This is a genomic window from Microcoleus sp. FACHB-831 (assembly GCF_014695585.1).
GTDB lineage: Bacteria > Cyanobacteriota > Cyanobacteriia > Cyanobacteriales > FACHB-T130 > FACHB-831.
In genome coordinates, this window is record NZ_JACJON010000075.1 from 1 (window position 1) to 57,671 (window position 57,671).

A 57,671-nucleotide genomic window follows, 5' to 3' on the forward strand; every position below is an offset into this window, starting at 1 on the left:
TTATGAACGCTTACCACAAACTTCAGAAACTTTTATTTATATTGCGATGATACGTCTTATGGTTCGACGACTTGCATGAGTTTTGACTCAGTTTGACTTTTAAAACATCCTCTAAAGTAGCGGTACAAAATGCGATCGCTTCTCCCGAGACTGGGCAAACAATAGCACTGTCTACACGCATACAAGCGTTAATTATATTAAAAGCCCCAACACTGCCTCGGAGGTCTATAGATCTTTAGCTTTGTTGGGGTTTGAGTTTTGATACCAAGTGGCGTTCCTAAGCCTCAGTTTTCATGTTCGCAGGTGTTGGCTTAATTCCAACGCAGGTAAGCGTTTCGTTTTTCCGCAGGCTAGCTTGGGTAAACTGAGTATAGTGAAGTCAGAGCAGACATTTTCAGGATATGGGTACTACTACACCTCTACCCCTTCAGAATACTTCGCTAAGGAGAGCGCGATCGCTCAGAAGGAAATCTTTGAATGTAATTTACTATAAATGCTTGAATTTTAAGTGGTGATTTTTATGGTGCTGACTTCTAACGACTTTAGCGGCTTACTCAACGAGCGCTTCTTCAAAAATTTCTTTCCCATTCCAGCAACCAACTCTTTAAGATTGGGAGAGAGTACTCCCGACTTTCAACTGCTGGATATTACTCACAACAATAGAGTAAAATTGTCCAACTATAGAGGACAAAAACCAGTTATACTCGCCTTTACGCGCATCTTCACAGAAAAGCAATACTGCCCCTTGTGCTTTCCTCACATCAAAGCCATGAATGAAAACTACGAGGAGTTTACCTCTAGGGGTGTGGAGGTGTTAATGATTACGAGTACAGATGAACAGCAGAGTCAAAAAGTTGTCCGAGACTTGGGCTTAAAGATGCCCTTACTCAGCGATTCCAGCTGCTTGGTATTTCGGGCTTATGAAGTTGGTCAAGCACTGGGAGCGCCTTTACCAGGGCAGTTTATTTTAGACAAAGAAGGAAAACTCCGCTATAAACACTTGTTTTCCTTCCTAGAGCCTAACGCCGATTTGAAGACGCTGCTAAACGCTGTCGAAAAGCTGTAAAGTCAGGTAGTGTATGTACGAGGCATCATCAGATGGATGAAACAATTAGAATTCGTTCAGTTGAAAAAAGCGAGTGGACTTCAATTCTTCAAGGGTTTCAGCCTGAGACAATACACCAAGTATTAGAAGTATATCGGTCTGATGGGCAAAAGGCAGGAACCATCTGCGAATCCTTGGAAGGCCAATCTTTTATAAACGGGCAACCAAGAATTGTGTATGCTTCCTTACAGGCAGCAGCAACAGCACTTATAAAGGAACTTAGAATTTAGGTTTTAGATTTATCACAAATCTAAATTCCAAAATTTATAGGCGTATTTGTTGCAAATCGCTACGCGGATTAAACATGCGATTAGCCTTAATTTTCTCGTAATATTCGCGTTCAGTTGGAGTAATATCTTTGGGTGTGGCGATCGCTAGCTTCACCAGTTGATCGCTGCGTCCGCCTTTGGGATTTGGCCAGCCTTTGCCTCTCAGCCGCAGCGATTGACCGGAACGGACGCCCGCCGGAACGTTGACGCTAACTGTCCCATCAGGAGTTGGCACTTCAATAGACGCCCCCAGAACTGCTTCATCTGGAGTAATTGGCACTTCGCAGACGAGATTATCTCCCTCGAATTGGAAAAAGGAGTGAGGCTGAAGTTCTACATTTAAGTACAAATCTCCCCGTTGCTGATTGTAGGGGTTTACCAAGCCTTTCCCTTTGAGGCGAAGCCGACTGCCTTGTTTAGCACCAGCAGGAATACGAACATCAATATCTTCTTGACCTAGTTTCCAACGCTTTTGTACGCCGTGAAATGCTTCAGATAAAGTGAGGCTGATGGTGGCTTCTCTATCTGCGTTTGCCGTACTTGCCTGCTGATCGAATCCAACGTTAAACCCCCCAGGGCTACCAGTAGACGTGCGGTAGCTGGTGCGTTGTGCGGTGCGCCGCGTGCCAGTACCAGCAGTGCCAAAAGTACCCAACAAGTCATTTATGAATTCGTCGAAATTGGCGTACTGGCTGAAGTCGTAGCTGCCGCCACCGCCGAAATCAACGTTAACTCCGGTTCCTCCCGCCGCTCCTGAAGGCCAGCCTTGTTCAGCTTGCTTCCAGTATTGACCAAACTGGTCGTATTTTTTACGTTTTTCTGGATCTGATAGAACTTCGTAGGCTTCGCTGACTTCTTTGAAACGAGCCTCAGCTTCTTTGTTGCCTGGGTTCATATCGGGGTGGTATTTTCGTGCCAGACGCCTGTAGCTTTTTTTTAATTCATCGGCGCTGGCGGTTTTAGTGATTCCCAGGATGGCGTAGTAGTCTTTAAAGTCTGTTGCTGGCATCAGCCTGTCTCCTCATCCTTTAAGATTTAGTTTAATTTTTTTCTATGCTAACCCTGACGCGCCTATAACGCGGGTTTTGGCGAAGTGTTGCAATAACTCAGACTTAGAATATCAAAAGCTTAACTGAGGTCGAGTTCGGTTTTTCCTTATAGGCGCGATCGCAATTTCCCTACTTGTCCCCCTCTGGCGGATCAGGCGATCTATTCCATCACTAAAAGCTGGTGGTGCATCCTGCAAGTGTCGGTGCATGTGCAAGATTGCTTCTTCAGGAACCACTCGCGATCGCTTGAGGTTCCGTTTTAGACATTCTTCAAGCGGCGTATCCACCCACAATCCGGTAATGCGGGTAAAGCCAGTAGCCAAGGCTAGAGAGATCGCTTCTTGCCGATGTTTGCAAACAGCATTTGTGGCGTCGTAAATTGCTGTACCTCCTTCTGAAGAGGCTATTTGCTCAACAGCTTGCCGAAATTGACGCTGTATTTCATTCCACACTAACTGCCAATCTCCCTGAATAATTTCATCTCCAAACAGAGAAGCGCGAATAGCGTCTGTAGAGATAATGCGGCGAGTCGGGCATTGTAAAATTAGTTGTTGCGCTAGAGACGATTTGCCACTAGCAGGAAGTCCTATTAGGAGAATTAGTCTAGTCATCGAGATTCTAGATTTTAGATTTTAAATCCAAAATCATTGGAGGCGGAGAAACTCCGCCTGGGCAAAATCCAAAATACTAAATTACCGTGCCATCTGGAATCACGGCATTTTTCACAACAACGACGATGCCGCTACGGATGTAAAAACCCTCGCTTTCGCGCTCGGCTTCTTGCACCCTGTCTTTGTTGATAATTTGCACGTCGCGGCCAATGTAAGCATTTTTATCGATTATGGCGCGACGAATTCTGGTGTTGGCACCAATACCTAGAGGGGTGTTGCGGCTTTCCCAGCTTGCTTGTCGCTCGGCAAATGGTTGGTAGAAGTCGGCTCCCATAAGCAGGGAGTCTTCAATAGTGCAGCCTGCTTCAACGCGCGATCGCACTCCTAAAACCGAGTGATCGATCCGACATTCTTTCAAGATGCAGCCTTCGCCGATAATCGATTCCGTTACCTGGCAATCTAACAGCTTACTGGGAGGCAAGTAACGAGCGCGTGTGTAAATTGGCGCATCCTCATCGTAAAAGCTAAATGGCGGCTGCGGTTGCCGCGTAAGCGCCAAGTTTGCCTCGTAGAACGCCTCGATGGTTCCAATGTCTTCCCAGTAACCATCAAACAAGTAAGCCTGAACGTTATAGTCTTTAGCAGAAGCTGGAATAATCTCCTTACCAAAATCTGTCTTTTCGGGGGATTCTTTCAACAGCTTGATCAGGACATCTTTTTTGAATACATAAATCCCCATCGACGCGATGTAAGGATTTTGTACAGCCTGTTCAGGTGTCAAGCCTAATATGGCTGTATCAACCTGCATCTGCTTGAGCGCATCCCCTTTGGGTTTTTCGCTGAAGTCAACCACTCGACCTGCATCATCAATTTTCATCAAGCCGAAATCCGACGCACGGCGCTCATCCATCGGCACAACCGATAGGGTGATGTCAGCATTTGTGTCCCGGTGACGTTGCACAAACTGCCGATAGTCCATGCGGTAGAGGTGGTCTCCCGACAAAATCAGGTACTCATCCGCGTTCCACTCCTCTAACAGCCAGATATACTGGCGAACGGCGTCTGCTGTGCCTTGAAACCAGTTAGGGTTTTCTGGCGTTTGCTGAGCTGCTAGCACCTCGACAAACCCCTCTGTAAATCCAGAAAAGTTGTAGGCACGAGCAATGTGGCGATTCAGGGATGCGGAGTTAAATTGCGTCAAAACGTAGATCTTGAAAATTTCGGAGTTGATGCAATTACTGACTGGGATATCGATCAGGCGATACTTTCCTGCCAAGGGCACAGCTGGCTTAGCTCGCAGCTTTGTCAGCGGATAAAGGCGGGTGCCAGCGCCACCTCCGAGAATAATGCTTAAAACTTTTTTCACGAAAACCTCAAAGACTGCCAGTACACTCCCAAGTTTAGTGTCTGACCAGTCGCGGCACTTGGCAAGATTATTATCAATTGTGAATTATAACTAAAAACCTATAAAATAAGCCTATATAAGGCTTATTACCATTTTTTTTCGCATAAATGGTCGTAATTCAGCATTTATTAGATTTTTTAATGGTTTTGTATGCCGCGTTCTCGTATTCGAGTTTTCTTAGTAGAGGATTCCCCAATTGCTCTGACCATACTCAAGCGAATCTTGGCTACCTCGCCGGAAATTGAGGTGGTAGGAGAGGCTCGCACTGGCACAGAGGCCTTGGCGCTTATTCCCGCTTGTTCTCCAGACGTAATTTGCACAGACTTGTATATGCCGCAGATGAATGGAGTGGAATTCACGCGGGAAGTCATGTCCAAATTTCCTCGACCGATTTTGGTGATCAGTGCCGCCGTAGAAGAAAAGGATAGCGATAATGTTTTTCAACTGCTGCAAGCTGGTGCAATAGATATTTTTCCCAAGCCTGGTGCGGGGTTGCCATCCGATTACGAGCAAGCAAAGCAGGATTTGATCGGCAAGATTAAGCTACTTTCTGGGGTTAGCGTCTTTACCCAGCATCGTAGAGGGAGAGACAGTGAGTCTTGTAGAGACGCCGATTTATCGCGTCTCGGAGAGGGGGAGACTGGGAGACTAAACTCAAAACGTGCTACGCACGGCGCAGCTAACAAAACTCAGCCTCCAGCGCCTAGCCCCCATGCCCCTAATTCCTTAAATGTAGCCCCCAGTTCCCAATCCCCAGCCCCGAAGGTGGTAGTAATTGGAGCGTCTACGGGTGGCCCGCAAGCCTTGCACGCGATTTTAACTAATTTGCCGCCTAGTTTGTCTGCGCCCGTGATTTGCATCCAGCATATCAGCGAAGGGTTTTTGCAAGGGTTGGTGGATTGGTTGGGTAAATCGTGTCAAATGCCAGTGAAAATTGCACAGCCTTTTGAGTTACCTCGACCAGGAAATATTTATTTTGCACCGGAGCAGCGGCATTTAGAGTTGGATGCGAGTGGCCGATTTGTCTATTTAAACTCTCCTGCGGTGGGAGGTCATCGCCCTTCGATAACAGTAACTTTTAAGTCGGTGGCAGGTTTCTACGGGCGGTCGGCTGTGGGAATTTTGCTTACAGGCATGGGTAGAGATGGCGCAGAGGGTATGAAAGCGATCGCTGGGGTTGGTGGCCTTACTATTGCTCAAGATGAAGCTAGTTGTGTGGTGTTTGGTATGCCGCGTGAAGCGATCGCTCTAGGTGCTGCCAAGTATATTTTGCCTATAAATGCGATCGCTCCTCGGTTACTAAGTCGTTTTGGAACCTCGATTTAAACCAAATTGGAAGAGTTTTTTATGGTCAAGAAAACTTGGTTGTTCTGTCTTGCCTTAATTTTGCTTTTTACCGTTTTGTCTCGTTGGGCAGTGGCTCAATCTTCCTTCGGACTAGAATCCCGCCTCTCTAGATTGGAAGGCGATAACTTGCTGCTGCGATCGCAGTTAAGTCGCCTTGAATCCCAAGTTTATCAATTCTCTAACCGCCCCGATTCTTCCCAACGAAATCAAGCGAATACCCCACCGCCGCCCCTTGTTCCTCCCAGGTTAGACAGACGAGCTTCAACACGCGACCCAATTGTAGACCGCCTAGCTACACTCGTTGTTGAACTCAGGCAGCGTATCAACAAATTAGAGGCGCGAATAGCTGCTGTGGAAAAATAAATAATTTTTGATGTTTATTGTTCATTTGTTCATCGCTCAGGGCAATGAACGATAAATCATGTAAATATAGGCCACATACTAGCGAGCAATTGAGTGCAGAATCCTGCTTGCGGAGTTAATTTGTCTTACTTATTAGTAGATAATTGCTAGTTTTATAGTATTATTAAATAATCGAAATATGTACAAAATAATTATTGCATCCTATTTCTTCCTCGTCGAAATTAATATATCAGAAAAAATGAGGTAAGTCCAGGGTATAAATGTTTAAATCTCGTTCCCAGGTAACACCCCAAGAACGAGAAACATATCTGTATCAAGCTGATTTTGCGCTGCTAGCTTCTGTATCCTTTTTGGCAACATTTGGGCGACCGCCGAGGCTGCGGAAATAAAGGCCGCCGATAGCAACCAAAAACCCAATGTAACTAATTGCTTGAACTATATAGAGTTTATCGGTATAGCCAAACAAAGCACTAAGAAGCAGCCCTGGAAACTTGTCATCAGGTAAAACTTTTGTGGTATTCCAAACCATCGGCCCCAAAGTACACGATGGGTCTTTGGCAAACCTTTCGTAGTAAAAACAGAGGCTTGCCGAGGCACGATTCATCTTGGATAAACTAGCCACTGCTGTATCAAAGTGGCCTAGCGACGAGACTACCAACCCAGCAACAATGAAAAGCAATAAAACGCCCATAACTTGGAAGAACAGGCGAATATTGATTTTGACACCTAATTTGAATAGCAATACGCCTATACCCGCTGCAACAGCTATGCCGCTAATTGCCCCAAGGGATGGAATTAAACCTTGTTCAAATTTGGCAACTATAAACAGGACAGTTTCAAAACCTTCTCGCAGAACTGCAATGAAAATTAGACTGAATACGCCCCAGCCAGCATTCCGCGCAAGAGCAGATGTCACCGCACCCTCAACTTGAGATTTCATAGAGCGTGCCTGCTTGGTCATCCAGATCAGCATCCAACTGAGCATAGCGATCGCTACTACACTGAAGGAACCTTCTAAAAGCGGCTCCATTATCGCTGCATAGGGAGAGTTTAAATTCGATAAGGTTTGAGCTAAATTACCCAGCAGTACGCCCACCATCGCACTTGCGGCAATCCCGGCTCCCACGCCAGCATATACCCAAATATTGAGGTTGCTCTGCTTGGCTTTTTTCAGGCAAGCCAGCACAATTCCTACAACCAAAGCAGCTTCAACGCCTTCTCTAAGGGTAATAACAAAGGTTGGTAAAGCAGAACTAAAATCCATATTTTGAAAATTGAAATTTGCAATTGGGGAAGCAGTGCGTTGCGGAGGTTCTCTCCGTTGAAGCACCTGCCGTCATTGGGTATGAGAGAGTTATAAATTCATAACTCATAACTCTCTAATGCCCCATTAGCTATTAACTGAAATCACGCAACATCTTTTTGATTTCGATGGTATGCAGTTCTTCTTGACCAATCATTGTGCGGGCGAATTCTTCCAAATAAACGCTGGCATCGTTGACAACATCTAGCAAGGATTTGTATAAGTCCAGCGCTTTTTTTTCGTGGTTTAGGCTTTCCTGCAAAATATCCTGTACCGTGTGTCTGTAGGTTTCCTCCATAGGAGCAATTCGCAGGCTGGGATGACCCTCTAAACCCGTGAGGATTTCTCCGACTTGTTGGGCATGCATTAGAGACTCATTGGCCTGCAACTTAAAAAACTCCACAATCGGAATCCGGTTTGGCCCAGTGACCATTAGGGAATAGTGAGTGTAGCGCACAACGCCTGCTAGTTCAAATTCCATGATGGAGTTTAGCAGGTCGGTGGTCTTCTTCTGGTCAAGTTCTCTCATCAGTTCTTAGCTTCAGGATTTTAAGTAGAGCGGGTTTAGGGATATTACAAATTATCCCATCGCTATTTTAGTGAAAACCACGCCTACAAAATTGTTAGTAATAAATTACTTGATTACCTTTTGAGCATTTTGCTCAATTGTCTTAATCAACTGCGATACTTGCTGTGGGGTTTTTACGGGTGCAGCCGGAGCAGTTACCGAGGGCCAAGCGGTTTTCAGTTGAGTCATGCTGTCAGAGATCGCTTTATGGGCTTCGGGATTCTCTTTTGCCATTTGGCCAGAAATATTTTTGTAGAGGCTATCGGCATAGTTGACAAATCCGCGCGAATCTTGATATTCAATTGCCGCAGACACTTTACCGTTGGCGATCGCTGCCCCATATTCAGAGTTTGCCGCATCCAGCAACCCGTTAATTACCTGTAACACAAATTTGGGTGAGGAGCGCTGTGCTTCTGGTAAACCCGCGATCGCCGTATCAACTGCTTGCATCGACGACGCAAAATTAGTCTTAACCTTGGCATCCTTCGGATTTGCTTTCACCAAATCTTGTAAACCGATCAAAGTTGTCTTAAATTCTTTGACATTGCGCTCCTGCAACTGCTCTTCTACATCTACATAAATCTCTTCAACTGGATGACCTATGTGAGGTTCTGCTTGCTTTGGCAGTTGCCCATCCAAAAGCTCTTGGGCAACTATTAGATGCCCTTTCATTAACCCTAGCTTGGTCATGTAGTCAACATCTTTAGCTTCTCCCGTAAGTACCACATCCTCAATTGTCACCATGTCTTTAATTTGGTCAAACTGCGGTTGACTGATGACCTTTTTCGACACTAATTCTTCAGGACTGGCATAGGGACGGCTGCCTTGAATCTTATTAGAAAGTGCTGGTATTCCTAATTTTGCTTCTAATTTATCCAACTCGGACAAAATAGCGCTGTTGATGTTGATTTTCTTGCCACCACCGTGATTGTGAGCAGTAGTTTCGGTGCTGGAAGTACTTGCCACCGGGGATGCACTAGCAGCTGGGGAAGTGTTAGCACTTGGGGAAGATGTGTTGCCGTTGTTGGAGGCATCGCCGCAGGCGCTTAGAGAAATCAGAGTGGCGATCGCCGCAGCAAGAGATAAGGAACGAAAACAGCGCATAATTGTAAATTCCGCAAATATTTTCTAAATGGCAATTGAAGGTTTTATTATCCCAGTAGTTGACAAATTATATCAACTACTTTGCTAAAATTTTCAACTAAGTAGGAGGTATTACCTCAAACGCGCCCATGCAACCAGCCTCAGCAATATAATCTTGATGGGGGTGAAACATATACTTGCCCGGATAGCGATAGGAAAATTCTAGGATGTGCCTCTCAGTCGTACCCATCGTAATCACATCCGTGTCTTCTCTAGGCGTAAGGGTGCGTCCAGTGGGATATACCCCAAACATATTGGCGTGCAAGTGAAACGTAGCCGCCGCATCCCATTCAATCATGTTGAGGACGTATAGCCGCACTTTCTGATGTTGGTAAATAGGGATGGGATGCATCATGTAGTAATCCGGTATCCCATTAAAAGCATAAAATTCGTTTCGCCTGTCCTCATTCACGTCATAACCAGCCATTACCAGCACCATTTCATCGGCTGGGGGACGTGCTTTTGGCGGATCGATGATGAACATCCCATAGAGTCCTTTACCGATATGTCGCGTTACTGGTTCAACGTGGCAATGGTAAAGGTGGACGCCAAAAGGTTCGGCATCAAATTCATAAATAGTGGCAGCACCATTGCGTATTGGACGAATACCATCCATATCGGCGTGATGGATGCCATGAAAATGCATCGAGTGGGAATGCCCGCCTTGGTTGAGGAAAACTACCCGGACGCGATCGCCCTCTGTTACTCTTAGCGTTGGTCCCGGTACGCGATTGTTGAAATTCCAAGTGTTGAAGGTGACTGCGCTATTGAGTTGTACTGTAGAGTTTGTCGCAGTAATCCGAAATTCTCTAACCGTGCGCCCGTTTTCGCGTTTAACAGTACCATAATCAAAATCCCGCAACACCTGCATGGGGTTTATGCCTGCGTTGCTTGTTGCTGGATGGCTGGGTAGTGGCGGTATTTTAACCTGTGCTGATGTTGCGTTCTGTTTGGCTAGCTGCTGCAAGGCTAGCGCTGTTCCCGTTATCCCCATTCCAGCCAGCCCTAGCTTGAGAATTTGGCGGCGATTCCACAGGTCAGTTGTCTTGAGCAGAAAACGGTCTGGCATGAACAGCTTTATTGAAAATTATTCCTAAATATTTTACCAAAAATTTAGACATGTTTAATGTTAATCATTCTCAAGAGGCCCGGGGATATTAGTTATAAATTTTTAGGGGTATAAAAACTAACAAGTTGAAGGCGAGATAACCGACAACTTTTGCGAAGTCGGGGATCTGAACAAGATCCTGAGCAGACACCGCAATAGATGCGTTTCGCGAGTGGCGATCGCAACAAATTAAGGACAAAAAATAACAACCGTTTTGGCTGTTTGCCGAGAATTGTTAGTTTTTAGTAATGGCGTGCTTCACCTACTCCTAGAAATAAAAAATTAGCGAGGCTGAATTTAAACTAATTCAGCCTCGCTAATTCTTAATTGATGAATTTTACGAGATCAGATAACGGTGCAAGAGAGTGAGCAGTTGCTCGGTATCAACAGGTTTAGTGATGTAATCCGAGGCGCCAGCTTCGATACACTTCTCGCGATCGCCCTTCATGGCCTTAGCCGTCAAGGCAATCATTGGCAGCGTCTTGAACTCCTCAATCTGGCGTATAGCCTGCATCGTCTCATACCCATCCATCTCCGGCATCATCACATCCATCAACACAACCGCGATATCAGGCGTGTTTTGCAGCATGCTAATTCCGTCCCGGCCATTGTCTGCATACACCACCTCCATCTGATAGCGCTCCAACATACTAGCCAGAGCAAAAACATTGCGAGCATCGTCATCGACGATCAACACTTTGCGTCCAACTAAAGCGGAGGCTGTTACATCTAGCGATACGCGGCTCGCTTCGCGTTGGGTTTGGGCATCAGGGGTTGTTGATTGGATACTGGGTGCAGAATTCTGAGTTGGAGGCGTCTGCAAAGGCTGCCGCACTTCCTGGCCAACATTTGCAACAGGTGCCGCAGAGGTAGCTACGGGCAAATTCTTGCGAACTCGGTTAAGAAACACGCAGGTTTCGTCCACCAGCCGATCGAGCGAGCGATCGTCCTTGGTAATCACCATATCTGCCATCCGCTTTAGTTGAGCATCTTCGCTGTAACTAAGCTCTCTCCCCGTATACACGATGATGGGTACAGACCAGAGCTTTAGCTCCTGCCGGATCTGCTCGATAAGCTGGAAACCAGAGATATCAGGCAGCTTCAAATCAAGTACCACGCAATCAAAGGTTTTGGTTTTTAGTTCCCTCAGCGCAGCTTCACCAGTATCGGCGACAGTCGTTTTCAGATCGCTATTTCCCAGACCTTCGACAATGGTTTGACGTTGCAGCACATCATCTTCAACCAGCAGTAAGTGTTTCAACTTCGGTGTGGAACGGGTATCTGTCGCAGAACTGCCATCTTTCCCGTTAAGCGCACTTTGGGTAGCTAGGTTGGCAAACGCCTGAGACAAAGTTTCGCTGCTAACAGGCTTTCTCATATAAGCGATCGCGCCTTGTTGCAAGCTACGCTGCTGGCACTCCTCGACCGATACAATGTGAATCGGAATGTGACGAGTTTTGGGGTTTTCTTTCAGCCGCTCTAAAATCGTCCAACCATCGATCACTGGCAAATTAATGTCGAGGGCGATCGCATCCGGCATATACTCCTGGGCCAGATTCAGCCCTTCATCGCCGCGCAAAGCCACAATAGCCTTAAAGCCCCTTTGCCGTGCCATATCCAAAAGGATGCGAGCAAAATTTGTATCATCCTCAACAATCAAAAACTTGCGATCGCCAGGCTGAATATCCCCTCGGTCATCAACAATTTGCGGCAGCGGCGCCATATCAACTTCTCTTGTCACCGCCACATTCTGGCTCGGTGGTGACTGACTAGCATTAACAACATGAGTATTGGAAATTGAAGATTGGGGAACAACCTGCGGACTAACACCCACCGAATTAGCAGCAGTTGTGCTTCCCGTTCCTACCACAGTCGCCTCTAAAGTTCTCAGCGTCGAAGCATAAGTTTTTGCTACCCCCTCAGCATTACTTTGCACCTTAACCGGAGTAGGCACATAAGTCTGGGGCAGATACAGCGTAAACTTGCTACCCACGCCTAGCTGACTCACCAAGCGAATCTCCCCATGCAGCAGACGAGCGATTTCCCGGCTAATAGACAAGCCCAACCCAGTACCGCCGTATTTGCGGCTAGTCGTCCCATCCGCCTGCTGGAACGCCTCAAAAATTACCCTCTGCTTATCTCCCGGAATACCAATTCCCGTGTCGCTTACCGAGAAGGCGACTACACACTCGGCACGATTTAGCGCCTCGTGATCCATACTCCAGCCCTCAGTTGCCAACCCGACGTGCAAAGTTACCTGACCCTTATCAGTAAACTTAAAGGCATTAGAAAGCAGATTTTTCAACACCTGTTGCAAACGCTTCGAGTCAGTGTGGATAGCGCGGGGCAAAAACTCGCTCGTCTGGATGATAAAACCAATACCCTTATCCTGCGCTACTTGGCGGAACGTTCGATCCATATAATCTCCCAAGTCCGCAAACACTACTTGGTCGATATCAACTACCATCGTTCCTGACTCGATCTTTGCCAAATCGAGGATGTCATTAATCAGCGACAGCAAATCGGTTCCTGCTGCATGAATTGTTTGTGCAAACTCTACTTGTCGCTTGCTCAAATTGGCGTCGGCATTATCAGCAAGTAACCGAGCTAAAATCAACAAACTATTCAGCGGCGTTCGCAATTCGTGCGACATATTTGCCAGAAACTCAGACTTATATTTAGAAGTCAAAGCCAGTTGTTCGGCTTTTTCTTCCAGCGCCAGCCGTGCTTGTTCGATTTCGCTGTTCTTGCGCTCCACCTCGTGGTTTTGCTGAGATAACAATCGCGCTTTTTCTGCCAACTCTTCGTTGGTTTGCTGCAACTCTTCTTGCTGATTTTTCAACAATTCTTCTGAAGCTTGCAGCGATTTTGCTTGTTGTTCCAGTCGCTTGTTGGTGTCTGTGAGTTCTTTCTGCTGACTTTGCAGTTCTTCGGTCAAAGACTGCGACTGTTTGAGCAACTCTTCAGTACGCATACTCGCCGCGATCGTATTCAACACGATGGCAATGCTTTCAGTCAGTTGGTCGAAGAACGTCAGGTGAATTTCGCTAAAGCGGCGGAAAGATGCTAGCTCGATCACCGCCGTTACCTGCCCTTCAAACAGTACTGGCAAGACGACTACATTTAGAGGTGTGGCTTCTCCCAACCCAGAACTAATTTTTATGTAGTCGTAGGGTACTTCAGTCAGCAAAATCCGCTCTTTTTCCAGGGCGCATTGTCCCACCAGACCTTCACCCATATGGAACTGGTTCGCTAAATGCTTGCGCTCTCGGTAAGCATATGTACTAACCAGTTTCAAGATTGGCTGACCGACGCCAGCCGTATCCATTAGATAGAAGACACCGTGCTGCGCGGACACTAGGGGAGTTAGCTCAGATAAAATTAACTTCGAGACAGTCTCCAAGTCTCGCTGACCCTGCAACATCCGGGTAAACTTGGCTAAGTTCGTCTTCAGCCAGTCTTGTTCCGTATTCTTCTGCGTGGTTTCGCGCAGATTGGCAATCATCTGGTTGATGTTGTCTTTCAGGATGGCAACTTCACCCTGCGTTTCAACGGAAATAGATCGGGTCAGGTCGCCCTTGGTAACGGCTGTAGCTACTTCAGCGATCGCTCGTACCTGTGTAGTCAGGTTTGCCGCCATCGCGTTCACGTTGTCCGTCAAATCTCGCCAAGTTCCCGCAGCACCAGGCACCTTCGCCTGACCGCCCAACTTACCTTCAATCCCCACCTCACGCGCCACGCTTGTCACCTGATCGGCAAACGTCGCCAGAGTGTCAATCATCTCGTTAATCGTATCGGCCAAAGTCGCAATCTCGCCCTTAGCCTCCAACGCCAACTTGCGTTTCAAGTCGCCATTTGCCACCGCCGTAACCACGCGAGCGATATTACGCACTTGGGCTGTCAAGTTACCCGCCATCGAGTTCACGCTGTCTGTCAAGTCCTTCCAGGTTCCGGCAACTCCCTTCACCTCTGCTTGACCGCCCAGCTTACCTTCCGTTCCCACTTCGCGGGCAACCCTGGTTACTTCACTCGCAAACGAGTTTAGCTGATCCACCATGATGTTTATGGTGTTTTTCAGCTCTAAGATTTCCCCTTTTACATCTACGGTGATTTTCTTAGACAAGTCGCCATTCGCCACCGCCTTAGTAACTTCGGCGATATTTCGCACTTGTCCTGTCAGATTCCCCGCCATCAAGTTCACGTTGTCTGTCAGGTCTTTCCAGGTTCCGGCAACTCCCCGGACATACGCTTGACCGCCCAACTTACCTTCCGTACCCACCTCTTTCGCAACCCGCGTTACTTCACTCGCAAAAGAGTTAAGCTGATCGACCATGATGTTGATGGTATTCTTCAGCTCTAAAATTTCCCCTCGCACATCTACAGTGATTTTCTTCGAGAGGTCGCCCATTGCCACCGCCGTCGTCACTTCGGCAATGTTTCGCACTTGGGCTGTCAGATTGCCTGCCATCAAGTTTACGTTGTCGGTCAGGTCTTTCCAGGTTCCGGCAACTCCCTTCACCTCGGCTTGCACGCCCAGCTTCCCTTCCGTTCCCACCTCTCGCGCCACCCTAGTTACTTCACTGGCGAAGGAACTAAGTTGATCCACCATGATGTTGACGGTGTTCTTCAGTTCTAAGATTTCGCCTTTTACGTCTACGGTGATTTTCTTGGATAAGTCGCCGTTAGCTACAGCCGTTGTAACTTCGGCGATGTTTCGCACTTGGGCTGTCAAGGAACCTGCCATGAAGTTCACGCTGTCGGTCAGATCCTTCCAGGTTCCGGCAACACCGCGCACTTCGGCTTGACCGCCTAATTTACCATCTGCGCCCACCTCGCGGGCTACCCTGGTTACTTCACTCGCGAAGGAGTTTAGCTGGTCAACCATCGTGTTGATGGTCTTTTTCAGCTCTAAGATTTCGCCGCGTACATCTACAGTAATTTTCTTAGAAAGGTCGCCGTTAGCGATCGCGGTCGCAACTTCGGCAATGTTTCGCACCTGTCCTGTCAGGTTGCCTGCCATCGAGTTCACGCTGTCGGTCAGGTCTTTCCAGGTTCCAGCAACTCCTCGCACTTCTGCTTGCACGCCGAGTTTGCCTTCCGTTCCCACCTCTCGCGCTACCCTAGTTACCTCACTAGCAAAGGAGTTTAGCTGATCCACCATCGTGTTGACGGTGTTTTTCAGCTCTAGCATCTCTCCTTTTACGTCTACTGTAATTTTCTTGGATAAGTCGCCGTTAGCTACAGCCGTCGTGACGGCGGCGATATTTCGCACCTGCGCTGTCAAAGACCCTGCCATAAAGTTCACGTTGTCGGTCAAATCTTTCCAAGTTCCGGCAACTCCCCGCACTTCGGCTTGACCGCCCAACTTACCTTCCGCGCCCACTTCGCGGGCAACCCTAGTTACCTCACTAGCAAACGAGTTTAGCTGATCCACCATCGTGTTGACGGTGTTTTTCAGTTCTAAGATTTCGCCTTTTACGTCTACTGTAATTTTCTTGGATAAGTCGCCATTAGCTACAGCCGTTGTAACTTCAGCGATGTTTCGCACCTGGGATGTCAGGTTGCCTGCCATCGAATTCACGCTATCGGTCAAGTCTTTCCAAGTTCCGGCGACTCCCTTCACTTCTGCTTGACCGCCCAGTTTGCCGTCGGTACCCACTTCGCGGGCTACCCTAGTTACTTCAGAGGCGAAGGAAGAAAGCTGATCCACCATGATGTTGAGGGTGTTTTTCAGCTCTAAGATTTCGCCTTTTACATCTACAGTAATTTTCTTAGAAAGGTCGCCATTAGCGATCGCTGTCGCAACTTCGGCGATATTTCGCACTTGTCCTGTCAGATTCCCTGCCATCAAGTTCACGTTGTCGGTCAAATCTTTCCAGGTTCCGGCAACTCCTTTCACCTCGGCTTGCACGCCCAGTTTTCCTTCCGTTCCCACCTCGCGGGCCACCCTGGTTACTTCGCTCGCAAAGGAAGAAAGCTGATCCACCATGATGTTTATGGTGTTCTTCAGCTCTAAGATTTCCCCTTTTACATCTACGGTAATTTTCTTGGATAAGTCGCCGTTAGCTACAGCCGTCGTAACATCAGCGATATTTCGTACTTGGGCTGTCAAGTTACCCGCCATCGAGTTCACGCTGTCGGTCAAGTCCTTCCAGGTTCCGGCAACTCCCTTCACCTCTGCTTGACCGCCCAGCTTACCTTCCGTACCCACTTCGCGGGCTACCCTGGTTACTTCACTCGCAAAGGAGTTTAGCTGATCCACCATGATGTTGATGGTGTTTTTCAGCTCTAAAATCTCGCCTTTTACGTCTACAGTGATTTTCTTAGACAAGTCGCCGTTAGCTACAGCCTTAGTAACTTCGGCGATATTTCGCACTTGTCCTGTCAGATTCCCCGCCATCAAGTTTACGTTGTCGGTCAAATCTTTCCAGGTTCCGGCAACTCCTTTCACCTCGGCTTGCACGCCCAACTTACCTTCAGTTCCAACCTCGCGGGCTACCCGCGTTACCTCACTAGCAAACGAATTGAGCTGATCTACCATGATGTTGATGGTGTTTTTCAGCTCTAAAATTTCGCCTTTTACGTCTACAGTGATTTTCTTAGACAAGTCGCCGTTAGCTACAGCCGTCGTCACTTCGGCAATGTTTCGCACTTGGGCTGTCAGATTGCCTGCCATCAAGTTTACGTTGTCCGTCAGGTCTTTCCAGGTTCCGGCAACTCCCTTCACCTCGGCTTGCACGCCCAACTTACCTTCCGTTCCCACCTCTCGCGCCACCCTGGTTACTTCGCTTGCAAAGGAACCAAGCTGCTCCACCATTGTGTTGACTATTTGGGCGGTTTGCAAAAATTCGCCTTTGAGGGGTCTGCCTTCGATTTCTAGAGCGATGGTTTGAGATAAGTCGCCATTGGCTACAGCGCGGATGACGTGGGCTGTTTCGGCCATAGGCTGAACTAAATCGGTAATGAGGGTATTTACCGAATCAACGCACGCTGTCCACGAGCCTCTGGCGGCTCCCAGTGAGGCTCGCTGGGCTATTTTTCCTTCTTTACCAACAACTGTGCTGATCCGCTTGAACTCCTCGACCATCCTTTCGTTCATCTCGATGATGTCGTTGAGGGTGTCGCATATTTTCCCACCCAGGCCAGTCTGGTCTATAGGCATCCGCGCTGTAAAGTCACCTTTTTTCACAGCAACCAGAGTTTCTAGTAGCTGTGTTATATCCAACTGATTATTCTGACTGTCCTGGGTTACTTGTTCAGTTGTCATATTTTTTCCTACTTGAAATTATTTTTAGTTACTTTTTCTGATAAAGAGGATGCTGGGGAGTTCTTAACCCTAGAAGCAGGCGATCGCCCCACTAAGGGCAATTTTCGGTTACTCAATTGGGTAGATGAATTTTAAGATAACATCTGAAAACAAAAGACGCTCAAATCCGCACGCCTTGAAATTCTTACTCCAGCGTAATAGTGAATAGCCTGCATAACCGGATGTAAAATTTGACGATTCATGATTTGTAACATTTGCCTAAATATAGGTATTTAGACTGGTGTATAGCGAGTCGTACCCCAACTTAAATACAACAGCCCTACCTAGCCTAATATCTAACGTCTTACTTTTGGTAGATGCGCTATTTTTTAAACCTTATCTACCTTTTAGCAAACTTGCGTTGCTTAACTTTTCACAAACAATACTTGCACATCTTTCCAAACTTGACGCAGGGTTATTGGAACTGACGATCTAGGAGTTTTCAGAGGGAATTAGCAATCACCACTTACAAATTACAACGGCCAATGCCTAAGTGCCAATTTTAATGATGAATCTGTAAATTCAATAGATAATGACCCATCTGGACTTTTTCTGACCATAGTTCGTATTCCAAATGTAGAGAAACGGGCAAGGGGCCACCTTCTAAGATCAGTTTGCGGGTATAGTTACGCATGCGTAATGGGGCATTTCCCCTAGCTGACTCGCTGTGCAACCAATAGCGGCTGATGCCATAAATGCCAGTTTCCCAAAGGTGACGATAACTGGTTTTGCCATTTCCCTGCATTGTCATAATCACCCGATAAGGCGAAAGTTCCAGCCACAAAAGTCGGGGGCTGTTATCGGGTGGCTGTGCGGACACGTCTGGTGTCTCGTCAGGTTCTGGCTCTCTGTCGGGAATGCCTGGTTCAGTCAACAGCAGGTGAAACCGCTCTTTGTCTTTTTGATATAGGGTGGCAGAGGTTTCGATGGTAGACCAGAAGGGTAAGTCTGTAGATACCATCGATAGACAAACGGGCCTGCGGTGATGCGTGAGCATACAAGGTGATATTTGGAAGGGACAAATCAAGCATAACTCTACCGCTTATCCCAAGTATGAGGAGGCTGCCCACCATATGCTTAATCTTGGGGGTGTAGGTGAGATATAAAAAATTTTTCCAGGGGGCTTGTCAAATCCTATATGGTACGGCTATGATTACAAAGGTGTTGAAAAACGCCGAATTGACAATCCTCAGTAGCTCAGTGGTAGAGCGATCGACTGTAAGGAACACGAGCAATTAGGGTGTTAGCCTATATTGCAAAACCTAGCAGCGCTGCTCGGTAACGAGTAGTGGAAAATCGGGTGAATTCAAGGAAACCGCAGCACTTAAGGTGGCGGCAATCTTGAGCCAAGTCTGGCGAAAGGCAGTGGGTTTCCACAGTAGCCAGAAAGGTGCAGAGACTAAAGATGAGGAGCCTATCCGATAAATCTTATAGCGCCCGACATCCCAAATAGGCAGTAAGCCTGTAAAACAAAGGGATGATGAAATAGTCCACCCTCTGCGGAAACGTAGGGACAAGTGTAATCGATTGGTCGCTGGTTCGAATCCGGCCTGGGGAGTTTAAAAATTTTGGATTTTAGATTTTAGATTTTGGATTGAAGAGGCAATCTAAAGTTTAAGTATTAAAATTTAAAATCCACAAAAATGATGCCCAAAGAAGCATATTTGGAAGATACGCTGGTTAGAAATTGGTTAGAGTTGTGGTCGCTTGACCCAACGGTGACGTTCCTGAATCATGGATCGTTTGGTGCTTGCCCGATAAAAGTGCTAGAAGCACAGCAGAAATTGCGATCGCGTTTGGAACACGAACCCGTAAGGTTTTTTGAGCGAGAGTTTGAGCAGTTGCTAGATGAGTCGCGGGAGGAACTGGCTCGCTTTGTGGGTGCTGACACAGAGGATCTGGTGTTTGTCCCGAATGCAACAACAGGAGTGAATGCAGTATTGCGATCGCTTGCCTATAATTCTCCTAGCGGCTCCTCAGTAATCTTCCAACCAGGCGACGAATTGCTGACAACCGACCAAGAGTATAACGCTTGCCGTAACGCGCTTGATTTTGTTGCCAGTTGTACTGGTGCGCGTATCGTCGTGGCGACTGTACATTTCCCGATTGAATCGCCGGATCGAATAGTTGAAACAGTCTTAGAGAAAGTTTCGCCAAGAACAAAGCTGGTACTGCTAGATCATATAACCAGCAAAACAGGGCTAATATTTCCTATCCAGCAGCTTGTAAGCGAGTTAAAAAAACGGGGTATAGACACCCTTATAGATGGTGCCCATGCGCCAGGAATGCTATCGCTAAACCTCCGCGATATTGGCGCTACTTATTACGCGGGCAATTGCCATAAGTGGTTGTGTGCGCCAAAGGGAGCAGCCTTTTTATATGTTGAAAAGAGCAAGCAGTCAGAAATTCGCCCGCTAACAATTAGTCACGGTGCAAATTCGCCTCGCACTGACAAGTCGCGTTTTCACCTGGAATTTGACTGGATGGGCACAGACGATCCAACAGCTTATATGTGTGTGGCGGAATCTATCCGATTTATGGGTTCGCTTTTGGCGGGTGGATGGCCAGAATTAATGCAGCGAAATCGCACAATGGTATTAGAGGCAAGAAAGATGCTGTGCGATAAGCTGGGCATAATGCCACCGTGTCCCGATGAAATGATAGGTTCGCTGGCGGTTGTGCCTTTGCCAGACGATTCGCATTTGTATCAAGATGGTGAACAACCGCCAGGAATGACTGCGCTACAAGATGCCTTATTTAAGTGGTTCAATATTGAGGTACCAGTGTTTTACTGGCCTGCTTTTCCTAAGCAAATGATGCGAATTTCTGCTCAGTTGTACAACACACCAATGCAGTATGAATATTTGGCTCAGTCGCTCAACGAATTAATAGCATAGTTTAGTTCTATTGTTGATAACAATAGATTATCAATTATGGAATATAAACGGCAAACCTTAGAACTGAGGTAATTAGCTTTATTGGTATAGCAGGTAACACAACAACTTCCCAAATATGGGCATTTTGCTATGCTAAAAATATTTTGTGGTTCTTATAATTCTTTTTACTACTTTAGAAAGATGTCAACTTACGGCGTTAAAAGTTAAGCACATCATTTGATTGACAAAGCTGACAAATGTAGACCGTCTAAAAATTTGCTTTTCAGTAAATTTACTGATATTTCTGCTGATAGAAAATCGATAAAAAAATTTTAATGTATTTTGGCTTAAATTATACGTTTTATCCTAAGTATTTCTGTTAGTTACGCTATTGAATTGGTAAAACCAATATCGATGTGACACTTTACATTCCGTAACGCGCCAGCAGAAACTGTTAGCGTCGGGTAGTTAATAATCTGGATAGATTTTCAGGGTGCATTATGAATAGAACTCATTTGGTTGCCTTAGCTACCATTAGCTTTGGCGCGACTGTAATGGGCTACGTTAAACCAGTCTCATTGTTACAGGGCGATATTGCTTTGGCAGTCTGCACAGCTTTTAGCATTAATTCGTCTGTTTGCAACGGTAACTTTGAAACGTCTTCTGGGAGTGCAATTGCTGCCAACCCAATACCTACACAAGGGGATGGTAAAGAAGTTGCTCCAGACAGCAAATCTAGCATGGAAAAGCTTACTGAACTGACAGATTATTGTAATTCTGGAACGATAACGAAGACAGTCCGAGGAATAGACACAGACGGCAGAATTTACAACGTTTATTATGACTTTAGTCGGGGTAGCGAGAAGATTAATCCTACAGCCTGCGGTCGAGAGTATTGGATTGCAGTAGAGGGGAGCGATCGCAACTACGGAATTGTATTTGTTTACCTCGTCGATGGGCAAAAAAATCGGGTTTATCCAGGTCGTTATGTAGAAACTATTAACGGGGATATCACTACTTGGAATGGGAATACAACGAACCCTCAACTCCGCAGAACTCAGCCGCAGCTAAGTAAAATGCCCGGAACGCGAGTCAGCGTTCAAGGACAAGGATCGCAACAAGCTGTTCCTACTCCGAGGACGACAGAAGGCGGCTCGCCAAATTCTAACCCAAGCTCTACACAAGGCAATAGGCAAAACAGCTCGGAAAATTCCAAACCAAGCTCTAGACAAGGCAATAGGCAAAGCGGGTCGCAAAGTTCTAAACCAAGCTCTACACAAGGCAATAACGGCAATCCTCCCAAAAGAAATGGTAATACCCCTCCCACAACACTACTTTCTAAAGTAGTCGGTACTGGAGTAGCTGCAAGCTGCACGGAAGCTGCATTCATTACAGCTTTAACTGGCGGCGGTAGTATTACTTTCAAATGCGGTTCCAGTCCTATAACAATTAGAGTTACGGAGAAATTAATTTCTGCTAACACAATTATTGATGGAGGTAACTTAGTTACCCTAAGTGGTGGAGGAACGAACCGCATCTTCAAGACCGCAGACAATTACATCGAACTCACCGTTAAAAACCTAACTATTGCTAACGGCTACACTACGGAAGACGGTGGCGGAATTTTTCTCGGCTACCGAGGCAAATTAACTGTGATTAACTGCAAATTCAATAACAACAAATCCACCAAGAACACAGCAGATAGTGGAGGCGGTGCTATTTTCAGCAAAAGTGAAAGTACACTTACTGTGGATAACAGTACCTTTACCGGAAACCAAGCTGCCAACGCAGGCGCAATCTACAACTTACTTAGCAACTTAACTGTTACTAACAGTACTTTCACAGGTAATAAAGCAGTTAATTCAACGCCTGCTGGTAGTGGTGGTGCTATAGCAATAGATGGTGCAAATCCCACTGGTAACACTGGAAAAATCCAAATAACTAATAGCAAGTTTGTTGACAACACTGGTATTTTTCAGGGAGGGGCAATCTCTGTCCAACTGTACAATAGCGACGCTATGACAATCGACCAATCAACCTTTAGTGGCAACAGTATCACGGGAACTGGATCTCAAGGGTTTGGTGGTGCGATATTTCATACCAGCGACCAGAAGAACTACAGCCGACTCACTATAACCAACAGCACCTTTTCTAGTAATACTGCCAGCAATCAAGGCGGTGGTATTTGGACTGGTAATGGCGCCATCGTAAATATTACCAATAGCACCATATCAGGCAATAAAGCTGAGAGTTCTAGCGGGTTAAGTGGTACAGGTGGGGGTATTATGAGAACGTCAGGCAGGATCAACCTAACCAATACCACGATCGCTAACAATTATGCTGGATTCCAAGGCGGTGGAATTATTGGCAATACATCGGTAACGCTGAAAAATACCATCATCGCCAACAATAAAGCTTACAATGGGGGCAAGGGCTGGAATATCAAAAATAATTGTGGGGATCAAATGACTAACGGTGGCAATAACCTACAATATCCCGCTAGAAATTTGAACGATACAAGTGACAAAGACTGCGTTAGTGGTATCAAAACAGCCGATCCCAAACTAGGTTCGCTTGCTAATAATGGCGGCTCTACTCAGACTATGGCGCTATTGAGTGGTAGCGCAGCTCTTAACGCAGGTAACAATTCTACCTGCCCGACAACCGATCAACGTGCAGTTACAAGACCGCAGTACGTTACGTGCGATATCGGGGCTTTTGAATTTAAGTAGTTGGGGTCTAAAATATATTAGGAATGCGGATGGACGGAAAATAATGTTTTGAGTGTTGAGGGCGTTGTGCTATTAGGAATTAGGGCAACTCAACACTCAAAACTTATAACTCTTTAACAGCAGGTAGCTTTAGTTCTCGCCCGCGCCACGTCCAGCCCCAACCTGTTTCTGTTTTTATGACTGAGGCTAGAGCGATCGCCGCCACTAGCGCCCCCCCCATACCACTCAGCCACCAATACTTTGGCGGACACTGGGAAATTTTGGCTCCTTCCACGCGCAGGTTGTACTGTAACCAAATCCCAATTAGCGACAAACCTATTGTCAGAAAATCAAGCAAATTCAGGTTACTAAAAAAGCACTTACCCAAGAAAAGCGCCAACCCCAGCCAGGGAACCGGGTAAACCATCACCATAATAAAGGCTAGGTAGACCATAAGCCATACACTACGCTGGGCACCCAGATACAGATTTTTCGTCCAGCCCTCCCAAAGTGCCCCCCAAGACCGATACATCCGCACGGAGGCTATATCTGGTCGTGGTGCATATTGCAGCTTTAGACCAGCTTGTTTGACCCGTCGCGCCAGTTCCACATCTTCGACAACTTCACCAGCAACCGCGCGGTGTCCACCAATTTTGTCGTAGGCTGAACGGCGAAACAGCATGAACTGCCCAGAGGCAAAGGTTGTTTCAGAGTTGCGATCGCTAACGCAGGCAAAATCAAAGCAAACTGCTAGATGATTGAACATCACTGGCTGCACCAGCCACTCTGCCCAACACTCACACACCAGCGCTGGCGCACAGCTGAGTAAATCAATTTGTTCTTGCTGGGCTATTTGAATAACTTTTTCAATTGCTCCCTCTTTGAGGCGCACATCGGCATCAATAAACAGCAAAAACTCTCCCTGTGCCAGTTCTGCACCCTGAGTGCAAGCCCAGTTTTTGCCTACCCATGTATCGCCTGCTGGTCTAGTTTGCCCCGCAATAACTTTCAGCCGCTCGGTCCCGTTGTTTTGCTGTAAATAGTCTGCTAGAGCATAGGTTTCATCTGTCGATTGGTCGTCCACCACCAAGACTTCCACCTGTGGCGAGGGGAGATCTGAGGAGATGCCCTCTTGAGAAAGGGGGGGTTCTAGCAAAGGGGTGCTGTTTAAGACAGCGATCGCGCACGAGTGAATATTATCTGCCTCGTTGTAGGCAGGGATAATGACGGATACGCGATCGCCCGCTAGCCTGGGGTTAGCTGCCCCCACAAATGAACGCAGAGTGTTAGCTCCAGCTATAGATTGCCGCAGTTTGGACGAATATATCGCCGACACCACCAGAGAAAAAATCAGAATTATAAACAAACTTTTTTAACCGCCCGCGATTATCTTCACAAAGAATTTAGAATCGTTGCGTATAATTTGTACAGGAATCTTCGTATTCTTGTAAAGGTTTTTCTCAAACCATTACAAACACTGTAGCCCAAACCCTTTAGCGATGCCCCGGATACTCGTCATCGACGACGACGCTGCCATCTCAGAATTAGTCACCATCAATTTAGAGATGGCTGGATACGATGTCAGCCAAGCCGAAGACGGCATTAAAGGTCAGGCACTGGCTTTGCAACTGCTGCCCGATTTGATTATGCTCGACCTGATGCTGCCCAAAGTAGATGGCTTTACCGTCTGCCAACGCCTGCGTCGGGATGAGCGCACAGCCGATATTCCAGTCTTAATGTTGACAGCTTTAAGCCAAACTTCAAATAAGGTAGACGGCTTTAATGCTGGTGCTGACGATTACCTGACTAAGCCCTTTGAAGTGCAAGAAATGCTGGCGCGGGTGCGGGCGTTACTGCGACGCACCGACCGTATACCTCAAGCCGCCAAACACGCCGAAATCTTGAGCTATGGCCCTTTGACGCTCGTACCGGAACGATTTGAGGCTATTTGGTTCAATCAGACTGTGAAACTGACCCACTTGGAGTTTGAGCTACTGCACTGCTTGCTCCAGCGTCACGGTCAAACTGTTTCTCCTAGCGAAATACTTAAGGAAGTTTGGGGCTATGACCCAGACGATGATATTGAAACGATCAGGGTTCACATCAGGCACTTGAGAACCAAACTCGAACCCGAACCGCGTCACCCGCGCCATATTAAAACAGTCTACGGTGCAGGCTACTGTCTGGAGTTACCCAGCAGCGAACAAATCACTGCCGACGTTGGTTAAAAGCCAAAAATAAAAAGGCAAAAGAAATACACAAGCTCCTTTCTTTTGCCCTCGTTCCCAGGCGGGAGCCTGGGATTGCTTTTTAGTTTTTACTTTTGTTAGGGAGCTAAAGCACTACCCCGCAGCAAGCTGCCGATGGTCTTAGCTGTAATCTTCAACTGAATCAAGGGATTAGCCGGGACAACGGTTTTGTAGAGATAGCTATCAAATGTCAGCTTCTGCACATCCTCGTCAGCGCACATCTCAACAAAGGCTTCCCTCGTGGCGTCTGAGCGATAGAAGACGGTTTGCAGGATATCCAGCACTTTGTAGGTGAGGCCGTACTTTTTATCCCAACGCTTCAGGTAAACTTTGAGATCCGCTTCTGTAGGAATGCGGGTTCCGCCATTGGAAAATTCCACAATGGTTTCCGCGCACATCCGAGCAGACTTGGCAGCAAAGTAAATTCCTTCGCCAGAAGATTTGGTAACAGTTCCGGCGGCGTCTCCCACTAGGGCGACTCTACCGACAACGCGGCGGGGTCTGGGATGTTCGGGAATTGGGTGAGCTTCTACTTTGATAATTTCGCCGCCCATTAGTTTCTTGGCAGCCCTAGCGCGGATACCCGCTTGCAACTGCTTGATGCTGGCTTGGTTGACGCGCATCGTACCAGTGCCAACGGCTACGTGGTCGTATTTGGGGAATACCCAGGCGTAGAAGTCGGTAGAAACGTCGTCACCGACGTACATTTCTGCCAAGTCGTTGTAGTAAGCCATTTTGTCTTCTGGCAGGCGAATGCGCTCTTGGAAAGCGATCGCGTAGTTGTAATCGCCAGCGTCTATGGCTTTAGCAACCCGAGAATTCGCGCCATCTGCCCCAATCACCAAATCAGCTTGCAGCGTTTTGGCGGTTCCTACAAGGCTACCATCCGAATGATCGGCATAGTGGATGGTGTAGGGGTCTTTATTATTGGTGGGGATTTCCAGTTTGTGAACTGTGCCATTAATCAGCTTTGCGCCTAATTTGGCAGCGCGATCGCGCATGAACCCGTCGAGAATTTCCCGGCGGCACATCCCGATATATTCATTGTCGTTGCGGATGTTGATATCAACTTCCACATTTGATGGTGAGATCATCTTCATTTTTCTCACCTGGCGGTCAATGATATGGGGAGGGAGGTCAAACTCACTCACCATACACAGCGGGATTGCACCCCCACACGGCTTTGCATTGTCTAACTTGCGTTCAAAAAGGTAAGTTTCAATACCGGCTTTTGCTAAAGTTTCGGCAGCTGAGGAGCCTGCCGGACCCGATCCAACAACAGCAACCCGTAGTGTCAAAGGTCCTCTCCCAATTATCTTACGGCTACAAGGTGTGATGTTATCACGGACTTCCCGTTCTCTTGACACCAATTTTCTGAGATGCAATAGACCTTAACACATGCATCCCTTAATCTCGGTTGCTGCGCTTGTAGCTGATATCGACAACCCCAGAAGTTTGCGATCGCTACCACGCAGCATGAACGCTCATTTCTTCGATTCAGCAATTAGGCAAATCGCCACTACATCTATTAGCGGCTATCAAAAGTACATTTCCCCCCGAAAAGGCTTTTCTTGCGCCCATAGGTTACTCTACAAGAGCGAATCGTGTTCTCACTATGTCAAACGCATTGTCGCAGAACAAGGATTAGCCGCAGCTCTCAAAGCATCCCGCCAACGGTTCCAAGATTGTCGAGAGGCTAACCAAATTTTGAGAGCCAGGTACAACAGATATACCTATGCCAGCCAGAACCGCGAAGAGGAGCAAGAACGAAACAAACTAAAGAAAAATAATACTCACTACTCTAACGATTGCAGTAATTGTTCTAGTGGAGATTGCGACGCTATCGCAGCTTGCTGCACAACAGATCCCGGAGATTGCGGTACGCCAGATTGCGGAGATTGCAATACTGGAATTGACTGTGGAACCATAGATTGCGGCTCTGGGCTAGATTGTGGAACCGTAGATTGCGGCTCTGGGCTAGATTGTGGAACCATAGATTGCGGGGGTTGCGGTTAGCACAAGTTTACTTAACATAAACGCATATTTCATGGTATAAAACTACAGTAAACTCGTAGGCTAACCGGAGATTGATTGCAGTACATAAACTTGTGGCTGTATTCAAACTATCGGTAGTCTTAGTTTTGTTGCAGTTAAATATCTTTGTAAGTTAACTACTAGAGAGGGCGTTGAAAGTGGGCATATTAGTTGAAAATGTATCCAAGGATTTCGGAAGCTTCAAAGCGGTTGACCAAGTTGACTTAGAGATTAAAAGTGGCTCTCTGGTAGCCTTATTAGGGCCATCGGGTTCGGGAAAATCGACCTTGTTGCGGCTGATTGCGGGTCTAGAGATGCCAGATAAGGGCAAAATCTGGCTTACGGGCAAGGATGCTACCTATCAGAGCGTTCAAGATCGCAATATCGGGTTTGTGTTTCAACACTATGCGCTGTTCAAACACCTGACAGTACGGAAGAATATTGCCTTTGGCTTAGAAATTCGCAAGACGCCGCCAGCGAGAGTGAAGGCAAGGGTAGAAGAATTGCTGGATTTAGTGCAGTTAACCGGGCTGGGCGATCGCTACCCGTCACAGCTATCCGGCGGTCAAAGACAGCGGGTTGCCCTCGCTAGAGCTTTGGCAGTAGCACCAGACGTTTTGCTTTTAGATGAACCCTTTGGCGCATTAGATGCCAAAGTCCGGAAAGACTTAAGATCGTGGTTGCGGCGCCTGCACGATGAAGTTCACGTTACTACAGTTTTTGTCACCCACGATCAAGAAGAGGCGATGGAAGTAGCTGATGAAATCGTGGTGATGAACAAAGGTCGTGTCGAACAAGTGGGGACGGCAGCACAAATTTATGACAACCCAGCCACAGCATTTGTAATGAGTTTCATTGGCCCCGTCAACGTGCTGCCAAGCACATCTCGCATTTTCCAAGAAAATGGATTTGATTCTGCTAATCCCGAAATTTTCCTGCGTCCTCAAGATGTTTTGGTAGACACGAAGCCAAACGGCAGCACGGTTCCTGCCAGAATCAGCCGCATAATTCATCTAGGTTGGGAGATTCAGGCAGAATTAACTTTGGAAGATGGTCAGGTGGTAAACGCACAGATCGCACGCGACAAGTTTGATGAGTTAAAGTTAGAGCCTCAACAGCGGGTTTATGTTAAGCCAAAGGATGCTAGATCTTTCCCGCTTTATTATGAAATCTAGCTTTTTTGTGGGGCCGGGAGCTTCCCGGTCCCACAAAAAAAGTTTTAAGCGTCCATCTTTTTTACGGTATAACTTCTTTGAACAGCAACTTCACCAATTTCATTGCTGTTAACTCGGTTAGATCTTCCTGCTTGACGCTGCTGGTGTTCAAGCATTGATTTATTGCTTGCGTTGGCTAATTCTTCGGGCGTGCATTTAAACAAACGAAGGGCTTCTAAGTATTTTTGAACAGTCATCGTTGGTGGAGTACGGCCTGCCTCCCAGTTCCGCACGCTTGTTTCACTTATTGCAAGCCTGAATGCAACTTCTATACGGCTCAACCCTGCACGCTTTCTCAGGGCTTGCATATCCATAGTTAAAAAACTCCCTTGCTAAAACTTAATAATGAGTTTAGCAAATTTATTGACAGGAAATATCCAAAGGAATAAAATTAAATTAATCAAATGACAAAGCGATCGCCTTCGGTCCTGCAAAACTAAGGCGATCGCTAATAAATAAACTAAAAAATCCCATTAATTGGGATAACAACGATCATGTTAACAAAAATAGAATTAATTAAGCAACATCAAAACTGCGAGTATCAAAGTTGCCCAAGCGCACCGAAAATTGTTATAGAGTCGGAGGTGCTGCCGGATTTAGCCAGGTTTGTGACAGCAGAAGCGATCGCCCTACACCTGGAACTAGATCTGCAACAAATTAAAGAAATACGTTGCTGGCGTTACGTGATGTTAGTTGTAGCGCAAGGCATCACCACATTTGTCAGTTACGCCGACATTCCACCAATTTTGGGAGTAGCAGCACCCACAGGTAAAGATATGCTTGTGTGGCGCAAGCGTTGGAAGCAACACGCGCAAAAAGCGCCGGAATTTTGGGTAAATTTTTACGCGGGTAAGTTTAGGCAATCTCGCACCGCAGCAGAAATGTACAGATGGGGACAACTGGTGAAGGCGATAAAATTTGGCTTGACCCAAGCCGCCGTGCAGTGCCTGAATAGCTTTTATGCGGCAGAGAAATATGCCTTTGGGCATTTTTGAGGGCTGGTGACAAATACAAGATATGCCTGATGGATCGGTTCCCTAGTTGGAAAATTTAATTGCCAGTCAGCCAGTCTCACCAGGAAATGCCGATCCACTATAGTGAGGATGCTTCGTCAGGCATATATTTGTATAGCTGCACTTCTTTGGAAACATCTCAACCTTATGAACTGGTTTCGCTTGTCCGTCAGCAAGTGGCGATCGCTTGTAAAATTCATCGGTTTGTTCTGTCTTTGCTTGGTTGTAGCCATTAGCTGCGGGAGGCGTCCAGATGCTACTACGCCAAGCGGTTCTCCTAGCGCCGCCACAAGCACGGGCGACGGTCGCATTACCATCGGTACGACACTGAAGCCGCGAATACTCGACCCAGCAGAAGCATATGAACTGCGATCGCTAGGGTTCGTGCATAACATGAGCGATCGCCTCTATACCTACGAACCAGGCAGCACGACACTCAAACCCCAATTAGCTACTGCCTTACCTAAAATTAGCGCCGATGGTTTGACTTACACCATCCCCATACGCCAAGGAGTTATCTTCCACGATGGCACGCCCTTCAACGCCGCAGCAATGGCGTTTTCCCTGCAACGCTTTATCGAAAATAAAGGTAAACCATCCTTCTTGCTAGCTGATACGGTTGACTCCTTAAAAGCAACTGGAGAGTATGAGTTAACCATCAAACTCAAAAAGCCATTTGCTGCCTTTCCGTCCTTGCTGGCATTTAGCGGCACTTGTGCAGTTTCTCCCAAGGCTTACAAAATTGGGTTAAATAAGTTTGAGCCGAATACATTTGTAGGAACTGGCCCTTACAAATTGGCAAGCTATGGCACTGATTCGCTGCGGTTTGATTTGTTTGACAAATATTGGGGAGACAAACCAGCAAATCAGGGCGTTAACGTGCAAATATTTGCCAACAATGCTGCAAATTTGTTTAATGCCTTCAAAACTGGTTCTGTGGATATTGCCTATTTGTCCCTCGATCCAGACCAGATTCGTACCTTAGAACAGGGAGCCACTAGCGGCGGCTATCAATCAATTTCGGCTCAGGGTAGCGTAGTTAGCTTTTTGGTACTTAATGTCAGACAAAAGCCTTTAGATAACCCAATTGTGAGACAGGCGATCGCGGCAGTTATCAATCGACCGCTGCTAAAAGATCGGGTTCTCTACGGCCAAGCCGAATCGCTTTACAGCATGATACCCACAACATTTGATGTTTCCACGCCACTGTTTAAAGACAAGTATGGTGATGGCGACACTGCAAAAGCGAAACAGTTGCTTGAACAAGCTGGGTATTCGGCAACCAATCCCCTGAAGGTGCAAATGTGGTATCCATCGGAATCGCCTACTCGCAGGCTAGCTGCAAGCACGCTCCAGGCACTTGCCGAGCAACAGTTGGGTGGAGTGTTGCAATTTGACGTGCAGACTGTGGATGGCGCAACCTTCTTTAAAGATATTGCCAAGGGTTCCTATCAGACAGCTTTGCTGGACTGGTATCCCGACTTTCTCGATCCAGACAACTACGTGCAGCCGTTTTTGCAGTGTAGCAAGGGGTCAGCAGCCAAGGGGTGTGATGAAGGGGGAAGCCAGACGCAGGGAGCGTTTTACTATAGCGATCGCATCAACCAGCTAATTGACCAAGAGCGCAAGGAGCAAAATCCTGAAGCTCGGAGGAAAATTTTTGCAGAAATTCAAGAGATAGTGGCGAAAGATGTACCTTACGTCCCCTTGTGGCAGAGCAAAGACTATGTGTTTTCCCAAAAAGGTGTGACGGGAGTGGGTATAGAACCAACCCAAACTCTTCCCTACTCGACAATGAAAAAATAGTTCATGGTTCATAGTTCATAGTTGATTGTTCATCGCCATCAACTATGAACTCTTACGTCTTTAATCCAAAATCCAAAATCCAAAATCGGATGTCTCGTTCCAAAGCTCTGCAATATTACATTACTGCTCGTCTGCTGCTAGCTCCCCTGATGCTGTGGACAATTGTCACCCTTGTGTTCTTGCTACTACGAGCGACCCCAGGCGACCCAGTTGACGCCATTTCCAGCGGTCGCCTGTCGGAAAGCGCCAAAGAAACATTGCGACAACAGCTAGGTTTGACAGATCCCCTGTGGGTGCAGTATTTCCGGTATCTGGGAGATTTGCTGCGTCTGGATTTGGGCACTTCCTTAAGCAGTGGCGCACAGTCGATTTGGGGGGAGATTTGGAAATACTTCCCAGCGACAGTAGAATTGGCATTTTTTAGTATGGCGATCGCCTTCATTGTAGGTGTCGGCGTCGGCACAATTTCTGCTTCCCGTCCCGGCACAGTTCTAGACGCTGGAGGACGACTTTTTGGCATCATCACCTACTCGCTTCCCATTTTTTGGGTAGGGATGATTCTGCAATTGATTTTCTCCGTCGGGCTGGGGTGGTTTCCCCTCGGAAACCGCTTCCCACCAAACTTACCAGCGCCGCAGGGTTTTACTGGTCTTTACATTATTGATAGTCTACTAAGCTTTAACTTCAGTCAGGTTTTCACCTCGCTGTACCATCTTGCCCTTCCCAGTTTGACTCTGGGAATTCTTCTAAGCGGCATTTTCGAGCGAATTGTGCGAGTAAACCTCAAGCAAACGCTAAAAGCTGATTATGTAGAAGCAGCTAGAGCCAGAGGAGTTCAAGAATCGCGTATTTTAATGGCTCATGCCCTGAAAAATGCCATGATTCCAGTTATTACTGTCTTGGGGCTAACGCTAGCATCTTTGCTGGGGGGCGCAGTTTTAACCGAAGTAACATTTTCTTGGCCTGGTTTAGGAAGTCGGCTGTATCAAGCCATCGGTGAGCGAGATTATCCAGCAGTGCAAGGAATAATGGTATTTTTTGCCGCAATTGTCACCTTCGCTAGTATTGCCATAGATGTTTTAAACGCTTATATAGACCCTCGAATTAGGTACTAAAACAATGCAGACAGCAGAAATACTTTTAACACTTCTGCTGTTCGCAGTTGTCAATTATTACCCCCATCACAGAAGTTAGAATTCTGCACCCAGATAAGCAAGGGAAATTACTCGAAGGCAAAATTTACAAAAAGTATAATGCTGGAGAACTTAGTCTTTTTTCAGTTGCAGACTATTACAAAAGGGTAGAAGTTGGGATTTAGCGCCCAGACGATCGAGTAGAATTAATAGCAGGGCAAATTATTAAGATGGCTCTAAAAAAACAGCGCCTTCTGCGCCAGTAGTCGGAGGTCAGGGTGTTGCTGAGATGCTACGCCCATTAGTTCAATAGTCGAAGTGAGTATTTAAGCTATTAACTGTAAGTTTAGATAAGATAGCTTATATCTCATCTCTATAGAAGCAAGTTATGTTCTAATTAAGGTGTTAGAGAGGTGTTACCTAAGCTGGGGGTGTAATATTATCTCATGTTAAGATTTTCATCTTTGATGGCTGCGATCGCGATCGCCTTTTTGGGACTGCTAGGTGGATGTTCCTCCGAGGAATCTGAACCAGCGCCTACCCCGTCCGCAGTAACTACTAAGCCTAAAAGGTCTAAGACTGCAACACAATCACTATCAGCATCACCATCTCCCCAGAAAGATACCTTTGACGATGCAAGCGACGCCGCCGCCAGTGCCGCAACAATTACTCAATCGGCGAAATCTAAGTACGATTGGGATTTGGTGGCTAGTAAGTGGGAAGAGGCAATTGTTTTGATGAAAGCAGTGCCGTCTTCTAGCAAAAATTACGCTTTAGCTCAGAGAAAGGCCGCAGAGTATCAGAAAAGTTTAGTATTTGCCGCAAAAAAAGCAGGTCGCGCACCCAACGTTTCTTCACCAAAACCATCTGCAACAGCCGGAACTCAACCGAACACCACGCCATCTCCGACAGCCGTAAATAAACCCAAAACCACGCCCCAAGCCTCACCCAAGGCAACTCCACAACCAACCAAGTCTCCTTAGCCAAGGGCGATCGCATCTTCATTGCGCTTATTAATTCTTTACTTTATAAAACTTGGCAAATTTTCTGTTACGCGCAGTCGTCACAAGGGAACTCTAAAGATAAGGTAGTTCACTAGGGGAAGCGGGAATTATGAAATTACGGATTTTTACAAGCATTGTCTTAGCGTTAGCGATCGCCTCTTCAGCTCGCCCAAGTTTATCACAACAGTGGACAAAACCAGCAGTTAAACCACAGGCCAAACTAGCAGTCCAACCCAATCTCAATGCTCAACTCAAGAAAGCTTTATGCCTGCAAGACTGGGGGCGTTCTATCCAAATTCTAGATCGCATGAAGGTTTCTGCGCCTGAGTCCGCTGCTGAAATTTCAACTTATCGACAGCAAATAGAAGGTCTTCAGAGAAGCGGCGCTAAAATACCTAACTGGCCGAGCAATTGTACTGCTACTAATACAGAAAGCACAACTCCGGGTAGCTCTAATGCTGAAGCTAATAAAGCACCAGCAGGTATAGCCCAACCTAACGAAAATCAGTAACAAAAATATATACAAATTAATTAGTATTTTCTAGGAGGGAAAAGGGGTCAAAATAGCAGTTTACTGCTGTGGATGAATGAATATTAGACCATTGACAGACAGCAACCCATTCAACTTCTAACTATAGTCAGTCGCCAAACAAGATTCCTCCTCGAAGCCTTAAAGAATCTCATCCCTTTGGTTAGTCCGGTGGTAGGAGGCTAGCAGCCCTTCAATCCAACTACTCTAGTTTTAGAGGCTAATAGCTAGCTTCTGCCCACCTTGGAGGAAAGCAATATGAAACTAGAAATTCTAGCTACCGCAGCACTATTAAGCACAATATGTTTAGCACCTCCGGCTAAAGCTGAAAAGGTCTCAGATGTCAGTAGGTTAATCGAAACTAGAGAATGTGCAGGGTGTAACCTAGAAGGAGCAGATCTAAGAGATGCTCACTTAATAGGTGCCGATTTAAGAAATGCTAATTTGAAGGGAGCCAATCTAAAAGGTGCAAATTTAGAGGGTGCAGATTTAACGGGTGCTAACCTTGAAGGTGCAAATTTGAGGAAAGTTTTTGCGAGCGATGCTAGCTTGAATGATGCTAATTTGACGGGTGTTAATCTCACCGAAGCGAAGCTTTATAATGCTGAGCTAGATGGTGCTAAATTGGCTGGAGCCGAGTTTTAAACTATACACCTTTGGGTTGCGATCGCAAGTCTACTTACAACACCGCCGCCAGAAGGAACTTTTCTCTTCATAAATAAATAGTGAGAAGAAGAGTGTTGAATTGAATTATTTAACTCAAAACTCCAACCTGAAAACTCAGAAGTATTGCCATTCTCTGGTTAACTTTACTGCGAACTTTGCTGAGTTACGCGGTCAATCTGAGTTGTGAAATAGGTTTCTTGATACTTCAAAGATTTGGCTAATTCCAACCCCTTTTGAAAAAATGTGAGTGCGTCAGAATACTTTTTCTGCTGCACATAAATTTGACCCATTTGGTCATAAGTATTCATCAAACCATAGTAATTGTAAGACTGTTGATCTACCTGTACTCGGATTTGATAAACCTGCAAAGCATAATCCAAATCGTCATAAGACTTGTGGAGCGCGGCTAGTTTTTGCAAAGCATCGCTAGCATAAGCAAACTGCTGTATCGACAACGCTAGAGAATAGGCTTCTTGATAGTTTTGACTGGCTTCATCGGGTTTACCCATCGCTTCATAGTCAGAAGCGATCGCTATCTTCAGCGGCGTTAACTGAGCGATGTCTTTTTTGTTAAGATAGCTCTCCGCCAGTTGTTGCTTCATCTTCAAAGCATTTTCTGGTTTTTTCGCCTTATCGTAAATGTAAGCAAGCTGTTGTATATAAACAACTTGGTTAAAAGAATCACCCTGAGCTAGAGCCAAATTCAGCAACTCTTCATAAGTCGCAGCCGATGCGGGATAGTCGAACCAGCTCATTTGCAGTTCCCCCATCGTCTTCAGGGTTGCCACTTGAGCCGTTGTATCTTGCCGCGCTTTGGTATCAGCAAGAATCTGTTGATATATTGGCAGCGCCAGTCCAGGCGATCGCATTTGCTGATAAGCTGTTGCCAACGCTTGTAGGAGTGCTGGAATATCGGCATCCTCTATTTTTAAGGCAGACGTGCTAGCGCTTGTTTTTGCAGGCTTCTTATTTTTTGCCTCAAGCTGTTGCTGAATCGCTTGTAGGCGTTGGGTAATTACTTGCACCTCGGTTGATTTATTGTTGTTCCAGGCAATCTCCCCAACTCGTCCTAGCGATCGCACTTCTTCTAAAGTACCTAGCGATCGCCGCAATCGCAGTTCGCGATACCAAATTTCAAAAGCTGCTGGTGAATTTCCCGCATTCAGTTGAGCAGTTGCTTGTGCGTTTAATTCATCTAGTGCGGTCCTCAACTGCTGCGTTTCTAGCTCGTTTAAAGGTCGTTCTAGGGTTGATTGAGGCAAAAGCGGATCGGGGGTTTTGGTTTTTATCTCCAATGGGTTCAGCTTAGACTTATTATCATCTGCCAATGCAACCGACCCAAAACCTAGCAGGAATGTCACGACAACAATTCCTACTCCCAGCTTTTTAAAACCCCATTTTCTCAAACCCATTTTCTTTAGTAAATCCTGCATCTTCTACTTGGCGCTCCCAGCGTTTTTGCGGTTCAAATTATTAATAAATCGAGTATTACAAGTATTTGTAGCTTTATTAGCTCAACTGACTGCTAAATTGAAGCCAGAGTTTCCGCTGTTTAGTTAAGCTTAGGAGAAAGAGGTGAACCGGATAAAATTCAGGATTTCGTCTTGGCTGATAGCAAGCGCGATCGCTGCTTTAACGTTTTTAACATCCTGTGCGTTACCTCGGGTCGATGCCGCGCAAAGAACTTTTCTGGACATATCCTTAGAATTTTTGGGCGAGTACCAGATGCCCAAGGCGGAGTATAAAGATACACCCGTCGGAGGATTATCAGGGCTTACCTACGACCGACAGCGCAACCTGTTTTATGCTGTTTCGGATGACCATAGCGAGCTGGCTCCAGCGCGATTTTACACCCTGAAGCTGATTTTAAATACCCCTGTCGAAGAAAAACCCAGCATTCAGAAAGTAGAAGTACAAGATGTCACCTATTTGGGAGACGAAAATGGCAACACAATACCCGAGGGAACAGTAGATACAGAAGCGATCGCCCTCTCTCCCCAGCAATCAGTATTTATCTCCAGCGAAGGCATTGCCAGCAAAAGCATCCCCCCCTTCGTCAACGAGTTTGATTTAAAAACTGGTAAATTGCGACAAAGTTTGCCCATTCCAAAACGCTATATTCCCGATGCGCCTGGAGAAAACCAGCGTCTGGGCATTCAGAATAACTTTGCCTTTGAATCGCTCACCCTCAATCCTACAGGAACCATCCCAGCTAAAGGAGAACCCTTCCGCCTATTTGCCGCTACCGAGTCAGCCTTAGTACAAGACAAAGATCCAGTTACAACACCTACCAAAGACAGCCCTAAACAGCAAGGAGCAAAATGCCGCCTGCTGCACTATTTACTCAGCGATGGGCCACCCGTGCTGATTTCTGAGCATGTCTACCAACTCGAACCACGACCCTCTGGCTCGGTATATCATGGCTTGACAGAATTATTAGCTTTGGATCAAGGCGGCCACTTCCTCAGTTTAGAGCGCTCTTTTGGTCTCTTGGGTTTCAACGCGCGGATTTTCCAGGCTGCAACTGGTGGAGCAACCGACACCTCCAGCATTGCCAGCCTCAAAGGGAATATCAGCAGCATTCAGCCAGTTAAGAAAAAGTTGTTGTTGGACTTAAACCAATTAGGGATCGCCTTAGACAATCTAGAGGGAATGACACTTGGCCCTCGCTTGCCAGATGGTAGCCAGAGTTTGTTGGTCGTTAGCGATAATAATTTCGACGAAAATCAAGTGACTCAGTTTTTATTATTTCGCCTCAACAGCAACCGTTAAGCAGCTAATAGGTAATGGGTAGTTGTCTATAACAGCGTTTGAAAAAGTAAAAAGAGAATCCCCCTAAATTTATTTAGGGGCAAGTGGCGGATCTTATTCCTTTTTACTTTTGCCTTTATTAGACTAGGCCTTACTTGGTTGAAGCAAAAACATTAAATCTAAAGCAGCTGCATTACCCAATCTTTCTTGATTTTCCTCATTCAGAGCTATCAGCGATGCTTGCAGCCAATATTTCTGGAGAACTTTGGTTGCATCTACAACAGATAAAGAGCGGCTGAACAAGTAACCCTGCATCTCGTCGCATTGGAGACTTCGCAATAATTGCAGTTGCTCGTGAGTTTCTACACCCTCTGCAACAACTCTAAGATTGAGGCCATACCCTAGCGTATTGACAGCAGAGATTATAGCTGTATCCTGCGGAGCGGATGTCAATTCGCGAATAAAAGATTGATCGATTTTGATTGTATGGAACGGAAATTTTTTCAGATAACTAAGAGAAGAATAGCCCGTTCCAAAATCATCCATAGAGATGTGAACGCCCATCGCCTGCAAATCGCTTAGCATGGTACGGGCAAACTCCACATTCTGCATTATCGTAGTTTCAGTAATTTCCAACTCCAGAAAGCGAGCCTCCAGCCCAGTTTCTGCCAACACCTGCCCTACCATTGCCACCAGAGTAGGCTGCTGAAACTGCCGAGCCGAGAGGTTGACTGCCACCCGCACTGGTGGGAAGCCTGCATCCTGCCAAGCTTTATTTTGGGCACAGGCAGTCCGCAACACCCACTCGCCAATGGGTACGATTAGTCCGTTGGCCTCAGCTAGGGGTATAAATGTTCCGGGAGCAACGAGTCCCAACTCGGGGTGCTGCCAGCGCACTAGAGCCTCCATCCCGGTGATCTCGCCAGTTTTGACGTTCACCTGGGGCTGGTAATAAACCACAAATTCTTCACGCTCCAGAGCTTGGTGCAGTTGATTCTCCAGCGCCAACAATTCCGAAGCCTGTGAGTTCATCGATGGGAGGTAAAAACGATAGTTATTCCGGCCATGTTCCTTAGCGCGGTATAACGCAGCATCAGCATTTCTTAATAGGGTTTGAACATCCCCGCCATCTTGGGGATAGAGGGCAATTCCGATGCTGCTGCTGATATAAAGTTCGTGACCCTCTAGATTAAAAGCTGGCTTGAGGGCTTCAAGAATTCGTTGGGCAATTTTGGCAGCATCTTCTGCATCATTAATTTGAGGGAGTAGAAGGGTGAATTCATCACCTCCCCAACGGGCAAAAGTATCGCCTTCGCGCAAACAGTATTTTAATCTTTCGCTAACACCTTGCAATAATTGATCGCCAATGGCGTGACCAAGGGTATCGTTGATAATCTTGAAGCGATCTAGGTCTAGAAACATGACAGCCAAACTGCTGTTGCTAGAACGTGCGCTTGTCAGTGCCGTGAAGACCCGCTCGTTGAAGAGAGTGCGGTTGGGCAGACCAGTGAGGAGGTCGTGAAAAGCTTGATACTGAATCATTGCTTCAGCAGCTTTGCGCGAGGTGATATCTTCTACGGCTCCTTCGTATCCTATTAAGCGATCGCTTGCATCATAAATAGCGTGACCGTTCTCAGAAATCCAGATTAAAGAACCGTCTTTGCGATACACTTGCGACTCGAATCCCCATAAAGCACCCTGCTCGTGGACCAGACGCTTGAATTCATCACGGCGATTTCTGTCAACGTACAATTGATGCTGGATATCAGTGACACTTGCTATTAGCTCTTCGGGTGAATCATAGCCATATATCCGCGCCAACATCGGGTTTGCTGTCAGGAAATAACCATCAACTGTGGTTTGGAAAATACCCTCGACAGCATTTTCAAAAATGCTGTGATACTTCTGTTCAGCCTGTCGTAATGCTTCCTCTGCGTGCTTGCGCTCGGTAATATCTTCGTAGCTGCCGAGAATGCCCACGACATTCCCTAAAGAATCGTGGAGTGGAATCTTGTTGGTATCCACCCAAGCCTGTTTGCCATCCGCCTGGAATTGGGGTTCGATAATATGATATTCCGGCGTGTCCGTATCCATGACGCGGGCATCGCACTCGCGGAAGAAGTCTGACTCCTCTTTTTTCCAGGCCAATTCGTAGTCTGTCTTGCCAACAATCTCCTCTGGACTGTTAAGGCCAGCGGCTCGTGCGAAGTTGGTATTGCAACCAAGATAGACTGAGTTTTTGTCTTTCCAAAAGATAAATTGAGGGATGTTGTCGAGAATTAGTTGGAGAAATTCTTCCTTCTCTCGCAGGGCTTGTTCGGCGTGCTTAATCTCGGTGATATCAGTGATGAAACCCTCGCGGCCAAGCACCCTGCCATTGCTGTCAAATACTGCCCTGCCTTTTTCCCAGAGCCATCTTTCCCCGCCTGATTTGGTACGAATGCGATATTCAACAACATAAGGTTGCTTGTTGGCGACTGCTTCATTAATTGCGATCGCTACTTTTGATAAATCTTCAGGATAGAGGATGGAATTATACGAAACTACTCCATTTTCTAATAGTTCTTCGCTTCTATACCCCGTTAAGTTAAGGCAGCCTTCGCTCAGGTATCGCATCGACCATTCAGGATCGTTTGAAGAGGAAAAAGCAATACCAGGAAGTGAATCAATCAAGGTGGCTAGCCGACGCTGGCTTTCCCGCAGTGCCTCCTCTACCAGCTTGCGCGAGGTAATGTCCTCGTAGACAGAAACCCAATATTTTTTGCCGGAAATCTCTAAAGTGCTTATACGGCCATAGGTTATGAACGGGGTGCCGTCTTTCTTACGGTTTTCGATCTCCCCAGACCACGATCCCCCAGCCTGCAACAAACTCGTTATTTCACCTATAAGTCGGCTATTTTGATGGGCATTTAGAACCGATACGCGCTCGCCGAGCAACTCACCTTGCGAGTATCCAAACATCGCATCAAATGCCGGATTGGTGAGGAAAATTATCCCGTTTTCGTCAGAGACGTTGACGCCTTCTACCATGCTCTCTAGGACTTGCACCTTAGTTTTTATCGCCTCAGTTCGCTTGCGCTCCGTAATGTCGCGAAGGAGCCAGCGCAGGGCGATCGCTTTGTCTTCTCGTTCGCACGTAGCAGCAACCGTTACGGCAGCATCAAAGTAACCTTCCTCTGGTTGCCGCAGGCGCAATTCCCACTCGTGAACTTGGTCTATCCGGCACATCCAGTTTAGATGGGAATTAAAAGTTTGCCGCTCTTCTTCAGGGACGAAGCTAAGCAGGGGTTTGCCCACCAAGAAATGCTGGCTTACCTTGAACAGCCTTGCAGTGGCGCGGTTGGCTTGCTGGATCGTACCTTCTGCATCGGTCACTAGGTAGGCGTCTGGAGCAAACTCAAAAAGATCTTGGTATTGCGTTAGGTTTTCTTCTAATGCCTTGGTACGCTCAAGCAGTTGCTGATTTTGTTGGCACAGCTGCTCGTTGGCTGTAAGTAATTTTTCTAAGGCGACGCGCAGCTCTTCTTCATAGATGGCGAGGAACTTTTGTTGATGAATCGGCAAATCATCAGCCGTCTGATGTAGTACAGCGACGCGATCTGCGCTAAAGTGCTGGGGCGGGCACGGGGGCACCGCCCCTACGCGCACGATTTCTATATTCTGGGCAAATTCGTTTACGCTCATCAGTGCGACCTCTTTGTGGTTTTTTACCCTGGAACTGCAAGAACCCAAGGCACGATAATTTCAACTCTTACTGCCATTGCCCCATGAAAATTTAGGTTTGGAAGGGCGAAGCTAACCGCAGAATCGTGCTTTGTCTCTACCTGCAACAGTCTGCCTGCAACTTCTTCCTGTCCGCGCTCCGTGATGTTCTAACCCGTACTAATAAACCCCTGAAATCGTGGCTTTTTTGTAAAAATTACTGACATGGTGCTATCCGGCTGGGGAATTTAGTCTGGAGCCATTGACAAAATTACCAGCTGTTATCCCCAATAAGTTGTGGCCATTTCAGCTATTAAACCCTGGAATCTCCGGAAATGCTAGTACTAACACTTATTTTCTTTATTAAGTCCTCTATCTAAATTGGTAAAGTATCCGTAAAGGCACTGATTGAGAAACTACGGAGATGCTTAGGCTTCAGCCATGAATCGGGGCGTCATAGGCTAGCTGTTTGAATTTAAAGTAGTTATTCTGCCCTTACCCCAAGGAAAAGAAAGATTTTTATTTTCGCTCTACCCTTTTTCGGGCAGATTTTAATTTCAGAATCAGGCTGAAAGTCAGCGTCGGCTTGTGTCAGCCCCTGAAATATCGCCCATAAAATCGGCAGGTAAAGATTCTCGCGCCGAAATCCAAGCTGCGGGTACTCCCCGAAGGCGAGCCGAAAGTGCGACGATACCGCCCGCGATCGCGCATGTTGTATCCATGTCGCCCAAACCGCTTACTGTTGCCCAGAAAGCTTCCTCGTAGTCACCCAGATGACGTGCAGCGCACCACAACGCAAAAGGTACGGTATCAGCCGCTGAAATTTTGTAACCCGAACCTAGCTGTCTCGCTACTACTGTTGGACAACGGCTGTTAGGTATGTTTACGGACTGTTTAATGCCGCTACAAGTTTCCCCATTCGGGACGTTTTCGGCAATAAGTTGGAGAAATCTCTCTGAAGATATAGATTCACCTTCACCAACACGATAGGCAAGTGCAGCCGCAACAGCAACAGCGATCGCTCCTGCAATCCCCTCTGGATGGGCGTGTGTGGGCTGGGCCGATAAAATTGCATTTTCTTTAACAGCTTCTAAATCGTCGGCAAAATAAGCGCCCAAGGGTGCTACTCGCATCGCCGCCCCATTGCCATACGAGCCAGTTCCAGCGAACATCTGCAAGGCTTCAATTCGCCAGTCTGCTCCCGATTGAAACCCGAATAACAGCCTCTGCGCCCCTGCACCATAGCCGCGCCAAGGAGTGAAGCGTCTGGCAAATCCCCTCGCTAGCGCATCGGGATCGATGCGCCCGTGACAATAAAGCGTCTCTACGATAGAGAGTGCCATCTCTGTATCGTCGGTGTATTGCCAAGGCGCTGGGGGAATTAGACGCTGTTCGATGCGGCTTTCTAGACCAGCACCAGCGCCAAAAAATGTTTGTCCAAGCGCGTCGGCGACAGAAAGCCCAGTTAAGGACAACTGCATGCGTTCTACCGGGTTCATCGTATTAAATAGTCCTCGTTCTTACCGCAGGCTAGAAGAGATACCTAGTTAGCAGGCGCAGTGGCGATTGCCCGTCTTAAAATAAGGGGGATCTTTCTCAAACAACAGCAATTTTAATAAACAATGACGCATTCTACTGATATCGCCACTTTAGCTCGTTGGATGGCAGCAGATTTCAGCAACCAGGAACAAGCTTTTGAAAATCCTCCCTTGTACGCGCATATTCGCGTCTGTATGCGTCCCCTACCTATGGAAGTTCTGTCGGGTGTAAGTTTCATAGTCGAACAAGCTTACGATTACATGCTCAACAACCCTTACCGAGTGCGAGTTTTAAAGTTGATTGAGACAAGTTCGCACATAGAAATCGAAAACTATACCATCAAGCAAGAAGAACAGTTCTACGGCGCATCTCGCGACCCGAAACGTCTGCAAGCCCTAAAAGCAGATCAACTGGAGAAACTACCAGGCTGCAACATGATCGTCGAGTGGGAGGGTAACAGCTTCAAAGGACACGTTCAACCCGGTAAGGCTTGTATGGTGTTTCGCAAAGGCAAAAATACATATCTTGACAGCAGCTTTGAGATTGATGAGGAAAAATTTATTAGTATTGACCGGGGACGCGATCCGGAAACCGACGAACATATCTGGGGTTCGTTGGCTGGCCCATTCTACTTTGTGCGCTGGGCAAGCTTTGCCGATGAAGTAAAGGTTTAAAGCGATCGCGGGTTGGAACGTTCCAACGTTCCAACGTTCCCAGGACATTCTTAGTCTAGAGGGGACACAAACCTGCTACATTGACCGAGTATTGGCAAAAGAGAATTACTAATCGAGTATGAAAGTCCTGGTTATTGGCGGTGATGGCTATTGCGGTTGGGCAACCGCACTCTATCTTTCCAATCAAGGGTACGAAGTCGGCATCTTAGATAGCCTGGTACGGCGTCACTGGGATTTGGAACTGGGCGCTGAAACCCTAACGCCGATTGCACCAATTCAACAACGCATCCAGCGCTGGCGCGATCTCACGGGGAAATCGATTGACCTGTTTGTTGGGGATATCACAAATTACGATTTTCTCCGCAAGGCGCTGCATGCGTTTGAACCAGAGGCGATCGTCCATTTTGGCGAACAGCGTTCGGCACCATTCTCGATGATTGACCGCGATCGCGCGGTTTTGACTCAAGTCAATAATGTGGTGGGTACGCTGAATCTACTTTACGCCATGAAGGAAGATTTCCCAGATGCCCACCTAGTCAAGCTGGGGACGATGGGCGAATACGGTACCCCCAATATTGATATTGAGGAAGGCTACATCACCATCGAACACAATGGACGCAAAGATACTCTGCCTTATCCCAAACAACCGGGCAGTTTTTACCATTGTTCAAAAGTCCACGACAGCACTAATATCCACTTTGCTTGTCGGATGTGGGGTTTACGCGCAACAGACTTAAATCAGGGTGTCGTTTACGGCGTGCTGACTGACGAAACTGGGATGGACGAGTTATTGATTAACCGTCTGGACTACGATGGAGTGTTTGGCACGGCGCTAAATCGCTTCTGCATTCAGGCAGCAATAGGACATCCTCTGACTGTGTATGGTAAGGGCGGACAGACGAGGGGCTTTTTGGATATTCGGGATACAGTGCGATGCATGGAATTAGCGATCGCCAACCCCGCAGCCCCTGGCGAGTTCCGCGTCTTCAACCAATTCACCGAATTGTTTAGCGTCGGCGACTTAGCCATGATGGTTAAAAAAGCTGCTAACGCTATGGGATTGAATGTGGAAATCAATCACTTAGAAAACCCCAGAATTGAGAAGGAAGAACACTACTTCAACGCCAAAAACACGAAACTGCTTGACCTCGGTTTGCAGCCGCACTATTTATCTGATTCGCTTTTAGATTCTCTACTGAACTTCGCCATCAAATACCAGCAACGAGTAGATAAAAATCAGATTCTACCCAAAGTTTCTTGGCATCGAAAGTAGTTCTTAGCTAAATTGGTTGCGGGGAATTTAACCCAGTTCCCGTAAGATAATTTGTCTGTTTTGCCTAGCCTAGTCCCCGCTCGGATATCGTTTCCGATCTGCCTAACCATTTTTCAAATCGGCAAAATTTTGCCGATTTGAAAAATGTCTAATAAATGCCTTTTCACAAAGCAGAAATGTCAAAATGCACGATTTGATGCGACACTAGGACATGAAAATGCGATCGCTTGTTCTCTTACTCTTGGTTGTCATGCCTGGTATTGGCGCAAGTAGCCTAAGTCTCTACTACTTAATCCTAGAATGGGCGGTACTAGATGCTAGCTATAAATATTACCAAAAAGTGGCTAACTCTCCCTCTTCAACAATGCGAGACTTGTTCGTTGCTGAAGCCGCACAGAACAGACACAGAATTAATTGTTTTGCTGAAGGCGTGGGAGTGTTATTAGGAGGAGCGATCGCATCCATTGGCATTCACGGAATCTGTACCCTCCGCAAAAGCAGCTTGTGATGTCGTTGAATACAGAACCATACTTAACCCAAATCAGCAAATGGCCAGAAACTGGTCGTCATATTTTGGCACAGTTTGACGACACTTCTATTGTCGTTTACCAAGCCTATCGTCCAGCAATCGGTCGCTTTGCAGCATCACATAACTATTTTGGTGGCGAATTTAGTCTTAACCGAATGAGTTGGATTAAACCCAACTTTCTCTGGATGATGTATCGTTCCGGTTGGGGTACTAAAGAAGGGCAAGAAGTGACACTTGCTGTAAGGCTAAAACGCTCGGCTTTCGATGAAATTTTGTCAGCAGCGGTACATTCTAGTTTTTTACCAGATTTTTATCCAAGTGAAAAAGAATGGCAACAAGCTGTTGAACAATCTTCAGTGCGGCTGCAATGGGACCCAGATCATCACCCAAGCGGCGCGAAACTTGAGCGACGTGCCATTCAATTAGGATTGCGCGGTGATGTATTGCGCCATTACGCGCAAGATTGGATTGTAAATATCGAAGATATTTCTGAATTCGTGCGACAGCAGCAGGAATTCGTTAAAGCTGGTGACTGGTCAAAATTGCTAACACCATGCGAGGAAGTGTATCCCGTCAGTAATTCTGACATTGCCAAGAGGTTAGGATTATCAGCCGCTTACTAAGCAGTTTTCTATGCGAATCGCTCTTTTCACTGAAACATTTTTGCCCAAGGTTGACGGAATTGTAACGCGCCTGCGCCACACTGTTGAACATCTACAGCGCAATGGCGACCAAGTGTTGATTTTTTCTCCTGATTACGGACTGCGCGAGTATAAGGGAGCTAGAGTTTACGGCGTTCCTGGTATGCCTTTGCCTTGGTATCCAGAGTTAAAAATGGGTTTTCCCCGCCCAGCAATCGGACATGAATTAGAACAATTTCAGCCTGATATTATTCATGTCGTCAACCCAGCTATCTTGGGATTGGGTGGAATATATTATGCCAAAGCAATGCATGTTCCTCTTGTAGCTTCTTACCACACTCATTTACCGCAGTATCTACACCACTACGGTTGGGGTATTTTGGAAGGTTTCCTCTGGGAATTACTAAAATCTGCTCACAATCAAGCGGAATTAAATTTGTGTACTTCAACTGCTATGGTGCAGGAGCTAACTAATCATGGCATTGAAAGAGTAGATTTGTGGCAGCGGGGGGTAGACACGGAAACGTTTCATCCCAGCTTGGCTAGCGAGGAAATGCGATCGCGCCTCTCTCAAGGACATCCAAAAAGTCCCCTTCTACTCTATATCGGTCGCCTTGGCGCTGAGAAAGAAATTGAGCGCATTAAGCCAGTTTTAGAAGCTATTCCCGATGCTCGTTTAGCTTTAGTAGGAGATGGCCCTAATCGATTAGCCTTAGAACAACATTTTGCTGGTACTCCCACTAATTTTGTTGGCTATCTTGGAGGTAAAGAACTTGCCTCTGCTTATGCTTCCGCTGATGCTTTTATCTTCCCTTCTAGAACAGAAACGCTGGGATTGGTGTTGTTAGAAGCGATGGCTGCGGGTTGTCCTGTGGTGGCGGCGCGTTCTGGTGGAATTCCTGATATCGTCACAGATGGAGCGAACGGCTATTTGTTCGATCCAACTGATGAACAAGGAGCGATCGCTGCCACAGTCCGCCTCTTATCTCACCAAAATGAACGCGAAAGTTTGCGCCAAAACGCTAGGCGCGAAGCCGAACGCTGGGGTTGGGCTGCTGCTACTCGCCAGCTACAAAATTACTATAAATCAGTAGTAGGTGCGCGATCGCTCTATCGCGCAGCCTAAAAACTTCTAAGGTAAGAATTCAGGTACAGACAACTCAGACTTCAAAATAATTACTGCTGTTTTCTGAGCCTTGTATTCTGGATTCTTACCTTGAACTAACCTACTTGCATCCCCATTAACAAGGTTTGACGCCTTGCATCGACTTGCTATCAATTGTTGGTGGCTTTTGGAATAATTTAGACAAAAACGCGATCGCCAAACCCGCGAATTTCTTTAATTTCCTTTCAACCTTTTTAAAGAAGTTGGCATCGTAATCAAATATAGTCCTCTGAGTAAACCTATCTGCTGCCAAATTGCGAACTACTAATGGTGGATGCTTCAACGGACATTCCACAGCAGATAAACTCATATTGCTATAGGGGCTACTTGTATCAACGGTATGGGTTGCGTCCATACCATGCCCAATATTAGAAACTAAGTTTACATCCGGAGCAACAGACAAACCATTCTGCACCCAGCAGGTAAACATCCATCTAAAATCCCAAGCACTTAAATATCCGTCATAAGCAAGCTGAATAGTCCGCTTCCAAACTTTCACCGCATAAGGGTCTGCAAGTATATTCTTGAGCAAATCTGCGTCTCTTACTTCTGGCCAGACCTTGAGTTCACCATCATAATGCTGCCATGCCCTTCTCCAACTTGCCCATCCCCAGCAAAGGGTATAGCGCGAGAAGAAGTAGCTATATTTAGTTCTGCTTTGCCCAAACTGGACGTTTTGCCCAGATATATTCATTACTCGTTCATCGTCTCGATAGCGTTCGAGCAATTCTTCACAGTAGCGGAAAAAGGTCGGATGGGGCAGGCAGTCATCTTCCAGGATAATGGCTTGCTCAACTATGCTGAATACCCAATTTAATCCATCGGGGATGCGGTTATCGCATCCCATATTCACGTCGGAGTAATTCTTTAATACTTCGCACTTCCAATCTACACGGTCGATAATTGCACGGGTAGCAGCGCACTTTTCCGCTTCACCTGGTCGGTCTGCACGCGGGCCATCGGCAACTACTAAAAGTATTGGTGGTTTTGCTTCGCGAATTGCCTCAAACACCCTTTCTGTTGTCTCGGGGCGATTGAATATCATCAAGGCAACAGGGGTTTTCAACTGCCATTTAGCCATTTCCGAACGTCCCCACTCTTGTTATTTATTAGTAAATGCAACCTTTAAGTTATTTCCCCGCCTCGCATGATGTAGCTAAACACGCGAAGCAAGTAAACTTTGCCTGCCGAAAATAATATAGCAGGACTGAGGCCAGTCTATATCCCTTGAGTCTGATATTACATCAGACTTTTTAATATTAATTTTACATCTCACGATAGATGAATTAGCTTTTCGCTTAATTTTACCGATACACAAATAGGCTGAATTTAGTAACGAAATTTTATTGGTATGAAGCTTGTAAACCTTGCCATTACTAAGCTTCAGTAATTTAAACGTTTCAATATAAACACAAAAAATATTAAATTCTCATCTTATTAGGCGATCGCAGAAGTAATAGAACTTCTTGTGAGTTGCTAGGCTGGAGTTTTCGGTTTTGCATCCCTAATAGAGAGTTAATTGTCGCCTAGATTACTAATATATTATTTGCATAGAAAAAACTAATATTAATTAATTAGTAAGGATATTTTGTATCGTAAATAACAACTAAAAATGTTAAAGCAGAGCCAAAATAGCACTCGCAGCGCGATCGCATACGCCCGCTTCTCCCAAAAGCGATTGCATTTCCTGATAGTCTGCCAAGTTTTGTTGACGCTTCTCTGAATTCAGCAGAAGTTCCAAACTCTCCTGAGCAATGTTTTCTGGTGTAGCTTGTTCTTGCAGCAACTCGGGCACAATTTGTCGCATCACCACTAAATTGGGCGGCGACATGAACGAAATAGAAAATCTTAATATGCGGGCAAGCCAGTAGGTAATCGGACTGACGCGGTAGATAACTACTTGCGGGACGTTGAGGAGAGCAAGTTCCAAGTTCACCGTGCCAGATTTAGCGATCGCCAAATCTGCTGCTGCCAGCACTTCTTTAGTTTTATCAGTTACAAGAGTAGCATGCAGGCCATAATCCTTAATCGCTTGTTCAATTTGCAAGCGATAAGCTTCTAGAGACAAAGGTATCCAGAAATGAACATCGGGCAACTTGTTCTGGATAGCTTTAGCTGCCTCGAACATCGCAGGCATGAGATATTTTAATTCTTGAGGTCGGGAAGCGGGTAAAAGCGCGATCGCCATTTGGCTATCCTCAATTCCCAATTTTACCCGCGCCTGTTCCCGACTGGGAGCAGTTTTCATCCTATCTACTAAAGGATGACCAACCAGAGTGACATTAGCACCTTTGGCTTTAAAGTAACGCTCTTCTTCTGGAAAAATCGCCAACAGCAGATCCGTCATTTCCACAATCCGCTTGATGTCTCGTGCAAAAGGCCACCAAACCCAAACCTGGGGCGAAATGTAATAAACTAGCGGCACTTTAGGCAACTGCTTGTGAATATAGTGACCTAAACTTAAATTTGGCCCCGCATAGTCGATCAGCACTACTAAATCAGGCGGGTTACTTTTTAGATATTGTTTAGCGCGACGCTGTAGCTGGAGAGTTGGTAAGACAAAAGGCAGCGATTCGACAAGTCCTAACGAACCAATAGCGCTGGTATTGCCAAGCATAGTAGCACCAGCCGCTTCCATGCGATCGCCCCCCAAAGCCACAATTTCTAAATCTATCCCAGCAGCAACAGCCGCCCGCTTAAGCCCTTCAATCAGCAGCGAACCTTGCAGATCCCCAGACACCTCACCAGTGCTGATGAAGATAGTTTTAAGTTTTGAGTTGTAGAGACGCGATTCATCGCGTCTGAGTTTTGGATTCAAAAGATTACTCATAACTTTCCGGGAATCGATCCGCGCCGTCCCTCCATCTGTGACAATTGCAAGAATCGCCGCAAGTGCTGAACTTGTTCGTTATCTGGTAGCAATTCGAGTTGTTCTAGAGCTTGATTTAGGGGTAAGCGAGAGCGATAGAGAATGCGAAAAGCTTTTTTGAGGATGCCTAACTCTGAATCTGACATTCCGGCGCGTTTAAGCCCCACAAGATTGAGCGATCGCACCTTAGAAGGATTTCCCTCTACCAAAGTAAATGGGGGTACATCTCTATCAATGCGACTCATACCGCCCACCATCGCGCCTCGCCCGATATGGACAAATTGATGAATTCCCAGGACACCGCCAATCGTCGCCCGCGACTCAATGTTAACGTGACCTGCAAGCGCTACGGCATTGGCAATTATTACGTTATCGGCGATCGCGCAGTTATGGGCAACATGAACGTAAGCCATCAGCAAATTATTATTGCCTATCAGCGTGACTTCACCTGCGCCAGTTGCTCGGTTAATCGTCACATACTCGCGAATCTTGTTCCCGTCCCCAATTTTTACCCACGATTGAGCGCCATTATATTTTAGGTCTTGGGGTTCTAAGCCAATCGCCGCACCAGGGAAGATCTGATTTCCTGCACCAATTTCTGTTGGCCCCTCCAGGATCGCATGAGCGCCTATCGTTGTTTCCGGGCCGACCTTTACCTTATCCCCAATGACAGCATAAGCGCCAACCTGTACCGTTGGGTGTACTTCAGCACCTGGGTGGATAACAGCGGTGGGATGAATGAGTGTTTTCATAGACAGTGCTGAGTGTTGTAGAGACGCAAATTTGTAGCGTCTTTAGTGCTGAGTGAGGGCAACAGATAAAGTCGTGAGGGAAACTGCGTCAGCAGCGACGAGAAGGGAGTGAGGAGAAACAAGTCCCCAAAGTATTTGCCAATTATAGATTCTTGCAACCCCTTCCCCCTAACAACACCACACTCCGCACTTTTTAACCCTCAGCACTCAGCGCTGATTTTAGTCAACAAGGGAAAACATCAGTTCGCCCTCTGTAACAAGCTGACCATCTACGTGAGCCTTAGCTTGCATCTTCCCAAAACGACGCCGCTTTATACACAGCAGTTCCACTGTCATTACCAGTTGATCGCCCGGTACGACGGGGCGACGAAACCTGACTTTATCAATTCCGGCAAACAGAAATAATCCGCCTTCAACTTCCGGTAACTGGGTTAATACTATACCCCCGACTTGAGCCATTGCTTCAACTATCAGCACTCCAGGCATGATCGAGCGTCCTGGAAAATGGCCTTGAAAATGGGGTTCATTAAAAGTGACATTTTTGATGCCAACAGCGCGTTTCCCTGGTATGTACTCGATAATCCGATCTACGAGGGCAAATGGATATCTGTGAGGCAGCAGTTTTTGAATTTCTTCAGCCGTGAGAATGGCTTTACCAGATGCTGTGGATATCTGACCATTCTGGGGTTGAACGGGCGCACTAGCTGGTGAATCGGGAGTGTTGACGTTTATGGCTGACGACATGGGGCAATCAATTTTAAATTTTAGATTTTCTGGAGGCTGGAGTTTTTCCGCAGGGATGATTTTGGATTAAGTCATCGCTTGTTGATTGCCTGAATTTTAGACTCTGACCAGCAGCCTGGAATCAAAAATCTAAAATCCAAGATCCAAAACCCGTTGGGTGAATTGGACGTGCAGGTTGTGGCTGGCTTTGTAAGCGGTGACACTAGCTTTGGGAAAACTTCCCAATAAACTTAAGTCTCCTACTAAATCTAAAAGTTTATGACGTACTGGCTCATTTGAAAATCTTAAGGGAGGATTAAGCCATCCTTCAGAGCCGCAAACCAAGGCGTTGTCTAAGCTACCGCCTTTTATTAAACCAGCTGCCCGCAACTGGTCGATCTGATGAGCTAGAGCAAAAGTACGTGCAGGAGCGATCGCGCTGGCAAAACTTTCTTTCTCAGGCGACCAGCTGTGCCACTGGTTGCCTATCGCGCTTACGTCGAAGTCTATTTCGTAGGTGAAGCGGGTAGAGGGTGCTGGGATGGCGGCTACATACGCATCGCCTTGGTATACGACTACGGGTTCTTTGAGAACTAGCTCCTGGCGCAATGCTTCTTGAGGGATGACGCCCGATTTGGCGATCGCTTCTGCCCAACACGCCGCCGAACCATCCAGGAGGGGCACTTCTGGGCCATCAATCTCAATCCTTGCATTATCAACGCCACTAGCAGCTAAAGATGCTAGCAGGTGTTCCACCGTCCGCACGCTTGCCTCGCCGCATGCTAGTTCTGTTGAGAGCGTCGTAGACTTGACCGATTGCACGCGCGCCGGGATTATATCCGAACCAGGAAGGTCTACGCGAACAAAATAGCGACCTGAAGAAGCGATCGCGGGTAGCACGCGCACGTGAGTTACAACGCCGCTGTGCAGCCCTACGCCCGATAACTCAAAGGACGCGCCCAAAGTGTGCTGATTTGTCATTATTTATTGTTTACTTAGACAAAGATAAGGCATTCAAGCCTTAAGAAGTCGAACGCCAATTTGTATTTCATATACTAGGCGATATCACCTAGCTTCTTGTACAGTTGCTGCGAAAAAGTTGGAATTTTCAATTTAATTATTGAGGGCGATTCCCAACAATAATTTTTGTCGATTGAGCGACTGATTTGCATTCAATAAATAACCGGAATACAAAACACCAATCCCCAAAATGAGTAGAACTGCAACATATACCCATTAAGTTGTTCAAAGCTCCCCTTTTTAAGGGGGATTGGGGGATCGATCCGTAGCTCATTAAAACAAAAATCCTGACTAGGAACTATTTAGCTTGGAGTATTCAACCTCCAAGCTAGAAAATCCAGGGAACGTGAAAAAGACGCCGACCCTAGAAACGCTCACCAATACCAAAGTGCAAACGGCCTTCACCTTGTTCGTTGAAGCCGTAATCCACCCGGATTGGGCCGAGGGGTGATTGCACCCGAACGCCTAAACCGAAGCCAAGGCCACTCCCAGGCTTGCCGCGCACCCCTGCGGGATCTCCAGGGACGTTTCTACCCGTGCCCAAGTCAGTTCCGATATCAACAAATAAAGCACCACCAACGATCGAGAAAATCGGGAAGCGATATTCGGCTGTTGCCTGAATAAAACTGCGCCCAGCGCCTACATCTCCTTCCTGATAACCGCGCACCGAGTTGCTACCACCGAGGGAAAAGGCTTCATAAGGAGGCAAATCGCCCAATGCAGTACCCCCTTGAATGTTAAAAGCTAGAGCTTGAGGGCCTTTATTGAAGCGGGTAAAGTTAACAGGAATGTAGTGGCTGTAGCTGCCGCGCAGTCGGCTGAGGAAAATGTTACCGCTGCCAATGGGTATCGATTGCTCAACCCCCAAGCGCAGGAGAGATCCGCTTGTAGTCTGCAAGGGATTGTTGCGGCGATCGCGCGATACGCCAAACTGAACCGTAGTCAAGTCGTCTTTACCGCTTTCACTAAAACTCAGGCGATTGCCCAACTCATCTTTGGGGCTGATATCACCATTGCGATCGCGTATGGAAACCCGTTGATACTGCAATCCTAGCGAGGCCACCCATTCTGAAGTTGCCAGAGGATTCCTCGACAAAGGACGGGTAAAATTAACACCGCCGCCCAGACGAAGCACGCGGGGGCGATCGCCTCCCGGCAGATCCACTTCTCTTTCGCCACCATCAAAAATCAGCGAAATAGTCCGGCGTCTGAACGCATTCACCGTATACGAGGTGCGGTAAGGATCGCCCGCAATCCAAGGATCTGTGAAGTTGACATCAAACAGCAACTCCCGCTGACCCACCTGCAACTCACCGCCCAGTTTCTGGTTGTTGCCCCCCAGGTTTTGCTGCTGATAGCTCAGCGTACCAAATAGGCCGCTCGCAGAGCTAATACCAGCCCCAGCCGCGATAGATCCGGTATTCTTCTCAATCGCATTTACAACAACCACCACCTGACGCGGATCTTTACCAGGACTGAATGAAAGCTGCACATCCTCAAAAATACCCAGGCCATAAACCCGTCGCAGATCTCTTTGCGCCGTGTTCCGGTTAAAAACATCGCCCCGTTTTAGCTCCAACTCTCTTGTGATAATAAAGTTGCGGGTACGACCCCGGATCGGTCTTCCTTGGCTATCAGTTGCCTCTCTTTCTTTGCTGAGAAAGCGAACCTCAACATCCTCAACAACACCTTCTGCCACCAAAAGCGTGACATTGCCATCGGCGTTAATTTGGGGAGTTTCAATTACCTGTGCCAGGTCATAACCGTTATCTTTGTACCACTGGTTTATCCTCTTGATACCTTCTTGCAAGTTGCGTAGGTTAAGAACCTGACCGTATTGCGCTTTGAAAGCTTCATCAATTACCTGTTGGGGTAGCGCTTGCTTGGCAGCACCTTCGGGCACCGGGCTGACACTCACTTGGCGCAAGACGGGGTTAGGCTGCACAACAAAGCTCACGCGCACCCCTAAAGCCGTATCTGCTGGTTCAACATTGACCTGAGCAAAGTAACCCGTCGCGTAGATGGCATTGACATCTTCTTGTAACTGGCTTCGTGTAGCCGTGCGTCCGGGCTGAGTGCGAATGGTCTGGTAAATGAGGTTTTGCAGTTCGCCTTCCACGCCTGTAACTAACACTTCAGCCACCAATACTCTAGGTTCCGGTTCTTGTGTAGCTTCAGATGGAGTTTCTTGTGCTGGTGCAGGCTGCAATTGAGGCTCTGGCGTCTGGGTTGGTTCAGACTGCGCTGGAGCTTCTTGTGTCTGCCTTGGCCGAGATGGGGTGTCTGGTGTCTGGGTTGGTGCAGGCTGCAATTGAGGCTCTGGCGTCTGGGTTGGTTCAGGCTGCGCTGGAGCTTCTTGTGTCTGACTTGGCCGAGATGGGGTGTCTGGCGTCTGGGTCGGTGCAGGCTGCAATTGAGGCTCTGGCGTCTGGGTTGGTGCAGGCTGTAATTGAAGCTCTGGCGTTTGGGTTGGTGCAGGCTGCAATTGAGGCTCTGGCGTCTGGGTCGGTTCAGACTGCGGAGAACCTTCTTGTGTCCGACTTGGCCGAGATGGATTTTCTTGTGTCTGCGTTGGCTGCGTCTGTGCTATTTGCCCTTTGTTCTGGTTAAAAGCCTCCTGTTTGTGCTGGCTTTGGGGCGACCAAGGAGGGATTGCTGCTACACGTTCTCGACGCGGTTTTATGTCTGTTTTATCTGTTAATTGCAAATCGCGTGCTGACAAGGGCGATCGCTCTGTCGGTTGTCCGTTGTTAGTTATCGACTGACCGCTAACTTCTAGGGGCTGAGTTTTAATTTCTAACTCGCTCTTCTTGATTTCTGGCTGCCCAATAGCGACCCTAGTCTCATCTATCTGGGCTGCATCGGACTGAGTTTTAACTTGTAACTCAGTAGCCTTGTCTGCTGGCTTAGGAACGGCGAACTCTAAATTGGCTGAGGATTCTGGCGCAGCGATTTTCGGGGTAAGAACAAAAGCCTGACTGCTGTTTTTATCTACCAGGGGGTTTGCCCCAGGGCTAGGGCTATTTGCGCGATCGCTCTCGTTTGATTGTGGGCTAAGCTCATCCGCACTTGTTGGCTGCGGCTGAACTGCTGAAAATTCAGAATACTTAACCCAAGAACCAGTAGTTCCATCTCTTGACGGTTGGGCGGGCAGTGTTGCACTACTGCTCTTGGCTTCTGTCTCCTGAGCGATATCGGCGTTCTGATTAGACTGGGCTTTTGCTGCAACGTTGTTTAAAGCAAAAAAACCAGGCATTGCCGCCAAAACCACTACTACAAAGTGATATAAGCGAGGTAACAGATAATACTGGATGTAACGGATATACTTTATGTCGTTTGCCACTTCCACACACCATTGAATTGCTATCAGCTATTAGCATAGATGGTTGGTAGTTGCTAGTTGTCAGTTGTCAGTTGTCAGTTGTCCCTTGTCGGTTGTCTATTTTTGACTGACGTTGACTGGTGACGAATGACTAATGTAATGACCGCTAAGCCACTAACCACCAACTACGTTCCCAGTAGTTGCCAAGACCCTCTCTAGAACCTGCTGGTAGGCATCTTCCACCTGCCCTAAGTCTCGCCGGAAGCGGTCTTTGTCCATCACCCTTCGGTCGGGGTCGGATTCTGAATCGTTCCACAGACGGCAGGTATCAGGACTAATTTCATCTGCCAACAGCATATGTTGCTGTTGGTCAAGGCCAAACTCCAGCTTGAAGTCAACTAAGGTAATGCCGCACTTATGGAAAAATTCCTTAAGGATCTCGTTAATTCGCAATGCCATTGTCTGCAATTGCTCCAGCTGTTCTGGGGTGGCAAGAGACATTAACAACAGGCGATCGCGTGTCAACAATGGATCTCCCAGTTCATCGTTCTTATAGTAGAACTCGACTAGGGGCGGTTTCAGCACCGTGCCCACCTCTAGGCCAGTCTGTTGACACAAACTTCCGGCAGCAATGTTCCTCACTACCACCTCTAAAGGCACTATCCGCACTGCTCGAACTCGCATTTGGTTCGGTGCAGGACAATCGATGAAGTGCGTGGGAATGCCGTTGGCTTCGAGCATTTGGAACAAGTGCGCGGCAATTTTGCAGTTTATCTCACCTTTGCCTGCGATGGTACCCCGCTTTTTGGCATTAAAGGCTGTTGCGTCGTCTTTGAAGTTTGCCAGCAGAACCTCTGGTTCATCAGTACTGTAGATAATCTTGGCTTTCCCTTCGTAGAGCTTTTGATGGGCGGACATAGAAAGTAGGTTTATGTAGTTGAAGATATTCGCAAGCAGCAAGAGAAGATTGTAGTCCCTCTGGAGTAGGATCGCCTCAATATCTGGCCACCTGGATTAACTGGCATAACTTAAAATTAATAAAAGGTTAACTTAATGTTAAGATTAGGTTAATAATAATAGAAACAATTTTCTTCTGCCTTGAATACAATGGAAGCAAGGCACGGCTTCCTAACCAAATGGTGTAAGGAGTTCTCCGGAGCCGCTGAGGTTGCAGCAGATATATCTAAAGCTATTACAGTATGCCGATTTTAATATAAGGAGATAGCTATGCCCAACAGCTCTGAGTTTCTTTACCCTCACAGTAGCTACCATGGTGAAGTCAAGCCAGAAAACCTTGTTTTCAACGCTAACCTGCAAGAGTTTGCTCAACGAGTAAGCTACATCTGCAACTTAGAAACGGCTGGAAAACTCTCTCCACAAGAGTCTTACAAACAAATCAAAGCCCTTTGGAAACAACTTAAACAAAGCAAAAAGCAACTTGGAATTGGCGAGAGTCCTTTCGAGGGTCAAGCTGAGAACGAGAACGAATAAAAACAAAAGCATTCCCATGTCGAGACTGGGAACAAAAGTCAAAAACTTAAAAAGGCTGTCATAAAAAATTTTCTACTGTTTATTTTCTAGGACAGCCTTGTAAATTTATTTGCTCGTCATTGTGTGAACGCCGTCCCAGTTATCTGCGGGTGGGTTGTGCAGATAGTTGTGCGATCGTTCTAGGTGGATTTCTACTGCTTGGTCGTTGGCTCGTAGGCGTTGAGCTTCCTCAAAGTAGACGATCGCTTTGTCAAAGTTTCTGGCTATGTAAGCTTCACGCCCATAGTGGTAAAGTTCGAGAAATTTTTCCAGTTCGGGGTCGAGGCGATCGCTAGCCTCGCCAATCAATTCGTAAATTTTGACTGCATTATTTTTCCCCTTAACCCGGATTTTATCTAACTCTCGGAC

The 57,671-nt window shown here is 46.8% G+C and carries 47 protein-coding genes (1 of these 47 running past the window's edge); 23 read left to right on the forward strand and 24 right to left on the reverse strand.

The window, feature by feature from the left end:
* Positions 1-520 precede the first annotated feature (520 nt).
* Both H6F77_RS23475 and H6F77_RS23480 read left to right on the forward strand, forming a co-directional pair.
* On the forward strand, positions 521-1,066 hold the full coding sequence (locus tag H6F77_RS23475; protein WP_199321513.1) for a peroxiredoxin family protein: 546 nt from the start codon (positions 521-523) through the stop codon (positions 1,064-1,066).
* Between the two features lie 32 nt (positions 1,067-1,098).
* Positions 1,099-1,335: a hypothetical protein gene (locus tag H6F77_RS23480; RefSeq protein WP_190491339.1), complete on the forward strand. Its 237-nt coding sequence runs from the start codon at positions 1,099-1,101 to the stop codon at positions 1,333-1,335.
* 34 nt (positions 1,336-1,369) lie between these two features.
* On the opposite strand, the gene H6F77_RS23485 is transcribed toward H6F77_RS23480, so the two are convergent.
* The 3 genes from H6F77_RS23485 to H6F77_RS23495 form a co-directional block, all read right to left on the reverse strand.
* Positions 1,370-2,383 (reverse strand): DnaJ C-terminal domain-containing protein, encoded by a 1,014-nt coding sequence (locus H6F77_RS23485; RefSeq protein ID WP_190491340.1) that lies wholly within the window; start codon positions 2,381-2,383, stop codon positions 1,370-1,372.
* A gap of 111 nt (positions 2,384-2,494) precedes the next feature.
* Entirely contained in the window at positions 2,495-3,034 is a 540-nt protein-coding gene (locus tag H6F77_RS23490) for an AAA family ATPase (protein ID WP_190491341.1), read from the reverse strand.
* Positions 3,035-3,110: 76 nt separating this feature from the next.
* A complete protein-coding gene (locus tag H6F77_RS23495) occupies positions 3,111-4,400 on the reverse strand; it encodes a glucose-1-phosphate adenylyltransferase (RefSeq protein ID WP_190491342.1) in 1,290 nt (429 codons plus the stop codon).
* A 189-nt stretch (positions 4,401-4,589) separates the two neighbouring features.
* Here H6F77_RS23495 and cheB point away from each other — a divergent pair, with 189 nt between their 5' ends.
* Both cheB and H6F77_RS23505 read left to right on the forward strand, forming a co-directional pair.
* Positions 4,590-5,765: a chemotaxis-specific protein-glutamate methyltransferase CheB gene (cheB, locus tag H6F77_RS23500; protein ID WP_190491343.1), complete on the forward strand. Its 1,176-nt coding sequence runs from the start codon at positions 4,590-4,592 to the stop codon at positions 5,763-5,765.
* A gap of 21 nt (positions 5,766-5,786) precedes the next feature.
* Positions 5,787-6,149, forward strand: a complete 363-nt coding sequence (locus H6F77_RS23505; RefSeq protein ID WP_190491344.1) for a hypothetical protein — start codon at positions 5,787-5,789, stop codon at positions 6,147-6,149.
* 313 nt (positions 6,150-6,462) lie between these two features.
* Here the strand turns inward: H6F77_RS23505 and H6F77_RS23510 are convergent, their stop codons facing one another.
* From H6F77_RS23510 to H6F77_RS23530, 5 genes are all read right to left on the reverse strand, one after another.
* Positions 6,463-7,413 carry an FTR1 family iron permease gene (locus tag H6F77_RS23510; protein WP_190491345.1) on the reverse strand — a complete coding sequence of 317 codons (951 nt, stop codon included), beginning with the start codon at positions 7,411-7,413 and terminating at the stop codon, positions 6,463-6,465.
* 133 nt (positions 7,414-7,546) lie between these two features.
* Positions 7,547-7,981: a ferritin-like domain-containing protein gene (locus H6F77_RS23515; RefSeq protein ID WP_190491346.1), complete on the reverse strand. Its 435-nt coding sequence runs from the start codon at positions 7,979-7,981 to the stop codon at positions 7,547-7,549.
* A 105-nt stretch (positions 7,982-8,086) separates the two neighbouring features.
* Entirely contained in the window at positions 8,087-9,124 is a 1,038-nt protein-coding gene (locus H6F77_RS23520) for a ComEA family DNA-binding protein (RefSeq protein WP_190491347.1), read from the reverse strand.
* Between the two features lie 97 nt (positions 9,125-9,221).
* Positions 9,222-10,232, reverse strand: coding sequence for a multicopper oxidase domain-containing protein (locus H6F77_RS23525; RefSeq protein ID WP_190491348.1), 1,011 nt, complete (start codon positions 10,230-10,232; stop codon positions 9,222-9,224).
* A gap of 376 nt (positions 10,233-10,608) precedes the next feature.
* Complete coding sequence (locus H6F77_RS23530) at positions 10,609-17,538, reverse strand: HAMP domain-containing protein (protein WP_190491349.1); 6,930 nt, start codon at positions 17,536-17,538, stop codon at positions 10,609-10,611.
* A 12-nt stretch (positions 17,539-17,550) separates the two neighbouring features.
* Between H6F77_RS23530 and H6F77_RS28580 the strand changes: the two genes are divergently transcribed.
* A complete protein-coding gene (locus H6F77_RS28580; protein WP_255515857.1) occupies positions 17,551-17,673 on the forward strand; it encodes a hypothetical protein in 123 nt (40 codons plus the stop codon).
* A 406-nt stretch (positions 17,674-18,079) separates the two neighbouring features.
* Here H6F77_RS28580 and H6F77_RS23535 read toward each other — a convergent pair whose 3' ends face one another.
* A complete protein-coding gene (locus H6F77_RS23535; protein WP_190491350.1) occupies positions 18,080-18,574 on the reverse strand; it encodes a hypothetical protein in 495 nt (164 codons plus the stop codon).
* A 646-nt stretch (positions 18,575-19,220) separates the two neighbouring features.
* Between H6F77_RS23535 and H6F77_RS23540 the strand changes: the two genes are divergently transcribed.
* Positions 19,221-20,474, forward strand: coding sequence for an aminotransferase class V-fold PLP-dependent enzyme (locus H6F77_RS23540; RefSeq protein WP_375335967.1), 1,254 nt, complete (start codon positions 19,221-19,223; stop codon positions 20,472-20,474).
* Between the two features lie 479 nt (positions 20,475-20,953).
* A complete protein-coding gene (locus tag H6F77_RS23545) occupies positions 20,954-23,185 on the forward strand; it encodes a choice-of-anchor Q domain-containing protein (protein WP_190491351.1) in 2,232 nt (743 codons plus the stop codon).
* Between the two features lie 103 nt (positions 23,186-23,288).
* Here the strand turns inward: H6F77_RS23545 and H6F77_RS23550 are convergent, their stop codons facing one another.
* Complete coding sequence (locus tag H6F77_RS23550; RefSeq protein WP_309228908.1) at positions 23,289-24,503, reverse strand: glycosyltransferase family 2 protein; 1,215 nt, start codon at positions 24,501-24,503, stop codon at positions 23,289-23,291.
* A 160-nt stretch (positions 24,504-24,663) separates the two neighbouring features.
* Between H6F77_RS23550 and rpaA the strand changes: the two genes are divergently transcribed.
* Positions 24,664-25,392: a two component system response regulator RpaA gene (gene rpaA, locus H6F77_RS23555; protein ID WP_190491353.1), complete on the forward strand. Its 729-nt coding sequence runs from the start codon at positions 24,664-24,666 to the stop codon at positions 25,390-25,392.
* Between the two features lie 98 nt (positions 25,393-25,490).
* Here rpaA and chlP read toward each other — a convergent pair whose 3' ends face one another.
* Positions 25,491-26,711: a geranylgeranyl reductase gene (chlP, locus tag H6F77_RS23560; protein ID WP_190491354.1), complete on the reverse strand. Its 1,221-nt coding sequence runs from the start codon at positions 26,709-26,711 to the stop codon at positions 25,491-25,493.
* 100 nt (positions 26,712-26,811) lie between these two features.
* Between chlP and yidD the strand changes: the two genes are divergently transcribed.
* Both yidD and H6F77_RS23570 read left to right on the forward strand, forming a co-directional pair.
* Positions 26,812-27,429 (forward strand): membrane protein insertion efficiency factor YidD, encoded by a 618-nt coding sequence (yidD, locus tag H6F77_RS23565; RefSeq protein WP_242022540.1) that lies wholly within the window; start codon positions 26,812-26,814, stop codon positions 27,427-27,429.
* 176 nt (positions 27,430-27,605) lie between these two features.
* Positions 27,606-28,622: a sulfate/molybdate ABC transporter ATP-binding protein gene (locus tag H6F77_RS23570; protein ID WP_190491355.1), complete on the forward strand. Its 1,017-nt coding sequence runs from the start codon at positions 27,606-27,608 to the stop codon at positions 28,620-28,622.
* A 44-nt stretch (positions 28,623-28,666) separates the two neighbouring features.
* Here the strand turns inward: H6F77_RS23570 and H6F77_RS23575 are convergent, their stop codons facing one another.
* Positions 28,667-28,975, reverse strand: coding sequence for a helix-turn-helix domain-containing protein (locus H6F77_RS23575; protein WP_190491356.1), 309 nt, complete (start codon positions 28,973-28,975; stop codon positions 28,667-28,669).
* Between the two features lie 180 nt (positions 28,976-29,155).
* Here H6F77_RS23575 and H6F77_RS23580 point away from each other — a divergent pair, with 180 nt between their 5' ends.
* The 6 genes from H6F77_RS23580 (at position 29,156) to H6F77_RS23605 (ending at position 34,791) form a co-directional block, all read left to right on the forward strand.
* Complete coding sequence (locus H6F77_RS23580; RefSeq protein ID WP_190491357.1) at positions 29,156-29,656, forward strand: hypothetical protein; 501 nt, start codon at positions 29,156-29,158, stop codon at positions 29,654-29,656.
* Between the two features lie 165 nt (positions 29,657-29,821).
* Positions 29,822-31,480, forward strand: a complete 1,659-nt coding sequence (locus tag H6F77_RS23585) for an ABC transporter substrate-binding protein (RefSeq protein ID WP_190491358.1) — start codon at positions 29,822-29,824, stop codon at positions 31,478-31,480.
* Positions 31,481-31,569: 89 nt separating this feature from the next.
* Positions 31,570-32,595, forward strand: coding sequence for an ABC transporter permease (locus H6F77_RS23590; RefSeq protein WP_190491359.1), 1,026 nt, complete (start codon positions 31,570-31,572; stop codon positions 32,593-32,595).
* A 464-nt stretch (positions 32,596-33,059) separates the two neighbouring features.
* A complete protein-coding gene (locus H6F77_RS23595) occupies positions 33,060-33,596 on the forward strand; it encodes a hypothetical protein (protein ID WP_190491360.1) in 537 nt (178 codons plus the stop codon).
* A 130-nt stretch (positions 33,597-33,726) separates the two neighbouring features.
* Positions 33,727-34,128 carry a hypothetical protein gene (locus tag H6F77_RS23600; RefSeq protein WP_190491361.1) on the forward strand — a complete coding sequence of 134 codons (402 nt, stop codon included), beginning with the start codon at positions 33,727-33,729 and terminating at the stop codon, positions 34,126-34,128.
* 276 nt (positions 34,129-34,404) lie between these two features.
* Positions 34,405-34,791, forward strand: a complete 387-nt coding sequence (locus tag H6F77_RS23605; protein WP_190491362.1) for a pentapeptide repeat-containing protein — start codon at positions 34,405-34,407, stop codon at positions 34,789-34,791.
* A gap of 164 nt (positions 34,792-34,955) precedes the next feature.
* Here H6F77_RS23605 and H6F77_RS23610 read toward each other — a convergent pair whose 3' ends face one another.
* Positions 34,956-36,245, reverse strand: coding sequence for a tetratricopeptide repeat protein (locus H6F77_RS23610; RefSeq protein WP_242022543.1), 1,290 nt, complete (start codon positions 36,243-36,245; stop codon positions 34,956-34,958).
* Between the two features lie 142 nt (positions 36,246-36,387).
* Here H6F77_RS23610 and H6F77_RS23615 point away from each other — a divergent pair, with 142 nt between their 5' ends.
* Positions 36,388-37,584 (forward strand): esterase-like activity of phytase family protein, encoded by a 1,197-nt coding sequence (locus H6F77_RS23615; RefSeq protein WP_190491363.1) that lies wholly within the window; start codon positions 36,388-36,390, stop codon positions 37,582-37,584.
* Positions 37,585-37,707: 123 nt separating this feature from the next.
* On the opposite strand, the gene H6F77_RS23620 is transcribed toward H6F77_RS23615, so the two are convergent.
* Positions 37,708-41,247 carry a sensor domain-containing protein gene (locus tag H6F77_RS23620; protein ID WP_190491364.1) on the reverse strand — a complete coding sequence of 1,180 codons (3,540 nt, stop codon included), beginning with the start codon at positions 41,245-41,247 and terminating at the stop codon, positions 37,708-37,710.
* A gap of 593 nt (positions 41,248-41,840) precedes the next feature.
* The gene (locus H6F77_RS23625; protein ID WP_190491365.1) at positions 41,841-42,764 is read right to left on the reverse strand and encodes an ADP-ribosylglycohydrolase family protein; all 924 of its coding nucleotides are present in this window, start codon (positions 42,762-42,764) and stop codon (positions 41,841-41,843) included.
* Positions 42,765-42,887: 123 nt separating this feature from the next.
* On the opposite strand from H6F77_RS23625, the gene H6F77_RS23630 reads away from it, so the two are divergent.
* From H6F77_RS23630 to H6F77_RS23650, 5 genes are all read left to right on the forward strand, one after another.
* A complete protein-coding gene (locus H6F77_RS23630) occupies positions 42,888-43,478 on the forward strand; it encodes a chromophore lyase CpcT/CpeT (protein WP_190491366.1) in 591 nt (196 codons plus the stop codon).
* Between the two features lie 118 nt (positions 43,479-43,596).
* Positions 43,597-44,751, forward strand: a complete 1,155-nt coding sequence (locus tag H6F77_RS23635) for an NAD-dependent epimerase/dehydratase family protein (protein WP_190491367.1) — start codon at positions 43,597-43,599, stop codon at positions 44,749-44,751.
* 217 nt (positions 44,752-44,968) lie between these two features.
* Positions 44,969-45,259, forward strand: a complete 291-nt coding sequence (locus tag H6F77_RS23640; protein ID WP_190491368.1) for a hypothetical protein — start codon at positions 44,969-44,971, stop codon at positions 45,257-45,259.
* Positions 45,259-45,903, forward strand: coding sequence for a DUF4291 domain-containing protein (locus tag H6F77_RS23645; protein WP_190491369.1), 645 nt, complete (start codon positions 45,259-45,261; stop codon positions 45,901-45,903). Before H6F77_RS23640 ends, H6F77_RS23645 begins: the two co-directional genes overlap by 1 nt.
* 10 nt (positions 45,904-45,913) lie before the next feature.
* On the forward strand, positions 45,914-47,047 hold the full coding sequence (locus H6F77_RS23650) for a glycosyltransferase (protein WP_190491370.1): 1,134 nt from the start codon (positions 45,914-45,916) through the stop codon (positions 47,045-47,047).
* Between the two features lie 115 nt (positions 47,048-47,162).
* On the opposite strand, the gene H6F77_RS23655 is transcribed toward H6F77_RS23650, so the two are convergent.
* The 8 genes from H6F77_RS23655 to purC all read right to left on the reverse strand — a co-directional run bounded on the left by H6F77_RS23655 (position 47,163) and on the right by purC (position 56,690).
* Positions 47,163-48,167 carry a glycosyltransferase family 2 protein gene (locus tag H6F77_RS23655; protein ID WP_242022546.1) on the reverse strand — a complete coding sequence of 335 codons (1,005 nt, stop codon included), beginning with the start codon at positions 48,165-48,167 and terminating at the stop codon, positions 47,163-47,165.
* A gap of 534 nt (positions 48,168-48,701) precedes the next feature.
* Entirely contained in the window at positions 48,702-49,916 is a 1,215-nt protein-coding gene (gene lpxB / locus H6F77_RS23660) for a lipid-A-disaccharide synthase (protein ID WP_190491371.1), read from the reverse strand.
* Complete coding sequence (gene lpxA / locus H6F77_RS23665) at positions 49,913-50,707, reverse strand: acyl-ACP--UDP-N-acetylglucosamine O-acyltransferase (protein WP_190491372.1); 795 nt, start codon at positions 50,705-50,707, stop codon at positions 49,913-49,915. The genes lpxB and lpxA overlap by 4 nt, the downstream gene beginning before the upstream one ends.
* Positions 50,704-50,865, reverse strand: coding sequence for a hypothetical protein (locus H6F77_RS23670; RefSeq protein ID WP_190491373.1), 162 nt, complete (start codon positions 50,863-50,865; stop codon positions 50,704-50,706). The genes lpxA and H6F77_RS23670 overlap by 4 nt, the downstream gene beginning before the upstream one ends.
* A 61-nt stretch (positions 50,866-50,926) precedes the next feature.
* Positions 50,927-51,451 (reverse strand): 3-hydroxyacyl-ACP dehydratase FabZ, encoded by a 525-nt coding sequence (gene fabZ, locus H6F77_RS23675; protein WP_190491374.1) that lies wholly within the window; start codon positions 51,449-51,451, stop codon positions 50,927-50,929.
* Positions 51,452-51,580: 129 nt separating this feature from the next.
* Positions 51,581-52,411, reverse strand: a complete 831-nt coding sequence (gene lpxC, locus H6F77_RS23680; RefSeq protein WP_190491375.1) for a UDP-3-O-acyl-N-acetylglucosamine deacetylase — start codon at positions 52,409-52,411, stop codon at positions 51,581-51,583.
* A gap of 403 nt (positions 52,412-52,814) precedes the next feature.
* On the reverse strand, positions 52,815-55,793 hold the full coding sequence (locus H6F77_RS23685) for a BamA/TamA family outer membrane protein (protein ID WP_309228909.1): 2,979 nt from the start codon (positions 55,791-55,793) through the stop codon (positions 52,815-52,817).
* A 153-nt stretch (positions 55,794-55,946) separates the two neighbouring features.
* On the reverse strand, positions 55,947-56,690 hold the full coding sequence (gene purC, locus H6F77_RS23690) for a phosphoribosylaminoimidazolesuccinocarboxamide synthase (protein WP_190491376.1): 744 nt from the start codon (positions 56,688-56,690) through the stop codon (positions 55,947-55,949).
* A 309-nt stretch (positions 56,691-56,999) separates the two neighbouring features.
* Between purC and H6F77_RS23695 the strand changes: the two genes are divergently transcribed.
* Positions 57,000-57,263 (forward strand): DUF7219 family protein, encoded by a 264-nt coding sequence (locus H6F77_RS23695; protein WP_190491377.1) that lies wholly within the window; start codon positions 57,000-57,002, stop codon positions 57,261-57,263.
* Positions 57,264-57,368: 105 nt separating this feature from the next.
* Here the strand turns inward: H6F77_RS23695 and H6F77_RS23700 are convergent, their stop codons facing one another.
* Positions 57,369-57,671, reverse strand: the 3' end of a protein-coding gene (locus tag H6F77_RS23700; protein ID WP_190491506.1) for a GAF domain-containing protein. It continues 2,295 nt past the right edge of the window; 303 of the gene's 2,598 nt are visible here — the last part of the coding sequence; its start codon lies off the right edge, out of view; its stop codon occupies positions 57,369-57,371.

Bases quoted from the DNA above. Each gene is read 5' to 3' on its own strand.
- H6F77_RS23645 (WP_190491369.1), top strand. From the start codon at position 45,259: ATGTCGTTGAATACAGAACCATACTTAACCCAAATCAGCAAATGGCCA.
- H6F77_RS23620 (WP_190491364.1), bottom strand. From the start codon at position 41,247: ATGAGCGTAAACGAATTTGCCCAGAATATAGAAATCGTGCGCGTAGGG.
- H6F77_RS23520 (WP_190491347.1), bottom strand. From the start codon at position 9,124: ATGCGCTGTTTTCGTTCCTTATCTCTTGCTGCGGCGATCGCCACTCTG.
- lpxA (WP_190491372.1), bottom strand. From the start codon at position 50,707: ATGAAAACACTCATTCATCCCACCGCTGTTATCCACCCAGGTGCTGAA.
- H6F77_RS23655 (WP_242022546.1), bottom strand. From the start codon at position 48,167: ATGGCTAAATGGCAGTTGAAAACCCCTGTTGCCTTGATGATATTCAAT.
- H6F77_RS23490 (WP_190491341.1), bottom strand. From the start codon at position 3,034: ATGACTAGACTAATTCTCCTAATAGGACTTCCTGCTAGTGGCAAATCG.
- H6F77_RS23525 (WP_190491348.1), bottom strand. From the start codon at position 10,232: ATGCCAGACCGTTTTCTGCTCAAGACAACTGACCTGTGGAATCGCCGC.
- H6F77_RS23505 (WP_190491344.1), top strand. From the start codon at position 5,787: ATGGTCAAGAAAACTTGGTTGTTCTGTCTTGCCTTAATTTTGCTTTTT.
- H6F77_RS23625 (WP_190491365.1), bottom strand. From the start codon at position 42,764: ATGAACCCGGTAGAACGCATGCAGTTGTCCTTAACTGGGCTTTCTGTC.
- H6F77_RS23510 (WP_190491345.1), bottom strand. From the start codon at position 7,413: ATGGATTTTAGTTCTGCTTTACCAACCTTTGTTATTACCCTTAGAGAA.
- H6F77_RS23485 (WP_190491340.1), bottom strand. From the start codon at position 2,383: ATGCCAGCAACAGACTTTAAAGACTACTACGCCATCCTGGGAATCACT.
- H6F77_RS23595 (WP_190491360.1), top strand. From the start codon at position 33,060: ATGTTAAGATTTTCATCTTTGATGGCTGCGATCGCGATCGCCTTTTTG.
- H6F77_RS23605 (WP_190491362.1), top strand. From the start codon at position 34,405: ATGAAACTAGAAATTCTAGCTACCGCAGCACTATTAAGCACAATATGT.
- H6F77_RS23540 (WP_375335967.1), top strand. From the start codon at position 19,221: ATGATGCCCAAAGAAGCATATTTGGAAGATACGCTGGTTAGAAATTGG.
- H6F77_RS23545 (WP_190491351.1), top strand. From the start codon at position 20,954: ATGAATAGAACTCATTTGGTTGCCTTAGCTACCATTAGCTTTGGCGCG.
- H6F77_RS23650 (WP_190491370.1), top strand. From the start codon at position 45,914: ATGCGAATCGCTCTTTTCACTGAAACATTTTTGCCCAAGGTTGACGGA.
- lpxC (WP_190491375.1), bottom strand. From the start codon at position 52,411: ATGACAAATCAGCACACTTTGGGCGCGTCCTTTGAGTTATCGGGCGTA.
- lpxB (WP_190491371.1), bottom strand. From the start codon at position 49,916: ATGAGTAATCTTTTGAATCCAAAACTCAGACGCGATGAATCGCGTCTC.
- H6F77_RS23580 (WP_190491357.1), top strand. From the start codon at position 29,156: ATGTTAACAAAAATAGAATTAATTAAGCAACATCAAAACTGCGAGTAT.
- H6F77_RS23515 (WP_190491346.1), bottom strand. From the start codon at position 7,981: ATGAGAGAACTTGACCAGAAGAAGACCACCGACCTGCTAAACTCCATC.
- H6F77_RS23535 (WP_190491350.1), bottom strand. From the start codon at position 18,574: ATGCTCACGCATCACCGCAGGCCCGTTTGTCTATCGATGGTATCTACA.
- yidD (WP_242022540.1), top strand. From the start codon at position 26,812: ATGCATCCCTTAATCTCGGTTGCTGCGCTTGTAGCTGATATCGACAAC.
- H6F77_RS23635 (WP_190491367.1), top strand. From the start codon at position 43,597: ATGAAAGTCCTGGTTATTGGCGGTGATGGCTATTGCGGTTGGGCAACC.
- cheB (WP_190491343.1), top strand. From the start codon at position 4,590: ATGCCGCGTTCTCGTATTCGAGTTTTCTTAGTAGAGGATTCCCCAATT.
- H6F77_RS23575 (WP_190491356.1), bottom strand. From the start codon at position 28,975: ATGGATATGCAAGCCCTGAGAAAGCGTGCAGGGTTGAGCCGTATAGAA.
- H6F77_RS23530 (WP_190491349.1), bottom strand. From the start codon at position 17,538: ATGACAACTGAACAAGTAACCCAGGACAGTCAGAATAATCAGTTGGAT.
- H6F77_RS23640 (WP_190491368.1), top strand. From the start codon at position 44,969: ATGCGATCGCTTGTTCTCTTACTCTTGGTTGTCATGCCTGGTATTGGC.
- rpaA (WP_190491353.1), top strand. From the start codon at position 24,664: ATGCCCCGGATACTCGTCATCGACGACGACGCTGCCATCTCAGAATTA.
- H6F77_RS23590 (WP_190491359.1), top strand. From the start codon at position 31,570: ATGTCTCGTTCCAAAGCTCTGCAATATTACATTACTGCTCGTCTGCTG.
- H6F77_RS23695 (WP_190491377.1), top strand. From the start codon at position 57,000: ATGCCCAACAGCTCTGAGTTTCTTTACCCTCACAGTAGCTACCATGGT.
- H6F77_RS23585 (WP_190491358.1), top strand. From the start codon at position 29,822: ATGAACTGGTTTCGCTTGTCCGTCAGCAAGTGGCGATCGCTTGTAAAA.
- fabZ (WP_190491374.1), bottom strand. From the start codon at position 51,451: ATGTCGTCAGCCATAAACGTCAACACTCCCGATTCACCAGCTAGTGCG.
- H6F77_RS23480 (WP_190491339.1), top strand. From the start codon at position 1,099: ATGGATGAAACAATTAGAATTCGTTCAGTTGAAAAAAGCGAGTGGACT.
- H6F77_RS23600 (WP_190491361.1), top strand. From the start codon at position 33,727: ATGAAATTACGGATTTTTACAAGCATTGTCTTAGCGTTAGCGATCGCC.
- H6F77_RS23610 (WP_242022543.1), bottom strand. From the start codon at position 36,245: ATGCAGGATTTACTAAAGAAAATGGGTTTGAGAAAATGGGGTTTTAAA.
- purC (WP_190491376.1), bottom strand. From the start codon at position 56,690: ATGTCCGCCCATCAAAAGCTCTACGAAGGGAAAGCCAAGATTATCTAC.
- H6F77_RS23475 (WP_199321513.1), top strand. From the start codon at position 521: ATGGTGCTGACTTCTAACGACTTTAGCGGCTTACTCAACGAGCGCTTC.
- H6F77_RS23630 (WP_190491366.1), top strand. From the start codon at position 42,888: ATGACGCATTCTACTGATATCGCCACTTTAGCTCGTTGGATGGCAGCA.